The organism is Pseudoalteromonas sp. KG3 (assembly GCF_030436385.1).
In the GTDB taxonomy this organism is placed as follows: Bacteria; Pseudomonadota; Gammaproteobacteria; order Enterobacterales; family Alteromonadaceae; genus Pseudoalteromonas; species Pseudoalteromonas prydzensis.
On the sequence record NZ_CP098523.1, the window covers coordinates 2329927 to 2386991 of the forward strand.

60 protein-coding genes and 3 pseudogenes (2 of these 63 only partly in view) are annotated in these 57065 nt (G+C 41.3%); 19 read left to right on the forward strand and 44 right to left on the reverse strand.

Annotated elements, in window-relative coordinates; translation table 11 throughout:
• Positions 1–316: the 5' end (the start) of an acyl-CoA thioesterase II gene (gene tesB, locus NDQ71_RS11005; RefSeq protein WP_064667753.1), read on the reverse strand. It extends 542 nt beyond the left edge of the window; 316 of the gene's 858 nt are visible here — the first part of the coding sequence; it begins with the start codon at positions 314–316; the stop codon falls past the left edge of the window.
• A gap of 74 nt (positions 317–390) precedes the next feature.
• On the opposite strand from tesB, the gene NDQ71_RS11010 reads away from it, so the two are divergent.
• Both NDQ71_RS11010 and NDQ71_RS11015 read left to right on the forward strand, forming a co-directional pair.
• On the forward strand, positions 391–852 hold the full coding sequence (locus tag NDQ71_RS11010; RefSeq protein ID WP_301561629.1) for an EVE domain-containing protein: 462 nt from the start codon (positions 391–393) through the stop codon (positions 850–852).
• A gap of 85 nt (positions 853–937) precedes the next feature.
• A complete protein-coding gene (locus tag NDQ71_RS11015) occupies positions 938–1969 on the forward strand; it encodes a cytosolic protein (RefSeq protein ID WP_301561630.1) in 1032 nt (343 codons plus the stop codon).
• 75 nt (positions 1970–2044) lie between these two features.
• Here NDQ71_RS11015 and NDQ71_RS11020 read toward each other — a convergent pair whose 3' ends face one another.
• Positions 2045–2248 (reverse strand): hypothetical protein, encoded by a 204-nt coding sequence (locus NDQ71_RS11020; protein WP_064667750.1) that lies wholly within the window; start codon positions 2246–2248, stop codon positions 2045–2047.
• Positions 2248–3315 carry a potassium channel family protein gene (locus NDQ71_RS11025; protein WP_064667749.1) on the reverse strand — a complete coding sequence of 356 codons (1068 nt, stop codon included), beginning with the start codon at positions 3313–3315 and terminating at the stop codon, positions 2248–2250. Before NDQ71_RS11025 ends, NDQ71_RS11020 begins: the two co-directional genes overlap by 1 nt.
• 169 nt (positions 3316–3484) lie before the next feature.
• Between NDQ71_RS11025 and NDQ71_RS11030 the strand changes: the two genes are divergently transcribed.
• The 3 genes from NDQ71_RS11030 to NDQ71_RS11040 all read left to right on the forward strand — a co-directional run bounded on the left by NDQ71_RS11030 (position 3485) and on the right by NDQ71_RS11040 (position 5501).
• Positions 3485–4435: a chemotaxis protein CheV gene (locus NDQ71_RS11030; RefSeq protein WP_064667748.1), complete on the forward strand. Its 951-nt coding sequence runs from the start codon at positions 3485–3487 to the stop codon at positions 4433–4435.
• A gap of 5 nt (positions 4436–4440) precedes the next feature.
• Complete coding sequence (locus NDQ71_RS11035) at positions 4441–4680, forward strand: hypothetical protein (RefSeq protein WP_301561631.1); 240 nt, start codon at positions 4441–4443, stop codon at positions 4678–4680.
• A 296-nt stretch (positions 4681–4976) separates the two neighbouring features.
• On the forward strand, positions 4977–5501 hold the full coding sequence (locus tag NDQ71_RS11040; RefSeq protein WP_301561632.1) for a hypothetical protein: 525 nt from the start codon (positions 4977–4979) through the stop codon (positions 5499–5501).
• Positions 5502–5690: 189 nt separating this feature from the next.
• On the opposite strand, the gene NDQ71_RS11045 is transcribed toward NDQ71_RS11040, so the two are convergent.
• Positions 5691–6707 (reverse strand): metalloprotease, encoded by a 1017-nt coding sequence (locus NDQ71_RS11045; protein WP_301562670.1) that lies wholly within the window; start codon positions 6705–6707, stop codon positions 5691–5693.
• A gap of 145 nt (positions 6708–6852) precedes the next feature.
• Here NDQ71_RS11045 and NDQ71_RS11050 point away from each other — a divergent pair.
• The 3 genes and pseudogenes from NDQ71_RS11050 to NDQ71_RS11060 form a co-directional block, all read left to right on the forward strand.
• Positions 6853–7236: pseudogene (locus NDQ71_RS11050) on the forward strand (response regulator); the annotation flags it as partial.
• 107 nt (positions 7237–7343) lie between these two features.
• Positions 7344–8561, forward strand: coding sequence for an IS4 family transposase (locus tag NDQ71_RS11055; protein ID WP_301562640.1), 1218 nt, complete (start codon positions 7344–7346; stop codon positions 8559–8561).
• 58 nt (positions 8562–8619) lie between these two features.
• Positions 8620–9420 (forward strand): annotated as a pseudogene (locus tag NDQ71_RS11060) (EAL domain-containing protein); the annotation flags it as partial.
• On the opposite strand, the gene NDQ71_RS11065 reads toward NDQ71_RS11060, so the two are convergent.
• Entirely contained in the window at positions 9417–10520 is a 1104-nt protein-coding gene (locus tag NDQ71_RS11065; RefSeq protein ID WP_192540620.1) for a CNNM domain-containing protein, read from the reverse strand. The pseudogene NDQ71_RS11060 and the gene NDQ71_RS11065 sit on opposite strands and share 4 nt — an antisense overlap.
• A 154-nt stretch (positions 10521–10674) precedes the next feature.
• Here NDQ71_RS11065 and NDQ71_RS11070 point away from each other — a divergent pair, with 154 nt between their 5' ends.
• Together NDQ71_RS11070 and NDQ71_RS11075 are read left to right on the forward strand one after the other, a co-directional pair.
• A complete protein-coding gene (locus tag NDQ71_RS11070) occupies positions 10675–13170 on the forward strand; it encodes a prolyl oligopeptidase family serine peptidase (RefSeq protein ID WP_301561633.1) in 2496 nt (831 codons plus the stop codon).
• 153 nt (positions 13171–13323) lie between these two features.
• Positions 13324–14028 carry a response regulator transcription factor gene (locus tag NDQ71_RS11075; protein ID WP_064667742.1) on the forward strand — a complete coding sequence of 235 codons (705 nt, stop codon included), beginning with the start codon at positions 13324–13326 and terminating at the stop codon, positions 14026–14028.
• Here the strand turns inward: NDQ71_RS11075 and NDQ71_RS11080 are convergent.
• The 3 genes from NDQ71_RS11080 to dinF all read right to left on the reverse strand — a co-directional run bounded on the left by NDQ71_RS11080 (position 14025) and on the right by dinF (position 17787).
• Positions 14025–15539, reverse strand: coding sequence for a YifB family Mg chelatase-like AAA ATPase (locus NDQ71_RS11080; protein WP_301561634.1), 1515 nt, complete (start codon positions 15537–15539; stop codon positions 14025–14027). The two genes, NDQ71_RS11075 and NDQ71_RS11080, sit on opposite strands and share 4 nt — an antisense overlap.
• 33 nt (positions 15540–15572) lie before the next feature.
• Entirely contained in the window at positions 15573–16187 is a 615-nt protein-coding gene (locus tag NDQ71_RS11085) for a trimeric intracellular cation channel family protein (protein ID WP_064667740.1), read from the reverse strand.
• A 265-nt stretch (positions 16188–16452) separates the two neighbouring features.
• Entirely contained in the window at positions 16453–17787 is a 1335-nt protein-coding gene (dinF, locus tag NDQ71_RS11090) for an MATE family efflux transporter DinF (protein ID WP_084448230.1), read from the reverse strand.
• Here dinF and NDQ71_RS11095 point away from each other — a divergent pair.
• On the forward strand, positions 17764–18795 hold the full coding sequence (locus NDQ71_RS11095; RefSeq protein ID WP_301561635.1) for a polysaccharide deacetylase family protein: 1032 nt from the start codon (positions 17764–17766) through the stop codon (positions 18793–18795). The genes dinF and NDQ71_RS11095 overlap by 24 nt on opposite strands.
• On the opposite strand, the gene NDQ71_RS11100 is transcribed toward NDQ71_RS11095, so the two are convergent.
• The 13 genes and pseudogenes from NDQ71_RS11100 to NDQ71_RS11160 form a co-directional block, all read right to left on the reverse strand.
• The gene (locus NDQ71_RS11100; RefSeq protein ID WP_064667736.1) at positions 18792–19823 is read right to left on the reverse strand and encodes a chemotaxis response regulator protein-glutamate methylesterase; all 1032 of its coding nucleotides are present in this window, start codon (positions 19821–19823) and stop codon (positions 18792–18794) included. The genes NDQ71_RS11095 and NDQ71_RS11100 overlap by 4 nt on opposite strands.
• Positions 19824–19833: 10 nt before the next feature.
• Positions 19834–20451, reverse strand: a complete 618-nt coding sequence (gene cheD / locus NDQ71_RS11105; RefSeq protein WP_064667735.1) for a chemoreceptor glutamine deamidase CheD — start codon at positions 20449–20451, stop codon at positions 19834–19836.
• On the reverse strand, positions 20441–21265 hold the full coding sequence (locus tag NDQ71_RS11110; protein ID WP_301561636.1) for a protein-glutamate O-methyltransferase CheR: 825 nt from the start codon (positions 21263–21265) through the stop codon (positions 20441–20443). The genes cheD and NDQ71_RS11110 overlap by 11 nt, the downstream gene beginning before the upstream one ends.
• Before the next feature lie 117 nt (positions 21266–21382).
• Positions 21383–22784 (reverse strand): annotated as a pseudogene (locus NDQ71_RS11115) (methyl-accepting chemotaxis protein).
• 47 nt (positions 22785–22831) lie between these two features.
• Entirely contained in the window at positions 22832–23317 is a 486-nt protein-coding gene (locus NDQ71_RS11120; protein ID WP_064667732.1) for a chemotaxis protein CheW, read from the reverse strand.
• Positions 23314–25404 (reverse strand): chemotaxis protein CheA, encoded by a 2091-nt coding sequence (locus NDQ71_RS11125; RefSeq protein ID WP_301561637.1) that lies wholly within the window; start codon positions 25402–25404, stop codon positions 23314–23316. Before NDQ71_RS11125 ends, NDQ71_RS11120 begins: the two co-directional genes overlap by 4 nt.
• Positions 25405–25419: 15 nt before the next feature.
• Complete coding sequence (locus tag NDQ71_RS11130; RefSeq protein WP_064667730.1) at positions 25420–25782, reverse strand: response regulator; 363 nt, start codon at positions 25780–25782, stop codon at positions 25420–25422.
• Between the two features lie 9 nt (positions 25783–25791).
• Positions 25792–26064 (reverse strand): lipid asymmetry maintenance protein MlaB, encoded by a 273-nt coding sequence (locus NDQ71_RS11135; protein ID WP_064667800.1) that lies wholly within the window; start codon positions 26062–26064, stop codon positions 25792–25794.
• Positions 26065–26238: 174 nt separating this feature from the next.
• On the reverse strand, positions 26239–26862 hold the full coding sequence (locus tag NDQ71_RS11140) for an SCO family protein (protein WP_064667729.1): 624 nt from the start codon (positions 26860–26862) through the stop codon (positions 26239–26241).
• Positions 26859–27767 carry a heme o synthase gene (gene cyoE / locus NDQ71_RS11145; RefSeq protein WP_064667799.1) on the reverse strand — a complete coding sequence of 303 codons (909 nt, stop codon included), beginning with the start codon at positions 27765–27767 and terminating at the stop codon, positions 26859–26861. The genes NDQ71_RS11140 and cyoE overlap by 4 nt, the downstream gene beginning before the upstream one ends.
• Before the next feature lie 8 nt (positions 27768–27775).
• Positions 27776–28765, reverse strand: a complete 990-nt coding sequence (locus tag NDQ71_RS11150; RefSeq protein ID WP_192540615.1) for a heme A synthase — start codon at positions 28763–28765, stop codon at positions 27776–27778.
• A 17-nt stretch (positions 28766–28782) separates the two neighbouring features.
• Complete coding sequence (locus NDQ71_RS11155; RefSeq protein WP_064667727.1) at positions 28783–29277, reverse strand: hypothetical protein; 495 nt, start codon at positions 29275–29277, stop codon at positions 28783–28785.
• A 1-nt stretch (position 29278) separates the two neighbouring features.
• Complete coding sequence (locus tag NDQ71_RS11160) at positions 29279–30019, reverse strand: SURF1 family protein (protein ID WP_192540614.1); 741 nt, start codon at positions 30017–30019, stop codon at positions 29279–29281.
• Here NDQ71_RS11160 and NDQ71_RS24410 point away from each other — a divergent pair.
• Positions 29973–30335 carry a DUF2909 family protein gene (locus tag NDQ71_RS24410; RefSeq protein WP_318782624.1) on the forward strand — a complete coding sequence of 121 codons (363 nt, stop codon included), beginning with the start codon at positions 29973–29975 and terminating at the stop codon, positions 30333–30335. The two genes, NDQ71_RS11160 and NDQ71_RS24410, sit on opposite strands and share 47 nt — an antisense overlap.
• Here NDQ71_RS24410 and NDQ71_RS11170 read toward each other — a convergent pair.
• The 9 genes from NDQ71_RS11170 to NDQ71_RS11210 all read right to left on the reverse strand — a co-directional run bounded on the left by NDQ71_RS11170 (position 30235) and on the right by NDQ71_RS11210 (position 39702).
• Positions 30235–31110 (reverse strand): cytochrome c oxidase subunit 3, encoded by an 876-nt coding sequence (locus NDQ71_RS11170; RefSeq protein ID WP_192540612.1) that lies wholly within the window; start codon positions 31108–31110, stop codon positions 30235–30237. The two genes, NDQ71_RS24410 and NDQ71_RS11170, sit on opposite strands and share 101 nt — an antisense overlap.
• An 11-nt stretch (positions 31111–31121) precedes the next feature.
• Entirely contained in the window at positions 31122–31649 is a 528-nt protein-coding gene (locus NDQ71_RS11175) for a cytochrome c oxidase assembly protein (protein WP_064667724.1), read from the reverse strand.
• The gene (ctaD, locus tag NDQ71_RS11180) at positions 31649–33250 is read right to left on the reverse strand and encodes a cytochrome c oxidase subunit I (RefSeq protein WP_064667723.1); all 1602 of its coding nucleotides are present in this window, start codon (positions 33248–33250) and stop codon (positions 31649–31651) included. Before ctaD ends, NDQ71_RS11175 begins: the two co-directional genes overlap by 1 nt.
• Entirely contained in the window at positions 33250–34392 is a 1143-nt protein-coding gene (gene coxB, locus NDQ71_RS11185) for a cytochrome c oxidase subunit II (RefSeq protein WP_064667722.1), read from the reverse strand. Before coxB ends, ctaD begins: the two co-directional genes overlap by 1 nt.
• 414 nt (positions 34393–34806) lie before the next feature.
• Positions 34807–35424 carry a transcriptional repressor LexA gene (lexA, locus tag NDQ71_RS11190; RefSeq protein WP_064667721.1) on the reverse strand — a complete coding sequence of 206 codons (618 nt, stop codon included), beginning with the start codon at positions 35422–35424 and terminating at the stop codon, positions 34807–34809.
• Positions 35425–35618: 194 nt separating this feature from the next.
• Positions 35619–35858 (reverse strand): transposase, encoded by a 240-nt coding sequence (locus NDQ71_RS11195; RefSeq protein WP_301561638.1) that lies wholly within the window; start codon positions 35856–35858, stop codon positions 35619–35621.
• Between the two features lie 178 nt (positions 35859–36036).
• Positions 36037–36624, reverse strand: coding sequence for a PDZ domain-containing protein (locus NDQ71_RS11200; RefSeq protein ID WP_301561639.1), 588 nt, complete (start codon positions 36622–36624; stop codon positions 36037–36039).
• Between the two features lie 36 nt (positions 36625–36660).
• Positions 36661–37797: an ISAs1 family transposase gene (locus NDQ71_RS11205; RefSeq protein ID WP_024602346.1), complete on the reverse strand. Its 1137-nt coding sequence runs from the start codon at positions 37795–37797 to the stop codon at positions 36661–36663.
• A 369-nt stretch (positions 37798–38166) separates the two neighbouring features.
• On the reverse strand, positions 38167–39702 hold the full coding sequence (locus tag NDQ71_RS11210) for a transposase (protein ID WP_301561640.1): 1536 nt from the start codon (positions 39700–39702) through the stop codon (positions 38167–38169).
• A gap of 133 nt (positions 39703–39835) precedes the next feature.
• Between NDQ71_RS11210 and NDQ71_RS11215 the strand changes: the two genes are divergently transcribed.
• A complete protein-coding gene (locus NDQ71_RS11215) occupies positions 39836–40237 on the forward strand; it encodes a PPC domain-containing protein (RefSeq protein WP_301561641.1) in 402 nt (133 codons plus the stop codon).
• A 50-nt stretch (positions 40238–40287) separates the two neighbouring features.
• Here NDQ71_RS11215 and NDQ71_RS11220 read toward each other — a convergent pair whose 3' ends face one another.
• Complete coding sequence (locus NDQ71_RS11220; protein ID WP_064667719.1) at positions 40288–41082, reverse strand: hypothetical protein; 795 nt, start codon at positions 41080–41082, stop codon at positions 40288–40290.
• 120 nt (positions 41083–41202) lie between these two features.
• Between NDQ71_RS11220 and NDQ71_RS11225 the strand changes: the two genes are divergently transcribed.
• Positions 41203–41646: a PaaI family thioesterase gene (locus NDQ71_RS11225; RefSeq protein WP_064667718.1), complete on the forward strand. Its 444-nt coding sequence runs from the start codon at positions 41203–41205 to the stop codon at positions 41644–41646.
• Here NDQ71_RS11225 and NDQ71_RS11230 read toward each other — a convergent pair.
• Positions 41643–42023, reverse strand: coding sequence for a hypothetical protein (locus NDQ71_RS11230; RefSeq protein WP_301561642.1), 381 nt, complete (start codon positions 42021–42023; stop codon positions 41643–41645). The genes NDQ71_RS11225 and NDQ71_RS11230 overlap by 4 nt on opposite strands.
• A gap of 163 nt (positions 42024–42186) precedes the next feature.
• Here NDQ71_RS11230 and NDQ71_RS11235 point away from each other — a divergent pair, with 163 nt between their 5' ends.
• A complete protein-coding gene (locus tag NDQ71_RS11235; RefSeq protein ID WP_301561643.1) occupies positions 42187–42888 on the forward strand; it encodes a hypothetical protein in 702 nt (233 codons plus the stop codon).
• 135 nt (positions 42889–43023) lie between these two features.
• Positions 43024–43677, forward strand: coding sequence for an endonuclease (locus tag NDQ71_RS11240; RefSeq protein ID WP_192540608.1), 654 nt, complete (start codon positions 43024–43026; stop codon positions 43675–43677).
• A 66-nt stretch (positions 43678–43743) separates the two neighbouring features.
• Here NDQ71_RS11240 and hmpA read toward each other — a convergent pair whose 3' ends face one another.
• Genes hmpA through NDQ71_RS11255 form a run of 3 tightly spaced genes read right to left on the reverse strand, consistent with a single transcriptional unit; the run spans position 43744 to position 46477 of the window.
• The gene (hmpA, locus tag NDQ71_RS11245) at positions 43744–44925 is read right to left on the reverse strand and encodes an NO-inducible flavohemoprotein (RefSeq protein ID WP_301561644.1); all 1182 of its coding nucleotides are present in this window, start codon (positions 44923–44925) and stop codon (positions 43744–43746) included.
• A gap of 50 nt (positions 44926–44975) precedes the next feature.
• Positions 44976–46208 carry an NnrS family protein gene (locus NDQ71_RS11250; RefSeq protein ID WP_086997149.1) on the reverse strand — a complete coding sequence of 411 codons (1233 nt, stop codon included), beginning with the start codon at positions 46206–46208 and terminating at the stop codon, positions 44976–44978.
• Positions 46208–46477, reverse strand: a complete 270-nt coding sequence (locus tag NDQ71_RS11255; RefSeq protein ID WP_011329510.1) for a hypothetical protein — start codon at positions 46475–46477, stop codon at positions 46208–46210. The genes NDQ71_RS11250 and NDQ71_RS11255 overlap by 1 nt, the downstream gene beginning before the upstream one ends.
• A 159-nt stretch (positions 46478–46636) precedes the next feature.
• On the opposite strand from NDQ71_RS11255, the gene norR reads away from it, so the two are divergent.
• Positions 46637–48223 carry a nitric oxide reductase transcriptional regulator NorR gene (gene norR, locus NDQ71_RS11260; RefSeq protein WP_089368866.1) on the forward strand — a complete coding sequence of 529 codons (1587 nt, stop codon included), beginning with the start codon at positions 46637–46639 and terminating at the stop codon, positions 48221–48223.
• Positions 48224–48228: 5 nt separating this feature from the next.
• Here the strand turns inward: norR and NDQ71_RS11265 are convergent, their stop codons facing one another.
• Positions 48229–48459: a hypothetical protein gene (locus NDQ71_RS11265; protein ID WP_076922631.1), complete on the reverse strand. Its 231-nt coding sequence runs from the start codon at positions 48457–48459 to the stop codon at positions 48229–48231.
• Positions 48459–49355 (reverse strand): LysR family transcriptional regulator, encoded by an 897-nt coding sequence (locus NDQ71_RS11270; protein ID WP_301561645.1) that lies wholly within the window; start codon positions 49353–49355, stop codon positions 48459–48461. The genes NDQ71_RS11265 and NDQ71_RS11270 overlap by 1 nt, the downstream gene beginning before the upstream one ends.
• 118 nt (positions 49356–49473) lie before the next feature.
• Here NDQ71_RS11270 and NDQ71_RS11275 point away from each other — a divergent pair, with 118 nt between their 5' ends.
• A complete protein-coding gene (locus tag NDQ71_RS11275) occupies positions 49474–50043 on the forward strand; it encodes an NADPH-dependent FMN reductase (RefSeq protein WP_301561646.1) in 570 nt (189 codons plus the stop codon).
• Positions 50044–50048: 5 nt separating this feature from the next.
• Here the strand turns inward: NDQ71_RS11275 and NDQ71_RS11280 are convergent, their stop codons facing one another.
• Complete coding sequence (locus tag NDQ71_RS11280) at positions 50049–50495, reverse strand: TerB family tellurite resistance protein (protein ID WP_192540600.1); 447 nt, start codon at positions 50493–50495, stop codon at positions 50049–50051.
• Between the two features lie 107 nt (positions 50496–50602).
• On the opposite strand from NDQ71_RS11280, the gene NDQ71_RS11285 reads away from it, so the two are divergent.
• On the forward strand, positions 50603–50962 hold the full coding sequence (locus NDQ71_RS11285) for a hypothetical protein (RefSeq protein WP_227008867.1): 360 nt from the start codon (positions 50603–50605) through the stop codon (positions 50960–50962).
• A gap of 11 nt (positions 50963–50973) precedes the next feature.
• Here NDQ71_RS11285 and NDQ71_RS11290 read toward each other — a convergent pair whose 3' ends face one another.
• The 6 genes from NDQ71_RS11290 to leuA form a co-directional block, all read right to left on the reverse strand.
• The gene (locus NDQ71_RS11290) at positions 50974–51567 is read right to left on the reverse strand and encodes a hypothetical protein (protein WP_301561647.1); all 594 of its coding nucleotides are present in this window, start codon (positions 51565–51567) and stop codon (positions 50974–50976) included.
• A gap of 125 nt (positions 51568–51692) precedes the next feature.
• Complete coding sequence (locus NDQ71_RS11295; RefSeq protein WP_283709856.1) at positions 51693–52658, reverse strand: hypothetical protein; 966 nt, start codon at positions 52656–52658, stop codon at positions 51693–51695.
• 118 nt (positions 52659–52776) lie between these two features.
• Positions 52777–53376 carry a 3-isopropylmalate dehydratase small subunit gene (gene leuD, locus NDQ71_RS11300; RefSeq protein WP_283709855.1) on the reverse strand — a complete coding sequence of 200 codons (600 nt, stop codon included), beginning with the start codon at positions 53374–53376 and terminating at the stop codon, positions 52777–52779.
• Positions 53376–54776 carry a 3-isopropylmalate dehydratase large subunit gene (gene leuC / locus NDQ71_RS11305; RefSeq protein WP_301561648.1) on the reverse strand — a complete coding sequence of 467 codons (1401 nt, stop codon included), beginning with the start codon at positions 54774–54776 and terminating at the stop codon, positions 53376–53378. The genes leuD and leuC overlap by 1 nt, the downstream gene beginning before the upstream one ends.
• A 74-nt stretch (positions 54777–54850) precedes the next feature.
• The gene (gene leuB, locus NDQ71_RS11310; protein WP_192540594.1) at positions 54851–55927 is read right to left on the reverse strand and encodes a 3-isopropylmalate dehydrogenase; all 1077 of its coding nucleotides are present in this window, start codon (positions 55925–55927) and stop codon (positions 54851–54853) included.
• Positions 55924–57065, reverse strand: partial view of a 2-isopropylmalate synthase gene (leuA, locus tag NDQ71_RS11315; RefSeq protein ID WP_301561649.1) — the 3' portion only. 412 nt of this gene lie beyond the right edge of the window; 1142 of the gene's 1554 nt are visible here — the last part of the coding sequence; its start codon lies beyond the right edge, outside the window; its stop codon occupies positions 55924–55926. Before leuA ends, leuB begins: the two co-directional genes overlap by 4 nt.

Genomic DNA, 57065 nt, shown 5'->3' on the forward strand with positions numbered 1-57065 from the left:
CCGTCATATAAAAAATCGGTTTGCCGTATTGAATAGCTTTAACTCGACGGGTACTAAAACTTTTGCCATCACGAATGGTTTCAACATCATACACAATCGGTTTAGCGGCATCACCTGGGCGTAAAAAATAAGAATGCAATGAATGCACAATGCGCCCTGGTGGCAAAGTTTCTTTAGCAGCAGAAAGCGCCTGCCCCATCACTTGGCCGCCAAACACAGCACCAAATCCTAAATCTTGGCTTTGCCCGCGATACAAGCCCTGCTCTATTTCTTCTAATGCTAATAACGATAGTAAATCATCTAAAACTTGGCTCATTCATATATCCTCAATCCCGACAAGACCCACATAATACTATAGACTATAATTATGTAAATCTTAGGGAGATAACAATGGCTTATTGGCTATTTAAAACAGAACCTGATGCGTTTTCAATCGATGACCTAAAAAATGCCCCCGCACAAACCAGCATGTGGGAAGGCGTGCGTAATTATCAGGCCCGCAACTTTATGCGTGATGGGGTAAAACACGGTGATTTAGTGATGATTTATCACTCAAGTTGTAAACAAGTTGGCGTTGCAGGTATTGCTACCGTTACCCGCGAAGCCTATGCTGACCCTACTCAGTTTGATTTAAGCAGTGACTACTACGATGCTAAGGCTAATGCGGAAAACCCGCGCTGGTTTGTCGTTGATGTTACTTATAAAGCGCACCTAAATAAACTGGTAAGCTTACAAGCAATCAAGGCTAATAATGCCATCACTGAGATTGCCCTTAAAAAAGGCGGACGCTTATCAGTCATGCCCGTCACAGAGCATGACTGGCAACAGATTATAGCTATGAGCGAAACATAACACATTAAAAAGGCGTGCATTTTTAATGAGCAGTGATTTTTGCTATAATTCGCCACCTTTATTATTGAGGTATCTTGGGGGATGTATGAAATTATTATATTGGTTAGATGAATGGACCAATCTCCCCCGCGATGAGCAGCAAAGCCAAGTCCCCTTCACGGGTGGCGATTTACTCGGTGACGTGTATGTAAAATATCATATCATCGATGCGAATAAGCCTCTGCTGTTTACCTTTTCTCCTGCTGGTACAAACTACCAAGAACATGATCTTACCGATGATTTCTCACCGTGGGCCTACAAGCTCGCAAAAAAGCAAGATGTGAATGTTATTGCCTTTCAGCACTTAGGTATTAGTAATTGGTTTAGGCATCGTAATCTACTGTTTTTCATTGAACAGTTAGCCCCCCTTATAGGTGGCTTTAAAGAGCGTTTAGGCTATGGCTTAAGCAGAGGTGGTTTTGCCGTTGGTGCATTTGCTAATCTGTTAAAGCTCGATAAAGTATTGCTATTTCATCCTGTTAGTACAAAAAATATAGAAAAAGCACCATGGGATGACCGCTCAAGTACCGAAATTGCTCAAAAGTTTGATTGGACGGGAGATTACCACGACCTAGATTTAGGGCATGCTAAAGGCTACATTATCTATGACCCGACTAATCGAATTGACCGCGCACACGCTAAACGTTACGGTCAATTAAACCACTTACGGGTATTTGGTATGGGCCACAGCGTTCATGCAACTTACTTAAATAAGTTTGGTTTCTATAAAGATGTGGCTGTGGATTTTATTCGCCACCAACAAATTGATATTGCACAATTTCGCTTACAAACCAAAACCCTGCGCTTTAAGGAAGACTATTACCGAAGGCTCAATAAGGCGAATATTAAATCGGCACATCGCCAAGCCCTATTAAGCAAAGCACACAATATTCTTATTGATGAAAAAGCAGCGCATGTGCAAGAGCATCAAGCAAAAATTGATATTCAACCTCTGCTTGATGTTGCGTTAAAGCACCAAGATGAACACCCTAATGATGCAATTCAACTGCTCGAAGTAGCCCAGCAACTCGCCCCTGATGATCCTTTAGTAGAGCACAAACTAAAACAGTTAAAGTAAAGCCAGCAGCTTAAAATAAAAAACCGTGTTTGTTAAATCAAGCACGGTTCGTAATATAGATGAATGCTAACCACTTTATTTTTTCTTGTTCTTTTTCTTTTTATGGCCATGTTTAGGAATGATGGCAAAGTACATGACCAGTGCCAGCCATGAAAAAAAGATAATACCAATTAACCAACCATTCTTTTCATGCCCTTGGGTGCGCTTACTATTGAGCACTATTACAACAGGTAGAATATAGGCGCTCAATAATAGAATTAAAAACGCAACTTCACCCATTACTTAGCCAATCCCTGCCAATCTACTTCGTTGCTTAATACACGATCAACAGCGATGTAATGTAATATATCGCCACTATTAACGGGATAATTAAGTGGTGGATTTAAATCCATATTTTGAGCACTTAGATTGTGCGCAACACCGAGTAAAATGGCATCATGATCGTGTTTAAAGTGATGAAATAATTTGCCGAACTCCATTTCTGCCAACTCCGCGGGGATCACTAAACTAAACTGGGTATCACCATGCAAAGTTGATAAAAGCTCTTCTTGTACGCGACTAGAGCCTGGATCTTGCATTGAACGCACTAAAATTTCAGCAGATTTAGCGCTCGAACATTCCACGTTATGGCAGTGCTCTAGTAGCATTTCAACTTTACTCTCATCATTAAAATGCGCGCTAATGTGGCAATCGTCTTTTACTAATTTGCTAATACGCAGTGCTGTGGTAAATGTTTGGTCATCATCTTGACCATCAATAATAATTTTATCGGCTTGCTTAATCGCTACACGTTCAAGCTCCTCACAGTCGGTAAAACTCGATAAGCGAACAAAATCAACATGGGCGTTAGCTAAAAAGGGATGTTCCATTTGCTCTGTCACCGCCAGCAAAATGCGTCTATCCATACGTTTTTGATCAGCCAAGATATAATCAATCATTTTTTTAGTGCGGATTTGATGCCAGCCAAAAATAATTATGTGATTGTTAAAATGCGAAAAACTTTTATCACCTGTCATAGCGCGCCTAATTAAATAAGTAACTGTTTGCCCTGTTTTACCTAACAGAACGCCAAATAAAGCCAAACCAAATGGAATTTGCAGTACTGCTACAATCCATCGTCCCAAGTCTGTACTGGCACTAAAATCACCATAGCCTACCGTTGAAGTCGTTACTATATAGTAGTAAACAAAGGTGCTAACGGGGCTTAATGCGGTTTCACCAGCTAAACCCAACAGCAACCAGATCAACAGCATATGCAGCAGTGTTGCGATAGCCACAGCTTGCCAGCTAACCTGATCAATATGATTTCTGACTAATAAAAATAATCGTTTAAATATAAATGGCATGCCCACACTTGGTTATTTAGCTATCAATTATGCGATAAGTTACTGCAATGCTGAAATGATGGCAATGGCTGCGCAGCACATAACGACTAAGATTAGTATCTAGGCTGCTTTTTTTAAACATAACAGTGTAAGCTATACTTGAATTATTAATTATTTAGTCGAGTGTGTTATGTCAGGTGTATTAGCTTCTGTTGATCAGCGAACCCAGCTCGTTGGTGAAAATCGCTTAGAATTATTGCTGTTTTATTTACACAGCCGACACCTATTTGCCCTTAACGTGTTTAAGGTAAAAGAGGTGGTTAAACTGCCTCACTTAAATATTATTCCTCACGCTCACCCGAAAATTTCTGGTGTTGCTAACATTCGTGGCGAATCTATTCCGGTTATTGATTTGCGCCAAGCTATTTGTATGCCTGCGGCCAAACACATTGAAGACAGTAATCTGGTTATCACTGAATATAATCGTACGGTACAAGGCTTTTTAATAGGTAAAGTTGATCAAATCGTCAATATGACATGGTCCGATATTATGCCGCCACCGACTTCTGTTGGTAAAAACCATTACTTGACTGCATTGACCAAAATTCAACGCGATGGCCAAGAACAATTAGTCGAGATCATCGATGTAGAAAAAGTACTCGCTGAAATTGTTGAGTACGAAGTACAAATTTCTGATGAAATACTTGATAAAAGCATTGTGAACGAATTTGTAGGCCGCAAAATCCTTCATGCTGATGACTCACCCACAGCGCGCAAACAAGTGAGCGACACATTAACGCAGTTAGGTATTGAGATTATCCCTGCCAGTAATGGTCTTGAAGCACTGAACATGCTTAAAGCCTGGGCCGATAAAGGCATGGATGTAGAAAAAGAGTTGCTGATGGTGATCACCGATGCTGAAATGCCAGCGATGGATGGTTATCGGTTAACCCACGAAATTCGTAATGATAACCGCCTAAAAAATCTCCATGTGGTACTTAATACTTCACTCAGCGGTAGTTTTAACCAAGCCATGGTTGAAAAGGTGGGCTGTAATGCGTTTTTATCTAAATTCCAGCCTGATTTACTGGTTGAAGAAGTACAAACACGTTTAAAAGCGGTGCTTGAACAACAAAAATAGCACCAATGTTTAAATTAACGCTTTTGATACGCGATATAATATTAAAACGACCAGCGCATTTGCCAATTAAGTACATTCGTGATCAGGGCAAGAGCATGAAAAATCACTTGCTATTCAATACAGAGCTATTAAAAGACCAAAAGTTCCACGACATGGTAAATTCATATGCAGGAATCTTAGGTATTTCAGTTTCTGCAGCAAGTGCTAAAGATTTAGCATCAACTATATGGAAAACAAAAAAGTAACTAAGGGAGGCTGGATTACCGTCGTTATGTGGGGCTCTTTATATTTCAATGCCACAGAATTAAATAAGGCAAATCAAGAAATATCGAATAGGAGTAAACTTTTAGACTCAGTGCATTACAACTAATGAAGATTATACTTCCTATTTTTGTATATCTAATAAACTTTGTAGGTTGCATACTAATTTATAATTATGCAACCAGTTTCCACAAAGATATTATTTTTTATATTATCCTTTTTTTAGCTAATGCCCAAGGAATTTACTACGGGTATAAATTTTCGAAAATTAAGAGTAAAGATGAAAAAGATTAAAATATTTTGTTTATATTTATTTATCTGTCTATTTAGTTTAGCTCATGCATCAACAAAAGATACATGTAATGCTGATGATATTGGATTTTCTTTCAACTCTTCGTTTAACGAAGATCTGTTCGATAAGAAAGAAATGAAAAGAAATATCTCAGTCGAAGATAATAATTTTGCATGGTCTTTTTCATTTTCAGAGTTATCTCAAGACAGTACTTTACGAAATAGTAATGATACTGAGAAATCTAACGAAGAAATAATTTACACTAATTTTAGTAAGTTTTTAGAAGATGAATTATTTCTCACAATTGAAAATGAAAATTTAGTTAAGGATAAATATAAAGAAGTTAAAACACGGTTTGAAAATAAAAATAGAATTATATTTTTTATAAAACTAAATAAATACAGAAACAACGAATACTTAACTAAATTAATTATTACAGCTAAGAATAACCTACCACTGAGTGAGAGTGACTATAAAAAAGTAGATAGCTTTTTTGACTTTTGTATTTTTTGATATAAAAGCTATAGCCTATTTAAAATGGACTATAGCCAAACTTACTGTCACTTGCTTAAAGCACTTTTTATTACTCTTATCTAAATAGTCATAATTCAATGTTGTGAGCTAGCATACTACTCCCAAAGTTACTCTGGCTACGTTGTCAATTTTTCTAAAAATAAAGCACTCAAAAAATGTCCGCCTTTGTCAACTCGATAAAATCTTCATCGGCAGGCTTAAAATTGCATTTTCAGAGTCAGCAAAGTGCATCATCACCGCGACGTGTCCTGCAACGACGAGTGCGTACATTACCGCTGAAAAGCCTTGGCCGTATTTGTCCAGTGGCAATAAATGCGAGTAATGGCGACCGCGCCACTCAAACACGATTTCCAGCGCACCGATGAATAAGAAAAACACTAATAGCATGAGGCCAAACGTGTAACTTATCCATAAACCAAATAACACACCAAGCAAGCACACGCTTAAGCCTATCCAAGATCGCATTGAAAAGCTTATACTCTTTAGGACATGACCACCATCAAGCGGTAGAATGGGCAATAAATTAAATAAGTTAAGTAATGCGCTAAGTACCGCGACCCCGGCAAAAATTTCCATCTCGGTGGCGTAATAAAGCACCACACCTAAAACAGAGGTGATCAAACCAAACGCGGGCCCCATTAAAGATATCACCACATCTTGCCAACGGGTGGTAATTTTATCGTCACTGACGGCAAGGCCACCAACAAACGGAATTAAGTAAATGCCTTTGGTTTTAATACCAAAATATTGCATCGCTCTAACATGGCCATATTCGTGGATCACTAAACAGGCAATCAGCATCAAGGCGAATTCAAAGGTGAACAGCCACGCATAACCGGCCACGGAGGCACCAGCTAACGCCACTTTAACGACTTTGGCACTTTTAAATATCTTAAAACCGAGCGCAAATATCCCAAGCAGCCCTTGCTTAGGTTTGGTTTTTTCAATTGGCGGTAAGGTGAGTTGTTGCACAAATTGATCATTAATATGTAGTGATAAGCTTTGTTCAACCACAGCACTGGTGTCTAAGCCAATCACTTGATCGTCAAGTTTAAATTCAAAATAGTTTTCGCGCGGATTATCAAAGCCAATCGCTTGTTGTTGCTGAAAAATTTTTATTATTTGTCGCCCAGCAAGCACTAAACTAAATTGTTGATCGGCGAGGGTCAGCTGTATTTGCATGATGTTACTTTAAACCTTAAAAATTATATCGTTAGTATACCTATTTTTTTAACGAGATTATGGAATAAATTTTCAGTTATAAAGCTGACACGTTGCCGATTATCTACTACTTTTAAGCTACCAATATGTTTTATTTCAGGGAATAGAAATGACAAAAGCAGCACGCAATATTCTTGTTGTTGATGATTCAAAAGCTATTTTAGTTGTGATGCAAGCTATATTAAGTGAGCTTGATGTTCCCCATGTCACAACCTGCTTAGATGCTGAGCAGGCACTCAATAAAGTAAAAGCAAATCCACACTTTTTTGATGCCGTTTTCACTGATCTTAATATGCCCGATATGGATGGCATGGAGCTTATTCGCCACCTTGGGACAATCCAGTACCCCGGCGCTATTGTTATTATCTCGGAAATGAATTCGAAGATAATTGATTTAGCCGCTGACTTAGCACGCAAAAACAATGTGCATTTAATTGGCAATATTGCCAAGCCAGTGCAACTTAACCAAGTTTATACGCTATTGAAGAAATTAGAGTATTTAACCTAAAGTATCCCCAAAATTAGCCTTTATATATCAATGAACTAATAGTGTTAAAAAATATGGGTAGTGAGGGAACATTCATGGTGTTTTGTGATCTTATGAATCGCTTAAAAACAACAGAACTAAACACCATGAATGCGTCTACTATTTTGCACAATATGCTCCGCGCTGTCACCCCTAACTCTATTCATAAAGCCAGATTTAATACTCTAGTCGCTGCCGTTAAATCTCTTTTGCACTGTCAGCAATGCACCTTGACATCTATTGGTCGCAATTTGGATTCAAAAACAACTGAAAAACATGATATTAAACGTATTGATCGACTACTCAATAACCACGAGCTTTTGCGTGAGTCGACATCGGTTTATGTTCGCTTAAGCCGTTTTGTGGTCACTGAAAAGCATCCCGTCATTTTGGTTGATTGGAGTCATGCAGATACACAAACCAAATACTGTATTCTGCGTGCCAGCATTGCCAGTGAAGGTCGTTCTTTGACCCTGTATCAGGAAAGTGCATTCAGTTTTCAGTATCATTGCCCAAAAGTTCAAAAACGGTTCTTAAAGATGCTCAAACTGATCTTGCCGGGTGACTGCCGGCCCGTAATTGTGACGGATGCGGGCTTTAAAGTTCCTTGGCTCAAAGCCGTGCGAAACAATGGCTGGCATTATATTAGCCGTGTTCGAGGTACGGCACATTTGAAAACGCAGGGCAGCGATGAGTTTGTTCCATGCCAGTCACTATTCAAGAGCAATCAACGTAAGAGCCAGTATCTTGGCGCGACCGAGTTGACCAAAAGTGCAAAATATCAAACTCATGCAGTGCTGGTTGGCAAGGGACATAAGTTATTAAAAAGAGATAAAAAACGTGGTTATAAGGAGCCTTGGCTACTCGTTTCTTCTCTTCCAAAGAGGCACCACTTTCTCGAAAAAGTACTCAAATTATATGGTATGAGAATGCAGATAGAAGCAGGATTTCGAGATCAAAAAAGTGTTAGGTTCGGCTTAGGCTCAGATCTGCACAGGACAAACAAACTCTATCGATTAGACATACTGTTGCTGCTTGCCACACTGGCTCATTGGTTCTCAATGATGCTGGGGGCAGTGATAGACAAAGCAGGAAAGACAGGCGCTTTTCAAGCTAATTCAACCAAAAAAAGACGAGTAGTGTCATGGGCATTTGTTGGGCTGCGATACTTCAAAAAACAGTCCATTAAACTGCGACGGCGAGATTATTTGGCAGGACTAGCCTATTTCGTACAGGTGGTAGTGCAACTCGATTGGAAAAATATGGATGTGAGTGATGTAATTGAAACTTAATGATTATTTCTGGGGATCCCTTAGGTATTTAACCTGCCACACTGAAAAAACCAGCGAGCCAATTTCTGAAGCACAACTGCTGCATGCAATCAGTCATAACGAGATCACACCGTATTACCAACCTAAGGTAAACCGGATCACCAATAAAGTGGCCAGCGTAGAAGTATTAGCTCGAATTGTGACTCCCGAACACGGCGTTATTATTTTACCAGAGCGATTTATTTGTGTTGCTGAAGATTTAGATTTGATTAACCTGATCACCTTTCAATTGTTTGAAAAAGCCACTGGGGATTTTTCAGAAATAAAAACACAATTAGGTTATAAACTTAAACTCGCTTTTAATTTATCGCCATGCCAGCTTGAAGATTTAAGCTGCCCAGATAAACTGGCATTGATTCTACAACTCAATCAGCTTACTCCAAGCGAAATTATTTTAGAGATAACCGAACAACATGCGCTATCCAGTTCGGCTCAATTGGAAACGTTAAACCGCTTAAGAATGCGCGGTTTTGGCATTTCGCTTGATGATTTTGGCACTGGCTTTACTAATATACAGCAGTTAAAAACCTTGCCTTTTACTGAGGTGAAAATAGACAGTACTTTGATAAGTAATATAGAGAGTGACTTATTCTCTCAGGTGATTGTGAGTAGTTTAGTGCATATTGCAATTCAAGATGATCTAGATATTGTGGCCGAAGGGATTGAGCGTGTTGAGGAGCTAGAATATTTAGATCGCTTCAAAGAACATATTTTAATGCAGGGCTTTTTGATCAGCCGCCCCAAAGGCAAAACAGAATTTATTCGCTGGGCGAAGTCATGGCTGCACATGGTGTCGTTAAATAGTAATAGTCGCCGTTAATGCTTGCCTTTCGGTGAGTTTTTTTCAGCGTTTGATTCATCTTTACTTAACTCTTCACTTAATAGTGTATTACTATTTGCTAAGCGCTGGCGCCAACGCTGCTTTGCAACCGCTTGCATGTTGGCAGATTGGTCATGCTCATCAACTATTTCAAATCCCATTAATGCCTCAATCATATCTTCAAGCGTAACAATCCCCTGTACATCACCATACTCATCTATCACTAAGCATATATGCGTGCGCTCAGCTAATAAAGTATGTAATAACGTGGGTACGTACAAAGTCTCTGGTACGGTATAAATAGGCTTGACCAACTTACTGATTTTATAGTCTTTACCCAGTCTATGAAACGCCAGCATAATATCGTTTTTATGCACAAAGCCAATAATATCGTCACCATTTTTGTCATACACTAATACCCGAGAAAACGCCGATGAACCATGCTCCGCTAAATATTGATCAACCGTTAAATCCTTGTGTACTTTAAATAATACCGTGCGTGGAGTAATTAAAGAATCTAACTTGGCGTGGCGAAAATGCAATAAGCTGCGGATGATTTCAGATTCTTCCTGGTGCAGCGCCCCCGATTGTGAGCCCATATCAGCCATAGCTTCTATTTCTTGGCGAATGTAATAAGCTTCGTTGTAATTACGGCCCAATATACCAGTGAGTTTTTCAGCAAGCCATACAAAGGGTTTTAGTGCGATGACTAAATACCTTAATGCTTGGGTCACTATAGGTGCAAGCGCTCGCCAGTGTTTTGCCCCTAGGGTTTTAGGGATGATTTCTGATAGTACGAGTACCAGTAAAGTCATTATCGCTGAGGCAATACCTACTGCAGCATCTGAAAAAACCACCGCAGCTTGTGCTCCTACGCCCGCTGCACCAGCAGTATGGGCAATGGTATTTAACGTTAAAATAGCCGCTAACGGTTGATCTATATTTGTTTTTAAGTGCTCAAACCGCTGTGCTAATTTGGGCTTACTTTTACGTAGTACGGCCACATAACTTGGCGTAATGCTCAACAGCACCGCTTCCATAATGGAGCATAAAAAAGAAATCGTGATCGCTACGACCATGTAAACGATTAATAATGTCACTGTGACCTCTTAGTCATTCAATTAGATACACCTTAACAACTGTGGGCGCCAACCTCAAACTCCGTGAGTGATAAACTGAAATCCATCGCAGAGCGCTTTTTGGTGCTTCGGCGCCATGCTATATTCAATTAAATTCCCTACATTAGGCTCAACTATGAATTATAGCTCAGCATGGCGCGGTACAGCTCCTCGCCTAACAACCGTACTGGCGATGTTAACTTTAAGCACACTAAGTAATGTAGCACTTGCTGCACCAATAAATAAAAGCGATATTAAGTTTATTGGCCCACTTGGCGCTGATATGCAGTTAAAGCCATACCAAACTGAACATCAAGATGCGATTATTAACAGCCTTTTACCTAGCATTCAACAACCAACAACAAGCATCACGGTATTTGGCGAAAAATTAAAATGGCAAAACTTAGATAAAGTAAATGCGTTAACTCTTGGCGGCTTACAAGCACTAAAATTTTCCACGCATGCAGAGCGTTTTAGCCAAGGCACTCTCACTCTCAAAGGGATCGAAGAAGCCCAGCTGTTTATCAATGGTGAGAAACAAACTGCCAAAAAACAAAGTTATGAATTGGCATTACCACAAGGCGATCACCAAATAGTGATTATTGCTGAACAAGTTGCAAACTGGCACGATGTTGAGGTTGATTTCAGTCCGAATACTGACATTGATACGCTAACCTTTAGCACTACAGAACAACATGGTTTATCTGCCAAGCAATTGTTTGATGCGACCACGGTCAGCGCACTGTCAATATCCCCTGATGGCAAGCATTATTTAGTAGCTAAACGTCACTATCAAGACAGCACCGGCAACCAAGCGAATGTTATTACTGAATTAAAAAATGACGACCAACAAACCATTTACCGCTTTGAATCAGGCCAGCCAAGCAACATTATTTGGAGCCCTGATAACAATTATTTAGTGTATTTATTAGATGGCAAATTAACTCAACTAAACCGCAAAACCCTAAACCTTAAGGTGATAGCTAACAATCTAGAGGGTGCAAGCAGTTTTGCTTATTACGATAACAACAGCTTAATCTTTAGCTGGTCAAAGTCACCAACAGCAGATAGCAGCCTTACTAAGCATTATCGAGGCCTGCAAGATCGTTGGTCATATGCTCGCACTACTTCACAAGCTTATTTATTAGATATTAACACCGGCCTGAGTAAACCATTAAGCCAAGGACCACTTAGCCACAGCATTGAAGATTTTAATAATAAACGCGGCACTGTATTACTCAGTCGCGGTACTGAAGCCATGCAAGCTGCAACACACCCAACTACAGAATTAATTGAGTTGAACATTGCCAACGCAAACAGCACTGTCCTCGGTCAGTTTGCTACGTTTAATCAAGCAAAATACAGCGGCGATGATATTTATGTCACGGCAGGCCCTGACTTTAAAGAGGGCTTAGGCAGAAACTTGCCTGAGAATATGCTAGCAAATAACTACGACGGGCAGCTTTACCTATTAACCGACAATGGCAAAAATGCAGCACCTTTAAGCCGTGAGTTTGATCCCGCCATTGGCCAACTTGAAGTGTTACCTAATGGTGATGCTATTGTTAAAGTGACCGAGCAAGATACCATTGCATTGTATTTATACGACAAAAGCAAACAGCACTTTAGCAAACTGAATACTGGGTTTGATGTGGTTGAACAATTTAGTTATTCAACTACTCGCAGCCCAGCTATTTTAGTGAGTGGCTCTAATGCATCATCGCCACAACAATTAAAACAGCTAACTATTAGCAAAAACAAAGCAACCACACTTTGGGATTCACAACCGCAAGAATACGCCAATACCAATATAGCTAGCTTAGAAGAGTTTAACTTTACCAATACCGCAGGCACTGAAATTAAAGGCCGTGTTTATTTTCCAAGCAACCTTGATAAAAACAAACAGTACCCTGCGCTAGTTTATTACTATGGTGGTACTTCACCCGTTACACGCGGCTTTACTGGACGGTATCCGTTTAACTTATGGGCCGAGCATGGCTATGTGGTGTATGTAGTGCAACCGACTGGCGCAACAGGTTTTGGCCAGCAGTTTTCGGCAAAACACGTCAATGCATGGGGACAATACACTGCCGACGATATAATGCAAGGCACGCAAGCACTCCTAAAACAGTACCCATTTATTGATAAGCAACGCTTAGGCAACTTAGGTGCCTCTTACGGTGGCTTTATGACCATGCTACTGACCACCAAAACAGATATGTTTAGTGCCTCAATTGCCCATGCGGGTATTTCTAATATCACCTCATACTGGGGGCAAGGTTGGTGGGGCTATTTATATTCAGGCGAAGCATCTAAAAACAGCTACCCGTGGAATAACAGCAAATTATACAGCCAACATAGCCCTGTATTTCACGCTGACAAAGTCACAACCCCACTACTGCTATTACATGGTGATGCTGACACCAATGTGCCTGTAGGTGAAAGTCATAATATGTATACCGCGCTTAAACTACTTGGCAAAGATGTTGAGCTGATTGAATACAAAGGAGCTGATCATCAAATATTCGCCCGAGATCAACGCTTTAATTGGTGGGACACGATGCTGGCATACTTTGATAAACACTTAAAAGAGCAGCCGCAGTGGTGGCAGTATTTATACCCTGAAAAATAGTTTAACAGCAAGCAATAGGCAAACCCGCTCGGTTTGCCTATTGTTAATTATCAAATAATCGTCTAAATAGTGTATAAATACTAAAAATCATCCTTCTCACCATTTACGAATGAGTGATAACATAGCGGCATCATTAAAGGTAATTAAGATACTATGACTATTCATGTTTTATTAGTTGAAGATGACGAGCTATTAGTTAAACGTATAATCAATCATTTTACAGGGACTGAGTTTCGCATTGAAAATGATGCTACTGGCGCTGATGCCTTAGCCATAGTGCAATCGCGTGCAAATAACCCTGATGCTATCTCATTAGCGGTTGTGGACATAGTGCTACCTAAACGTGATGGTCTTCATTTAGCAAAAGAGCTCAATACGCTTACCGATATCGGTGTGATCATGCTTTCAAGCCGTGATTCTCAAGCCGACCGTATTGCAGGCCTTGCCCAAGGCGCTGATGATTACATTTGCAAACCGGTTGATTTATTAGAGCTAGAACTGCGTATGCGAGCGCTTTATAAGCGCTTAAAAAGCAATAATAACCACGATGAAAGTGAAGAGTTTATTGAATACGCTGACTTTAAACTACATCCTGATAACCGTACGCTAATTACAGCCGCTGGGGTTGAGTCTCGTTTGACCGAAGCAGAACATAAAGTGCTAATTTGCTTGATCAGTAACGCGGGTAAAGCAACCTCTCGTGAAAAAATATCAGAAGAAATTGGCCAGCCTGATTGGAGCCCGAACGATCGCACCGTTGATGTGCTGATTGGTCGCCTGCGTAAAAAACTTAATGATGAAAAAGACCAAAAACGCATTGTTACCGTTCGTGGTAAAGGCTATATGCTATCCATCTAGTATTGACTCAATTGCGCTAGTAACCGCTCAAATGCGCGATAATTCAACGCCTCTTTTAATTCGCTCAGGGTAATATGTGTTTGCCCTTTTAAATCGCTTATCGTGCGCGCAACTTTAATGACTCGATGATAAGAGCGTGGTGACAGGGCTAACTTCTCACTGGCTTTGGCTAAAAACTGTAATTCGGCGGGTGCCAGCGCACAATGCACACTCATTTCTTTATTATTAAGCCGTGCATTCACTTTACCTTGCCGATTTAGTTGTAAATTATATGCCGCCTCAACACGCGCTTTTACTTGCGCACTAATTTCTTCAGCGTCGGTACTTTGCAGCTGTGTGCTGTTTAACCGTGGTAGCTCTATTTGCAGATCAATGCGGTCAATAAAGGGCCCAGATACCCGTGATAAATAACGCATTACTTGATCTGGCGTTGCGCGTTTATCATTGTGGCAGCCAGTGGGGCTGGGATTGAGTGCCGCTATGAGTTGGAATTGAGCTGGGAACTCCATTTGCCGCGCCGCTCTTGAGATAGTGACGGTGCCGGTTTCCATTGGTTCGCGCAATGAATCAAGCACTTTGCGCTCAAACTCCGGTAATTCATCAAGAAACAGAACACCATTGTGCGCCAAGGAAATTTCCCCTGGTTTTGGATTTGAAGAGCCGCCAACTAATGCCACAGCAGAGCAAGTGTGATGAGGATTACGAAAGGGGCGTTTGCGCCAATTAGTTAAATCAACACTTTGCCCTATAATCGAATACAACGCCGCGGTAGCCAGCGCTTCATCATCAGACATGCCAGGCATTATGGTTGGCATACGTTGCGCCAACATCGACTTACCAGTTCCTGGAGGTCCTAAAAATAATAAATTATGGCCACCAGCGGCAGCGATCTCTAGCACTCTTTTGGCACCTGCTTGGCCTTTTACATCACTTAAATCAATTAAAAATTCAACACCGCTATGCTGCTGTTCAGGGTAGCTAATATTAAGCGGTAACGGCTGTTGATTTAGTAAATCACTCCACACATCTTGAATAGAAGAGATAGCTTTACGCTCAACACCATTCACCAAGCTTGCTAAACTATCATTGACTAATGGTAAAAAGCAGCAACGCCCTTGTGCTTTAGCAGCCAACACCGAAGGAAGTATCGCATTCACGCCACGTACTTCGCCGTTAAGAGCCAATTCGCCGTAAAATTCATACTTTTCAATATCTGTGCAAACGATTTGCCCTGATGCCACTAAAATACCAATCGCAATTGCAAGATCAAAACGCCCGCCATCTTTAGGCAAATCGGCAGGCGCTAAATTTACAGTTATACGTTGATCAGGAAAGCCAAATTTAGAGTTTTCTAATGCACTGCGAACCCTATCTTTGGCTTCTTTCACAGACGCTTCAGGCAAGCCAACAATATGAAATGCCGGTAAACCATTGCCTAAATGTACTTCAACGATCACTTCAGGTGCTTGAATACCCACTTGGGCACGCGAATAAATCCGAGCTAATGACATCCTTTGTCCCTGTAACGTTATATTCTTTACAGTTTAGTCAGGATATTTAAAAACGTGTAGTGTTAGTTGCCATTTCATTGCTGCAAGGCGCAATAATAAAGTAGTTAACATTGCTAAAATCATCGCCATTTCTGTTGCCACGTTAAAGGCAATACCTTGGGTGTAGACGATACCACCAGCAATACAGGTAATAGCATACAACTCACCTTTTAACAGCATGGGAATATTACCCGCAAGTACATCGCGAGTAACGCCACCAAAACAGCCAGTGACAACTCCCATAATAATAGCGGTTGTTGCCGGCATACCTGCAAGCAGTGCTTTTTGTGCGCCCATTACAGCAAAAAATGCTAAACCAAACGCATCAGCAACCTGTAAATGGTAGAGCGGAATTGATTTTTGTTTGTTAATCAAACGAGCGGTAACAAATACAGAAGCGAAAATAGCAATAAAGTAACTCTGGTCATGCAACCAAAACACAGGTACATCCAAAATTAAATCTCGGATTGTTCCCCCACCTATCGCAGTGACAGTTGCCAATACAACGACACCAAAACCGTCCATTTTTTTATCATAGGCAATTAAAGTACCTGACATTGCAAATACTGCGATGCCGATTAGATCAAACCAATGGTAAAGTTCTGTCATATTTGTAACTAAAAGTTGAGAGTATTAACTTTGTATCATAAACCTCAAGATAGCCAAAGCCGCCATTAGTATCTTTGCTCAGAATGACTGCTAAAGAGTCTGCTTTTATATCAGCACCGATTGCTAATAGTGCTATACCTAGCTCCTCGTATCATTAACTGTGCCATTATCGCAACTTAACAGCGAAATAAAAAATAAGAATAGTCGAAACTAAAAATTAACATACGTAATTAGTAAAATGTACCGATAGAATTAAATAATCTATTTAATTTAGCAATTGATTCGTTTGTCGCAACTGCCAATACCGGGCAATTAAGGTTACCCCTCTTAGCAACATAAAGCAGCTCATCGCTAACCATAAACCGTGATTTTGCCAACTACTAAACACCCAAAACACCCCAAAAAAGCCAACTAAAGCTGAAAACACCATAGTATTACGCATATCTTTCGCACGTGTTAAGCCAACAAAAATACCATCAAACAAAAAGCAACTCATTGCTGCAAGGGGCATAAAAATCAACCACGGCAGATAGCGATTTGCTGCACTAACCACTTGTGGTACATCCGTTAATAAAGTAATTATCTGCGAACCTAGTAAAGCAAAAAACACGCAGTAAGCTAGCGCAAAAAGCGCTCCCCAGAATACACTTATTTTTACCCACAAGTGGATACGTCGAACACTGCCCTGGCCTTTCGCTTGCCCCACTTTTGCTTCGCTGGCATAGGCAATACCATCTAAAGCAAAACTCACTAACATTAAAAAATTCAACAAGACTGCATTAACTGCCAAAGTAATATCGCCGATCCGTGCGCCATAAAAGGTCATAAAGCTAAAACACAGTTGCAATATTAAAGAGCGAATAAAAATATCACGATTAAGACTTAACAAGGCCCACATTTTTTGTGCACTGAACCACCCCCCCACAAGCAGTGGAACAGCCATATTTTTAGCTAATTTAAGCACTAAAAATAACGCAAAGATAAAAGCAATATAATCAGCAATAACTGATGCCCATGCGGCACCAGCCACTTGCCAATCTAAAAACACCACAAAATAAATATCTAAAGCAATATTGGTAAGGTTGGTGACAAGTAATAAATAAAAAGGCCCTTTGCCGTAATGAACCCCTAGCATCCAGGCTAATAACACCAAATTACAAAGTGCCGCTGGGGCACTAAAAATACGAATTTCAAAATAGCGATAGGCTTGTGCAAGTACCTCGCTACTCGAACCCGAAAGATACGCCATGACATGTTTGATCAAAGGCGATAAAGCAATTAAAGTAAAGGCTACGAGTAGCGCTAAAACTAAACTGCGTTTTAATAACCCGGCTAATTGATGATAATCTTTTTTACCATAAGCTTGGGCAACTAACCCTGTAGTGCTCATGCGTAAAAAGCCCGCAAGCCAAAATAATAGCGAAATCACGGTGGCACCTAAGGCTATGCCAGCTAGGAAATGAGCGCTGCCGAGATGGCCAATTACAGCGGTATCAACTAATCCTAACAGTGGCACAGTTATATTTGATAATATCATTGGACCAGCTAACAACAGCAAGCTTTTATGGTGTGCTTTATGACGACTAAGAAACTTTTTCACAGTGTATTATCAATCCTATTTTGGCTATCTTTACCTGCTCACAGTGCAGTTATTTTACAGTACCATCATGTCAGTGAAACCCTACCGGCCGTCACAAGTGTTAGTGCTAAAACCTTCACTGAACACCTTAACTATTTAAAAGAACATGATTTTAACGTCATCGCATTAAATGATTTGCTTACAAGCTTGCAGCAAGGGCAAAGTTTACCAGATAAAACGGTGGCGATTACCTTTGATGATGGGTACAACAATAATTATGAACAAGCCGCACCGATTTTAGAGAAATTTAATTATCCTTACACCATTTTTGTTAATCCAAAATTGATTGATGAAGGTAAAGGCTATGTAATGGGTTGGGACAAACTTAGAGAACTTGCCAAAAAAGGCGCACTGATCAGCAATCACAGTGCGCAACATGATTATCTTCACCGTAAATTAGCCAATGAAACCACCAGCGAATGGCAAGCACGTATTAAGCAAGATATTTTGTCATCACAACAGCGAATTAAAGAAGAAGTTGGTCATGACTATAAATACTTAGCGTATCCCTATGGTGAATTTAGCAATCAATTACAAAGTTTAGTAAAAGAGCTGGGGTTTATCGGGATTGGCCAGCATTCTGGGGCCGTTAACAAGGATTCTGACTTTAGCCGTTTGCCGCGCTTCCCAGCTTCTGGTTTTTATAGCAAGCTTGATACGTTAATGACTAAACTTAACTCGCGCGCGTTTTCGATCCAAAAGCTTACTTATATCGATAGCGTGACCAGCCAGAACCCACCTCAGATCAGCATTAAATTTAATATGGGTGGCTTTCATAAAAGTCAGCTAGCGTGCTATGTATCGGGCATTGGTCAGGCAAAACTAGACTGGTCAGCAACTGATACCGTGACTATAAACTCACCTAAGCCATTAGCTCAAGGCCGCTCTCGATTTAACTGCACAGCGCCATCAATCAATCACAAGGGCAGCTATTATTGGTTTTCACAACCGTGGGTTATTGTTGATTAATACTTAACAGCTTGACTCAATAACTGCTGAGCAATCTTATCTAGAGAGACAACATCTATTGCCGCACCAAGTTCAATTGCGGCTTTAGGCATTCCCCATACCACTGACGATAACTCATCTTGCGCTACGGTATACGCTGCATGCTGTTTTAATGCTAGTAATCCCTTAGCGCCATCACTGCCCATACCCGTTAGTAGGGCAGCAATAGTGTTTTTAGGGCATACTTCAACCAGCGAATTAAATAATACATCAACGGCTGGACGATGACGGTTGACCGGCTCACTCTGATCAAGTTGGCAGTATAAACTGCCGCCTTGTTGTATCACCCTTAAATGCTGATCTCCAGGTGCAATATACGCCCACCCCGTTGCTAGCTTATCGCCATGCTCAGCTTCTTTAACATTGATAGTACAGGTGCGATCCATTCGTTGTGCAAATGAGCTACTAAACACTGGTGGGATATGCTGAGTGATCACAATTGGCGGGCAATTTTCTGGCATTCGTATTAATACTTCTTTGATTGCTTCTGTACCACCCGTGGACGCGCCAATAGCCAGAACTTTATTGTGGCTAAACTTGGCACCCTGCAATGTTTCCAGCGGCTTAACCTCACTGGGCTTAAAGGAACGAACCCGAGCAGTTGCGGCAGTACGCACCTTTTGTTGCACAACTTTTGCGTACTGAGTAAATTGCTCAGAGACATTAACGCTCGGCTTGGCAATAAAATCAACCGCCCCTAGCTCTAATGCTTCCAAAGTAATAGGCGAGCCTTTTTGGGTCAACGTTGAGATCATCACCACTGGCATGGGCCGCAGGCGCATTAAATTTTTCAAAAAGCTAATGCCATCCATTTTTGGCATTTCAATATCTAAGGTCAGCACATCAGGGTTAAGCTGCTTAATCATCTCCCGTGCTTGATAAGGGTCTTCTGCACTTCCTACTACTTCAATATCATCTGCTTGATGCAAAATTTCCGTTAATACTCGCCGTATTAATGGCGAGTCATCAATCACTAGCACCTTGATCATAGTTAGCCCCTTAAAATAACTCGATATCGGTTTTTGAATCTTGTTTTTCGATATCATGTAAGTAATTGATTTCGCGTTTTTCGATCGCTTCGCTGTGCATCTCACGTAGTTTCTTAACCTGTACCTTGCCTGTTTGCGGATTAAAGTTAACCTTGCGAGGCCAAGGACCGCCCACATCATGAGATACCAAATTTAACCCCTCCTCTTGCACATAAGAATGGGCAAAGCGGATATTACCAAGACCAATATCGGTCATCGAGCGAATAATCTTGCCACCGCCAAATAATTTTATTTTTAAGTTTTGCCTCGAAGCACCGTTTTTAAGCACCTCATTAATTAAAAACTCCATTGCCCAATTACCATAGCGACAATTTAAACTATGCGCGCTGGTAGGCTCTGTACCTCTTTCAATAGGAAGCATAAAATGATTCATGCCGCCAATCCCCAGTTTGTCATCATAAATACAAGCTGCGATACACGAACCAAGTACAGTGGAAATTACTTCATCATGTTTTGATACATAGAATTCACCGGGTAAGACTTTAGCTACAACTCGCTGTTGCCCTGAATCCCAAAACCGTTTGATATGCTCAAAGCCATGCAGTACAGGCTTAAAATTACATTCCATAGCTCACCTTAAGGTACATAGTTTTACCTAAGTTTTTAAACTCACTATGTTCCTTGCCTATCGTTTCAGAGTGACCTAATAATAAATACCCTTGTTCGGACAAAATATTGTAGTAACGAGTAAACAGCTGATCTTTCGTTTCTTTATCAAAGTAGATCACCACATTACGACAAAAAATCACGTCAAAAGGCCCTTTCATTGGCCAATCTTGCAATAAATTCAATCGTTTAAAGTGGATCCCTTGCTGTAACTCAGGTTTAACTTTGAACTGCGCGCCATCTTTACTTTTTAAAAACCAACGTTGTAATTGCCTTGGCTCAAGCCCGTTAACATTCGCAGCCGTATAAGTGCCCGACTGCGCCTTCGCTAATACATTTGAATCTAAATCGGTTGCAAGAATTTTCACATCCCAATCAGCAGGGAATAAACCATGCAAAGTCATAGCAACAGAGTAAGGTTCTTCACCTGTTGAGCAACCAGCAGACCATATTCGCACTCGGCGGGTACTTTTATTGGATACTAACAACTTAGGAACAATATGTGATTTCAAGTACTCAAAGTGATGTGGTTCTCGAAAGAAAGAAGTCAAATTGGTGGTTAGTGCATTAATAAAATCGCTAAACTCTTGCTCTTTGTGATTGTCTAAATAAGTTAAATACTGCTTAAACGTTGTAAGCTCCAGTACTCGGATGCGACGAGCAAGGCGTGAATACACCATTTCGCGTTTATGTTCACCCAAAACAATACCGCACGACTGATAAACGATAGCTGCTATTTGTTTAAAATCACTGTCCGTTAATAAAAACTCTTTCATTACAAATACTCATAAGAGGCACGTTAGGGATTCGCTTGGACATTAAAACAATTGCAAACTAAAGGCTCTCATGTTGCATAACATAGAGCCTTTACTTGCGTGATTGTTAACTCAGCCTTAAAACTCCTCCCATTCATCTGCTGAATCAGCAAAGTTGTTGCCTCGTGCTTTGCTACGAATGTTAGTACTACGCGCTGGTGCAGTAGTCGCTTTAGCTGGCGTTATCGTTGTTAACTCTTCTTGCTGATTTATAGTGAAAAAGTTAAGTAAGCGACGCATATCATTTGCTTGCTCTGCCATCGACTCGCCTGCCGCAGATGCTTCCTCTACTAATGCTGCGTTTTGTTGAGTCATTTCATCCATTTGCGATATCGCTTTATTTACTTGCTCAATTCCAGAGCTTTGCTCTTCTGATGCTTGTGCAATGTCCGAAATCATTTCAGTTACTTTTTGTACCGCAATCACTATTTCTTTCAAAGTTGCACCCGATTCATTCACTAACAATGTGCCGTCTTCAACTTTACCAACACTATCCCGGATCAACTCTTTAATTTCTTTCGCAGCCCCTGCAGAGCGCTGTGCTAAATTACGCACTTCACCCGCCACCACAGCAAACCCTCGACCTTGCTCACCAGCTCTGGCCGCTTCAACAGCCGCATTGAGCGCAAGTAAATTAGTTTGGAAAGCAATTTCATCAATCACACTAATAATGTCTGCAATTTTCTTACTCGACTCATTGATTGCTGACATGCTGGTCACAGCACGGTTAACAACTTCACCACCTAACTGCGCTTTACTTTGTGTTTCTTCTGCAAGCTGATTCGCCACTTTTGCATTATCGGCATTTTGTCTGACCGTACTGGTCATCTGCTCCATACTTGATGCGGTTTCTTCTAACGATGAGGCTTGCTCTTCAGTACGCTGACTCAAATCAGCATTACCTTGCGATATTTCTTCAGCTCCACTGGCTACTAAAGTAGCGGAGGTATTAATGCGGTTGATCACTTCCGTCAATTTATCTGCGGTTGCATTCGCATCCTGTTTTAATTTATTAAATGAGCCTTGGTAATCTTTTTCAATACGAATCGATAGATCACCATTTGCTAATGCATCTAGCATAGTTGCCGTATCAGACACCGCGGCATCTACAATTGAAACAAGACTATTTAATCACATTACCGTTCGCATCCAACACCGGGTTATAGGTTGCTTGTATCCACACGTTGCGGCCATTTTTATCAACACGCTTGAATTCATCAGAGATAAATTCACCAGCACGTAAACGTTGCCAGAATGCTTGGTATTCGGTACTTTTCGATTCATCATCAGCAACAAAAATTGCATGATGTTGACCTTGAACTTCTTCAAGCCGATACCCCATAACCGTTAAAAAATTATCATTAGCAGTTAAAATGACGCCGCTTGGCTCAAACTCAATGACTGCGAGCGACTTATTTAAGGCCTCAACCACCAAATCGTTGTCCGATTTTGAATTTTTAGAATTGCTAAACCACCCCATGCCCTTCACCTTTTTGTTTATTTACATTTGCTCATTTAGTGAAGACACTAAATATCCATTGTTTTTTTCAGATCAAGTAACGCGACCATTTTCTCACCAACGTTAACCAACCCCGCCACAAATTCAGAGTTCTCTGAATCTGTAAAATTGGGCACTGTTTTCGCATCGTGTTCTGCGATGCTGTAAACATCCGACACAGCATCAACGACCACGCCCATAATTTTACTGTTTTGCTCAAAATAGACCTTCACCACAATCACCACAGTCAGTGGCCCATAATCAATCGCCGATAAGCCGAAACGTAACCTTAAATCTAAAATTGGCACTATCGTGCCACGTAGATTAATGACCCCTTTGAGATAATCAGGGGCATTGGGAATTTCAGTGATTTCTTCCCAGCTACGAATTTCTTGAACCGTTAAAATATCAACGCCATATTCTTCATCAGCCATAAAAAAGGTTAAAAACTGCTTAACTCCTTGCGCCTGTTCTAGCATTATTTTGCTATCTACTTCACTATGCGCAGAGATCATGACGCCTCCAAATTTGCTTTCGATTCAATAATTAGCTCCTGGCTACCTGGTTTTCTAAGCCCTGATAATTTAATTAAGCCACTAATATCGACAATCAAGGATACTCGCCCATCCCCTAAAATAGTCGCACCGGAAACACCATCTACTTTTTGGTAATTTGCTTCTAAACTTTTGATCACCACTTGTTGTTGCGATAGTAAATCATCAACTAATAAACCTATTTTTTGATTGTCGCTTTCGACCACCACCAACAACGTTTTATCGAGCGTTTCTATTGCCCCTTGATGATTAAAAATAGTGTATAAACGTAAGATCGGGATATATTCATCTCGTAGCCTAAGCACATCTAAGTCTTTGCCTACTCGACTCACCTTACTGATATCAATCTGCAAGGACTCAACAATGGAAATGAGTGGAATAATATAGGTGTGCTTCGCAACTCGAACTAACTGACCATCTAAAATAGCCAATGTTAGAGGTAGTCTTATGGTAAATGTAGAGCCAACACCGGCGGCAGATGACACCTCAACAGAACCATTAAGTGATTGGATATTACGTCTAACTACATCCATCCCCACACCGCGCCCTGAAATATCGCTCACCTCATCTGCGGTTGAAAAACCAGGCATAAATATCAACTCATTAATTTCATCAGCATCGAGTTCGTCTGCTTCAGTTACTAACCCATTAGCAATGGCTTTTTTCTTTATTTTTTCGGTATTCAGACCTTGCCCGTCATCCATGATTTCGATAACAATATTGCCACCTTGATGAAACGCATTAAGGGTTACCTTACCAACTGGATCTTTACCAGCAGCAATGCGCTGCTCAACGGTCTCTAAACCATGATCTAGAGAGTTTCGCACTAAGTGCACCATAGGATCTGAGATTTTTTCCATCACAGTTTTATCAAGTTCGGTCTGCTCTCCGAGCAGTTTTAACTCAACTTGTTTATTCAACTTTTGCGATATATCTCTTACCAAACGCGGGAATCGGCTAAATACGAAGCTAATCGGTAACATGCGAATACGCATTACACTTTCTTGTAAGTCTCGGGTATTGTGTGCTAATTGCGCTAAACCTTCTTGCAAAGAAGCAATAGTCGTTTCGGTTATCTCTTGTTCGCCAATTTGGCTCAACATGGCTTGAGTTATCACCAGCTCACCCACCATATTGATTAATGAATCAACCTTATCGATACCCACCCTAATTGAAGTTGATTCCGCTGCGGCAGGTGTCGTTACTTTGGCTGTAGCTGCTTTTTTACTCGGATTAACCGCGACAACTTCTGCAACCTCAGCAACTTCAGGGCTTGATTCGATATTTTCTACAGCGGGTTCCTCTATCGTAGCCTGCTGTTGTTCTGCAAATAAGCCTCCACAGAGCGTGATACTGATATCTGCATCATCTTCAACCCACTCAAAAATTTCTCGAATTGCGCTTTCGTCTTTTACTGTATTTAAAAAGAATCGCCATGATAAAAAGCAATCATCGGCACTTAAGTCCGTAATATCAGGGAGCTCATTATGAAAAGCCAGCGTCTCTAAATCGCCCAGTTCAGCAAGCTCGCTGATCATATACAAGGGCTCGTTACCGGTTTTAAATAAGTGGTGATGGGGCTTAAAGTCAATTTGATAGGTATTAAATTCAGGTTGCGCTGGTTGCTCTTCTGCCGCAACTTTATTGGCACCGCTTTGGTTTACCCCTAAAATTTCTTCAAATTTAATTCTCAGAGCAATCGCGTCTTCTAAATTAGGATCTTGCTCTGCTTGCAGGGCACTGAGTAAAGCTCGTAAGCAATCAACAGCTTTAAGTAATAAGTTAACATGCTCTGCCGTAAGTTCTCGTTTACCCTCGCGTATTTGATCTAACAGGGTTTCTAGCACATGGGTAAAGTCAGATACAGAATTAAAACCAAATGTTCCACTGCCTCCTTTGATTGAGTGTGCGGCACGAAAAATAGTATTAATTGTTTCTAAATCTTCTTCGCCGGGAACTAAGTTTAATAACTCAGCTTCCATAGCATCCAAGCCTTCAAAGCTTTCTTCAAAGAACACTTCAAAAAACTGACTTAAATCTATACTCATACCCCGACTCCCAAATTAGCGAATTACTTTTTTTAATACCGCTAATAACTGCTCAGGATTAAAAGGTTTAACTATCCAGCCCGTAGCTCCTGCCGCCTTGCCTTCTACTTTTTTGTCCATTCCTGATTCGGTAGTTAACATTAGCAATGGGGTAAATTTATAGTTGGGTAAGGTTCTCAGCTCTCGGATCAAAGTAATGCCATCCATTACTGGCATATTGACGTCGGATATAACAGCATCAAAACCTTGCTGTTTAGCTATATTAAGTGCTTCACTGCCATCTTTAGCTTCAGTAACATCAAAGCCCGCTTTTTTAAGTGTAAACCCCACCATTTGACGCATCGACGCAGAATCATCTACGGCTAAAATTCTTTTCATACGAACCCCTTATTCTGCATTCTCAAGTATTAAATATTCACTTAGACCTAAGCGATTAATGGCATTTTTTAAAGGCTCACTTTGCCCAACCCAAATAATTTTATGCTGTACACATAACAAATGTTTCTGCAAAGCGCACAATAGTTGAATTGAAGCGGTGTCTGCGCGTGCAACCTCACTTATATCTAGGCACACATCATCATTGCTATGTAATTCTTGTAATAAATCTTGGTGTAAATTTTCAACTTGGGTGATTGCTAATTCAGCGGGAAGCTTCAACATATTCTTAGCACTTTCCATGTTTAACCAATTCATAACAAAAGCTTAGACTGAGTTAGTAAAAATGCCATAAATGCGTTGAAAAAAGAGCAAATTTATTTATAGAGGATAAAAGAAAAGCAAAAAAAGGGGGCTAACGCCCCGCTATATTCTTCGAAAATACATGTTCTGGCTGAGTTATTGGTAATAATCGGCGATCTGCTTAAATTCTGTGATTAATAATTTAGCATTAATTAATGGCACACTGCCTTGTTTAAATTCAGGTTTAAATATCGCTCTTACCGCCCCTTGTGGATCAACCATTGCAATTGAAGCACTGTGGTCAACGGCATATTCAGGCTCATCACTGTTGCTAATGGCGTAAATGAGTCCCAGCTCTCGAACCAGTGGGAATAAGTCTTTATGCTCTCCCGAAACGGCTAAGAAATCAGGGTTAAAATAATCAATATAGGCTTTGCGTTTAGCTGTGGTATCGCGCTTGGGATCAACCGCTAAAAACCAGATTTGCAGGGGGTAATCAGCGTGTAATGCGTTATAAACACTCTTTAGTTTAGCTAATGTCAGCGGGCAGATATCAGGGCAACTGGTATACCCTAAAAACACTAAATTCCACTGTCCGAGTAATGTTTGCTTCGTCACTGGCTGAGCATTTTGGTCCTGCAAAGAAAAGTCACTTAACGGCCGCGCTTGTTCGTATACTAAAGCCTCCACTTCAGGCATAGCGCTATCGCTGCATGCCGTTAATAACAGTAACCCCAGCGCCAACCACACTGGTCGACACTTAACTGCTAAGTTATTCATATCAGAAACCATTTATCGATAAATAAGGCGACAAAGAGTAACATTAAATGGACAATCGAAAAACGAAATAAGTCCATTGCAGTCTCGTCATTTCCTGCCAATTTTAGTTTAACTGCTTTATACGTAAACATACTATTTAGCAAAGTAGCAGCTATCAAATAGATAATTCCCGACATGCCAATCAAATAAGGCAGCACGCACACTAAGGTAAGCAATACTGAATAGGCAACTACACAGGTTTTACAAAAGTCGATACCATGAGTAACAGGTAACATAGGTATTTTGGCCCGCTCATAATCACTTTTGCGGGCAATCGCCAATGCCCAAAAATGCGGTGGGGTCCAAGTAAATATAATCATCACCAATAACCAAGGCGCGGCCGCCATTTGCCCGGTTTCAGACACCCAACCTAATAAGGGCGGCATTGCACCAGCAAGCCCACCAATCACAATATTTTGCGGTGTTGCGCGCTTTAAAAACGACGTATAAATAAACGCATAACCGACTAAAGCAAATAGGGTTAATATGGCAGTTAAAGTATTAGCCCAGATCATCAGCATTAGAAACCCACTCACTCCAATGACTGCGGCAAAACTTAATGCATGCAATTTTGATAACCGACCTTTAGCCACTGGGCGATGGCGAGTTCGTGCCATTTTGCTATCTATTTCACTGTCGACTACATGATTGATCACAGCCGCTGCCGCAGACAATAAACCAATCCCCAATAAACTAATAAATTGTACGCCAATACCGCGGCCAACATCGGGCGCCAGTGCTAAGCCGACCCAGGCAGTTAACACTAACATGGCCACTACTTTGAACTTACTAATCGCTAAATAATCATTTATTAAGCCGCTAATTTGGCGAGGTGCTAACTTTGTTATTGCTATTAATTGTGTCATAACTGCCCCTAAATACGTGCTTTTAAGTAAAAACATAAACGAACTACCGTTAATAATAGTATGGCAGCCATTAAGTTATGCGCCAGTGCTATGCCTAGTGGAAAATGCCAATGCACAACCGCCAAGCCTAAACAAATTTGGCACAGTAGTGCGACCAATACTGCAACGCAGCACTGTTTAATTTTTCGTGAAATTGCACGGCTATAAATGCGCCACATGATCAGTGCTAACACCACACAAGTAACTAACGCCCAAATACGATGCAGTAAATGAATCGACATTCTGGCTTGTTGCGATAACACTCCATATTCATACGTGCTGTGCTCTAACGGCAATTGAAACACGCTGCTCAGTGAAAACTGCTGACCGTAGCTACACAGTGGTAATCCATTGCAATGTGGTGCAGCGTAATTAGCAGCAAGCCAGCCACCGAGCGCAATTTGCATAACCAATACAGCTAAAGCCACTAAGCTAAGTTTGAAATAACGCCGTGCAGGTGTATCACCACCATAAATGGGTTTAGCCGTCAGCCGCAGATACAGTAATGTAATCAATGATAAAATACTGAACCCACCTAGTAAGTGGCCCATTACGATTAATGGCTGCAAGTTCATAGTGACCGTCCACATCCCTAGCGCAGCTTGAAAAATAACTAAGGCAAGTAACAAAAACGGTAATTTAACGGGCATGACTGGATGCTGACGCTTTATAAAAGCAAAAATAAATAGCGCCAAAATAAGTAAGCCGAGTGTGCCGGCAAAGTAGCGATGGATCATTTCTTTCCACGCTTTGGCGGTTTCAAACATCATATCTGGATAGCTTTGCTCTACATGAGCTAAATCAGCCGCATGTTTTGGTACGGTTAAAAAGCCATAACAACCGGGCCAATCAGGACAGCCTAAACCGGCATCACTTAAGCGCGTATAGGCGCCTAAGCCAACAACCAAAATGGATAACAGAAAAGTGGCTAACACTAAGTGCTTATAATTTTTATACATAGTTAACACTCCTTTGCTCAGCTAGAACGCGAATAATTAAGTAATTTTTTTAAATCTTGAAGCAGGCCTTTTTGCGTTAATCGATTTTGTTGAGGCTCCTCATGATAGGGGTATTGCAATACCACTAAGCCCATATGATCGATTAAATATAAGCTGGCTGGTGTAAGCTCATCAATACTCGCTAGCTGCGGCCAAGCAGACGTTGTTTGCCCAGCTGCACCTAAGATAACCATATCAACCTTGCCTTGGTTTTTACCCAAAGCAACATATAAGTTATCAAGTGCAAGCAACTGCTGAGCACATGCTTGCTGACATTGCTCAGGATGGTTTAAAGCAATAGTCCATTGTTTATGTTCTGTATTTTTCCAGTCTTTAACTTTTACTTCTGTTGTTAAAAACTCACCATTATTGGTCGCTGCAGAGGGTATCCAATCTAACTTTAATGCTAAATAAGCCAGCATTAAAGGCACTAAACAGCAACCGATAAAAATTACCATAGGTTTATTTTTCATTTTAATTCCTTCTTTTACTGGCAAAAATAGCCACCACAACACATGCCAAAGCAATTAATAACCATTGCACAGCATAGCCATAATGTTTTTGTGGACTCATCACCACAGCTTGGTAATGCGGTATCCCGAGTTCATCACCAGCACCTTGACGATAGCCAATAAAATCAACCATTGCCTGCTTTGCTTGTTGAGTGAATAACTGTAAGTCGATGGTTTGCACCCGTTTGGGCCAACGGTCATTCTCAGGCTGATTTTTTGCGGTGTTATCTAAAGTGAAACCACTGAGCTTACCCTGCTTGAGTTGCACATTAATTGTGATGGGGTTATTTGGTAACGCGATCGCGGGTAACTGCTCGCGTGAAGTCGGAGCTTTAACCCAACCCAAATTAGTTAATAGAGGGGTTTTGCTGGTTGTGGGTTTAAACAGCGTTAACACATCATAACCAACCTGCCCTTGATAAACTTGATTATCTAATAACCAATAGTGATTACTGTCTATCGTGCCGGTCAAAGTTGCCTGAATGCCGGTTTTATTCCAATCACTAGGCAGTGCCTGCACTTGCGGCCATTGCATTACACCTTGCGCTTGCACGCTGGCGATATGGGCAAGTTGCTGTGTTTTAGCTTCTGCTCGTTGCAGTTGCCAATAACCTAAACGTAAACACACCAATACCACAACAATCACCACGCAAACGATGAAAATTGAGCTAAGCTTTTGTTTACGCCATAAAATTAACTGCATAAAGGTGAACCCAGTGATTATAAAAATTATTATTGTACTGTTGTTATTATTTATACTTTTTAACTTGTTTAGAGCATTATTTATTATGGTTTCAGGTCGAGATAATGGGCGGCCAATGTCACACTATTTAGGCCGCCGCGTGTTGTTTTCTGTAGTGGTGCTCGTTGTTGTTATTGCGGCGCTGAAGTTAGGATACATCCCCCCTAATGCCAACCCTACAACACATATACAAACACAAACAAACATAGCCACACCACATCAACAAAGTGCCAGTACCAAGCAGCTGCTTGAAAAGCAAAGTGTTTATCTGGGCTAAAGTGACCTTTTAAAATGCGGATAAGCATGACTAGTAGTAAAATGGTCCCTAAAGTTACATGCATACCGTGAAAGCCAGTTAATAAGAAGAACGTATTGCCATATACTCCGGCATCTAGGGTCAGCCCCAAATCTTGGTAGGCATGCATATACTCTAAAACTTGCAGCCCTAAAAAAACCACGCCTAGTGCTATTGTCAGTGCCATAAATACTTTTAATGGCCCACGCTTATTATTCTCCATCGCGACATGAGCAAAATGTAAAGTCACCGATGAGGCAAGTAGGATTAATGTGTTTATTAATGGTAAACCTTGCCAACCCATGGCTTGCGTAGTGCCCCCGCCTGGAGTTGTGACTAACGGCCACATTGCTTCAAAGGTTGGCCATAAAATTTCGTTGGTCATGGCGTTATTACCCGCGCCACCAAGCCAAGGTACAGAAATCATTCGCGCATAAAACAAGGCGCCAAAAAAGGCCATAAAAAACATCACTTCAGAGAAAATAAACCAGCTCATGCCTTGGCGGAACGAGCGATCCATTTGTGCTGAATATAACCCTTGGTCAGACTCTTCAATGACATTTTTAAACCAACGAAATAGCATATATATCAGTACGCCAATTCCAGCATACAACAAATAATGACCCGCACCACCGCCACTACGTGCTTGCATAACTGTAAGGCCTGCGCCTACAGCAATAAAAAACATTGCAAACGCGCCAACTATTGGCCATGGGCTTTGTGCCGGCACGTAGTATTTTTCGTATTTTTGATTCATCTCACTTGCTCCTAATTACTAGCCACTAACTGACTACTAATATCAAACACGGTATAAGATAAAGTCAGCTCTTCTACATCGTCTGGTAATTCTGTATCGACGTAAAAAAGTAATTTGAACTCTACCTCTTCACCGGCTTTCAATGGCTGTTGATCAAAACAAAAACAGGCCATTTTATGTAAATATTTGGCTGCTTTGCCCGGCGACACTGAAGGTACCGCCTGCATAACTTTATCTTCATTGCTGAGGTTTTTTGCTTTAAACAGTACCTCGCGCATTGCTCCGGGTTGCACTGAAACACTGTATTCAGCTGATTGCACCGCAAACGGTGCACCACTTTGTGCATGGGTAGTAAAACTCACATCCACCTCGCGTGTTTCATTAATGCTGGTGCTTTGCTTTGCTTGCTCTAAGGATGGTTTACCATTAAGTCCTGTTACATCACAAAAGACGTCATAGAGCGGCACCAAGGCAAAGGCAAAAGCAAACATGCCTAGGCATATCAACACTAAGCGCTTAAGCAGTGGTGCGTGACTCATTACTTGATCTCCGGCGGTGTTTCAAAGGTATGATATGGCGCTGGCGAATCCACTTCCCACTCCAGCCCCTCGGCGCCATCCCACACCTTCGCTGGCACTTTATCGCCACCTCTTGCGCACTTAAATACCACTACCACAAATAACAATTGCGATAAGCCAAAGGCAAACCCACCAAGACTAATAATGGCGTTAAAGTCAGCAAATTGCAGCGCATAATCAGGGATACGACGTGGCATACCGGCAAGTCCTACAAAGTGCATCGGGAAGAACAAGACGTTCACACTCACCAAAGATAGCCAGAAATGCCATTTCGCTAAGGTGATATTAAACATATTACCCGTCCATTTCGGCAGCCAATAATAGGCACCTGCCATGATTGAAAATACCGCGCCTGTGACTAATACATAATGAAAATGCGCCACCACAAAGTAGGTATCATGATACTGAAAATCAGCAGGGGTGATCGCCAACATCAAGCCGGAAAAACCGCCTAAGGTAAATAACACGATAAAGGCAATACTGAATAACATTGGTACTTCAAAACTAATTGACCCGCGCCACATAGTGGCTACCCAGTTAAATACTTTCACTCCCGTTGGCACCGATATAAGCATAGTTGCGTACATAAAAAACAACTCAGCAGCTACCGGCATACCCGTAGTAAACATGTGATGCGCCCAAACAATAAAGCTTAGTAAGGCAATCGAGGAGGTGGCGTATACCATGGAGGCATAACCAAATAATTTCTTACGAGAGAAAGTCGGCACTATGGTTGAGATAATACCGAAAGCTGGCAAAATCATAATATACACTTCAGGATGACCAAAGAACCAAAAGATATGTTGGAACATCACTGGATCGCCACCACCAGCGGCATCAAAAAAGCTAGTAGCAAAGTATTTATCAGTGAGTACCATAGTCACCGCACCTGCGAGCACTGGCATAACCGCAATTAATAAGAATGCGGTAATTAGCCAAGTCCAGACAAATAGCGGCAGTTTCATCCACGTCATACCTGGTGCGCGCATATTCACTATGGTCACAATGACATTAATTGCCCCCATAATTGAGCTGATACCCATAATGTGCACGGCAAACACAAATAACGCAGTGTTATCATTACTGTAAGTGGTAGAAAGCGGAGCATAGAATGTCCAGCCAAATGCAGGTCCGCCACCGGGCATAAACAATGACGCTAATAGAATTAAAAACGCAAACGGTAAAATCCAAAAACTCCAATTGTTCATTCGTGGTAATGCCATGTCTGGTGCACCAATCATCAAGGGCACCATCCAGTTTGCCAGTCCTGTAAAGGCCGGCATAACCGCACCAAACACCATGATCAAACCATGGACTGTGGTCATTTGGTTAAAAAAGTGCGGATCGACTAACTGCAGTCCCGGCTGGAACAATTCAGCGCGGATCACCATTGCCATCGCACCGCCAATTAAAAACATGGTGAGCGAAAAAATTAAATATAAACTACCTATGTCTTTGTGGTTGGTTGTATATAACCAGCGCTTAAATCCTTTTGCTGGGTGATGATGCCCATCATCATGATGTGCAGCTGTATTATCATGTTGCTGTGTTACGCTACTCATTATTTAGCCTCCGATGTTGCATCAAGCTCAGCTTGGATCTGACTCGGTTGAATAACATCACCGGTATCGTTACCCCACGCGTTTCGTTTGTAAGTAATAACCGCTGCTAACTGCTTAATTGATAACTGCTTAGCAAACGCTTGCATCGCAGTACCTGGACGACCATGTAGCACAACATCAATATGATCTTTAATATCACCAAGCACCACAGGATTACCTTTAAGCGCAGGAAACACACCTGGTAAGCCCATCCCTGTAGGTTGATGACATGCTGCACAACTGGCCATATATACTTGCTCGCCAAGTGTCATTAACTCTTCTTTCGGTAATGTTTGATCGAGTAAAGCGGCATCCGCAGCGGCTGCTTTTTGCTTCGCTTGTTTAGCATCGGCTAACCAATCAGCAAAATCTTGTTCAGATTTAGCTTCCACCACCACAGGCATAAAGCCGTGATCTTTGCCGCATAACTCAGCGCATTGCCCACGATAAATGCCTTCTTCATTTATTTTCGTCCATGTTTCATTGATGAAGCCTGGATTGGCATCTTTTTTAACTGCAAAATCAGGTACCCACCAAGAGTGGATCACATCATCTGAGGTCATTAAAAAGCGTACTTTTTTATTGATCGGTAAGACTAAAGGTTTGTCTACTTCAAGTAGGTAAGTACTTGTTTTATCCGCTTGATTAGTTATTTGTTCTTGCGGAGTCGATAAAATAGAGTAAAAAGCAACATCTTCGCCCATATACTCATAGTGCCATTTCCATTGTGACCCGGTAATTTTAATAGTCAGATCAGCCTTACTTGCATCTTCCATCGCAATCAACGTTTTAGTCGCAGGCACAGCCATTGCGATGAGAATAACAAATGGAATAGCAGTCCAAAGTATTTCAACTTTAGTGCTTTCGTGGAATTGAGCTGGAATAGCCCCTTTTGATTTGCGGTGACGAAGTAACGCCCAAAACATAGCGGCAAATACAATCACCCCGATCACACAACAAATAATGAATATAGTCATGTGTAATTGATAAACATTATTACTTATATCTGTTACGCCTTCGCGCATATTAAATCGGCTATTAGCCAACAAATGCTGCGGAAGCATAAGTAATATAAGCCACAAGGTAGTGCTCAGTTTACCCATGTGACGGCTCCTTTTGATGCTATTGCAAGATGCAAAGCGAAAAGGCGGCACTGCTTTTTTCACGCCAATTCGTTATTTTTTATTGTAACTGGTCATTAACTCAGTCTCAGAAAAGTGTTTTTGCGCAAAAAATCGCAACTTTTAAAGACAGTTGTTAACACAGTGTATTAACCAATTAGTTAAAAAACGAACAATTAGCAAGTTTTAGGAGTAATTTATTTCTCTTTTGGTGCATAAATAATAACTAAAAATCAGCGCGTTATTTTGTTATCAAGGATAGCTACAGTAGGGCAAAAGTAACGTAAAAGTAGAGTTTACGAGGGCTTGAGAGGCATAGCTAAGTATGAAATTTAGCCATTAAAGGGGTAAAAAAAATCAAAGCACCAAACTTCACCAGTTTGGTGCAAAATAGGTTTACATCCAGTCTGCGTTGCGGATCACCCCAACCGCCAACCCTTCAATATTGAAAGACTCATGCTCAAGATCGACTTCAATAGGTGCAAATTCATCATTTTCAGCATGTAAAAAAACTTTTTTACCTGCTTTTTCAAGGCGCTTTACTGTTACATCATCATCAACACGGGCAACAACCACTTGGCCATTTTCAGCAACTTGCGTGCTGTGTACTGCCAGTAAATCACCATCCATAATGCCAATATCTTTCATACTCATGCCTTGCACTCGTAATAAAAAGTCGGCTGCGGGTTTAAATAATAAGGGGTCAACTTGGCAATGGCTCTCAACATGCTGCTCTGCCAAAATTGGCTCTCCAGCAGCAACCCGACCAATTAGCGGTAAACCAAGTTGCTCAGGCTCTTCTTCTTCAACCAATTGGATACCACGGCTAGCGCCAGGCTTCATTTTAATTACGCCTTTTTTAGCTAATGCTTTTAAATGTTCTTCCGCTGCATTAGCACTTTTAAAACCTAACGTTTGCGCAATCTCAGCACGGGTTGGCGGCATACCGGTATCTTTAATAAAAACTTTTATAAGTTCGAGAATTTGAGCTTGGCGATTCGTTAATGGGCGCATACAACTGGTTTTCCATACAGTACATTTAACTGTGAGTATATACAGTTATCTGAAAATCGCAAATATAAATACTGAAAAGTGAACCAGAATTATTAAGTCCATTTTTTCTTGTAATCACTCTGTGGCTAACACTTACAAAATTAAATGTCGGCTGTTAACTATTAGTGTTGATTACATAAATTCGTTTTTTGTAGTCAAGTTTTTACAAAACCATGTGCATAGCCGAGCAAAATAATCTTTAGCATCACTGAAGGTGGATACGCCGCCGCGCCCGTTTTATCATTGTTATACCACGCGTCAAAGCCCGACAAATCGAGTTTATTTTCGACAATATAACAAAGCTCATACTCAAATGTACCTGGCAATATTTGCTCAGCAAAATTGATTGGAATGAATTTATTTTGGCAGGATAAGTCAGGCTTATAGTTGGCCATAACAATTTACCGTGGGTGAATAATATCTATTAGATCACAGTAACCCTGTGGGTTCAAGGTTAAAAAACAATCAAGTGAAATGTGTAGAACCAGTTCCTAAAAAGAGTAATTCTACAACCTCAACGTCCAAAGCAGCTGCGCGCTGTTAAGCGTCAGCTGCCTTTGTTTGTTAGCATTTTCAAGTGCTAGGTTCTAACTCGACATTAATCTTCGTCTTGTTGTTGTCATGATCAAGGTACTCAATTACCACAACATCACCAGGTAGTTTGTTGGAGACTTCTTTCTGAAATAAATTTGTACTATTAAAATATTTTCCATTGATCGACAGCAATCTCATACCTTCTCTTAATCCTGCTTTGTCGGCTGGGGATTCAGCATCTATGTATTTGATAATTCCATCATCACCAGCCGTAATCCCGATTCTAACTTTTGAATACACCCCAGCAACTCCATATAAGTGAGGGCGCTTAATCTGGTTCGACATCATAAAACCGCCACCATATGTGCCAACAATTTCGTCTCTTGATATTTCCTTATTGGTGATAAATACCAATTCAGCACCCACTTTTGCGGTTTCTTCTTTGAGAGTGGTTAACAAGACATTGTTGTCTGCATAACCATTGCCGTGAGCTGCTACATTTGCGATATAAATAACAGGTTTTGGTGGTGGATTATCTTGAGTATAAACTTCTATTTCCATTGGTGTTTTATTAGTTCTTGGAGTGTTTTTTGCTTGCGAGTTTAACTCATGTACTCCTCTTGCCATACCACATCCAGTTATGATGAACGCTAAACAACACGGCTAGCGCATTTTAATCCCAGATTCTAACAGGGTTGAGCGATAATCATCGTCTAGCCCTGCCATTTTCTTTTTTCTCGCCATACTGGCTGTTTTAGTTGTATCTTGTTTAAATAACGCCATGGCTATTTTTCTCATTACGTTAAAAACAAGGGGTCCTTGCTTCTTACGGATTCTTGATTCATCTTCCCTAAAGTTCATATCCAACATCCAATGCATACTTTCAACCTGCCAGTGGCTTCGTACCGCATTAAGTGCTTGCTCCGCACCTAACGCTAACGAACTAATATACCAACGCGTTTCTATCGTGTCTGTACCTGATGATTTATCGTGAACCTCAGCGGTTACTTGAATAACACTCTTTAAGCCAGACCATTGGTAGATTTTATCTAACCAGCTTTTATCAATAAGCAATTGCTGACAAACCCTTGTTTCAATGCGCCCATGCCCTGAGCTTATTTCGGTATGTTTATCATAGTTGCTATTGGTCAATCCTTCGCGCTCACTCTTGTGCCACCAAGCTTCTAATTCACTCTGCATACCTGAATGGTTACCTTTGAGCGCTAGGATATAATCAGCTTTTTGTTTAATTATTTGTTTCGCTATTTCTTGCTGGCAGCCCATAGCATCAAGTGTAATGATGCTATTTTCAATATCTAGCATGGTGAGTAACTCAGGTATGGCTGTGATTTCATTTGTTTTGCTATCAACGGCTGTTTGCCCTAAAACTAACTGGTGTTGGCAGCTCCATGCACTGACGGTATGTAAAGCACTTTTTCTATCTTTGGTTGTAAATGAACGACGTGCAGTTTTTCCATCCATAGCAATAATATCAGCACCCGTGGTTTCAATAAGTGAAGATATCCAAGATTGAAATGCATGCTCTATTTCATCTGATTTTAACCGACAAATGACACGGGCTATGGTGTCGTGTCTTGGAATACCCGCGTTGAAAGCGCCATATCTTTTTAACCAATCAAGTTTTAGATGCCCAAAGTCTTCAATATCCTCCCATCCTTGTGCACCGGAGATTACTGCACTAATGGCTAAAAGGAGAATATCGATAAGCTCATGCTTTTTACAGCGTTCAATGCGAGGATCGGTAATTGAATTAAAGTGTTTCAGAAAAGTAGCGCTCATATTTTACGTGACCAAGGTGATTATTATGCCTTGATCTGATCACTACATATTCTATAAGTTCAATTTATAATGATCTTGCCGTGCGCTAAACAAGTTACAGCGGCTATTCTGATTGCTTTGCTCAATTTTCTCTCCATTTGTTAAGTTGACTATATAATTATTTCGACTGCTAACGAGCCTGTAGAATAACTCGTTTTTAATTTATTTTTATTGATGCATTAACCATAGCCGAGTTCCTATTTTGATTCAATCGGTTACTTCGATTTTACGTAAAATATAAAAGAGGATTTGCTGTTGCTTTAATGGGCGTTTTGGAAGGTATCACAGGTGTTTGAGTGGATTATTTGAGGTGATAAGGGCTTACGCTAATTAATGCATCGTGTTTCTCAGCTTTTCTAGATTATGAACAAGGCAATACAACTGCCATTGCGCATTCACTTTCGTTTGTCCACGTAAGGTCAACTTATTCATGCCTTTATTGACAGTAATATTCCCGAACACTGGCTCTATACAGCCGAGTCTTTTACTGTACTGTCGTCGTCCCATTGGGCTGTCTATTTTGGCCTTCATTTTGTCGATATAGCTGAGCTGTTCACGCGATTCATCATTTTTAAACTGTACTTGCCGCCCTGTTTTTGTCGGTGGCTGTCGCATGCATTGCTGTTGCAGTGGGCATACTTTGCAATCTTTTAAGTAACCGCAGAATCGCGTGTATTTTTGGTTGTGGCTTTTTACATTGATACCACTTCGCCACATGTCATTGCCTGCGGGACAGCGGCAGGTTTGTGTCGTTTCATCATAATGGAAGTCCTCTGAAGTAAATAAGCGTGGCTTACCTTTACTGCGTTTTAGTCGGCGTTTTTCTTGCTCTGTTTCGTATGTTTCGCTGTCTTTAAATAACGGGTTTCGTTTTCTAAATTGGTTATCCGCAATGTAAGTATCAAAGCCACTTTTCGCCATGTATTCAAGATTCGCTTCGCTATTAAACCCACTGTCTGCGGTGAACTTAATCGTTTGTTCGTCTGTTGATTTGTCGATATTCAATTTATCAAGCTGCTTTAATTGCTTAACTGCTGGCTGCAAGGTTTGTTGCTCACCCACCGAGCCCCATGCCTGTGCTTGCAGTATAATTTGATGTTTATCGTCATTTATCGCTATCCCATTGTAGCCTTGGATTGTGCCTTTTGACGTGGTCATTTTCGCGCTATCGGGGTCGGTAATATTACTTTTAATGGGCTTGCCTTTGCTGCCCGTTTTTTCCTCGTGGGTCGCTAAGAACTCCGTGATTTTATCTGCACTTTTATCCAGCTTTTCTTTTTGCTTTAAATCCTGTGTTATCAACTCTTCGCTCAGGCTATCTTGTGATTGGTGACGTTCGATAATACGTTTACTCGCGCGTTCTAGTTTTGCTTTTTTACGCCCTAGCTCATCGAATGTGCCGCTCCATTCTTTACTCGCATTCGATTTCAATTTGCATCCATCAATGGCAAACATGTTGCGACCTATCAAGCCTTCTTCGTCGCATATCATCAGTACTTGCGTAAACAGCGGTTCAATCTGTTCGTGCATTTTGGCCACGAATCCCGCTACCGATGTGTAATGAGGTTGAATATCACCCGACACACTCATGAACAAAATATTCGTCTCACACGCCTTAGCAATACGGCGGCTGCTGATCAAACCATGTGCATAGCCGAGCAAAATAATCTTTAGCATCACTGAAGGTGGATACGCCGCCGCGTCCGTTTTATCATTGTTATACCACGCGTCAAAGCCCGACAAATCGAGTTTATTTTCGACAATATAACAAAGCGCATACTCAAATGTACCTGGCAATATTTGCTCAGCAAAATTGATTGGAATGAATTTATTTTGGCAGGATAAGTCAGGCTTATAGTTGGCCATAACAATTTACCGTGGGTGAATAATATCTATTAGATCACAGTAACCCTGTGGGTTCAAGGTTAAAAAACAATCAAGTGAAATGTGTAGAACCAGTTCCTAAAAAGAGTAATTCTACAACCTCAACGGCGCGGTGATGGGCACTGCAACACAACATGATAATGCTCGGGTATTGAACTTAACCAACCCAACCATTGCTAACTTCAGATCAGGAACTACCACCCCACCGCCAAGTGGTAATGAGCTACAAAATAATCAGCCGATTACTGTAAACGGTGCAAAAAATAGTGAACAGCTATTTACTTTTACGGCGCCAAGCGGTACTCAGCAAGTGACTATTACAACCTCCGGTGGTACGGGCGATCTAGACTTATATGTAAAGTATAATGGTGCAGCCTCAAGCAACAACTATGACTGTCGCCCTTATAAAAATGGCAATAACGAAAGTTGTAGCGATAACCGCTCTGGTGGCTATTCTATTATGGTGAAAGGTTATACTGCTTTTAGTAACGTAAGCCTTACTGCTAGTTACCAGTAAACCCTCGTCAGGTAAGCACAAGTGTGCTTACCTATTTCAGTTTAGTTAGCTTATAAACGCATTGTTAATAACAAACTCATACTATTTAAACCACTGCCAGAATCAAGCGCTGAGCCTAACCCAAACTTTAATGCGGCATGTTTATTAAACCAATATTGAGTTTGCAGTTCATAGTTGTCACTGAGGTTATCGGTATTACGGATATTGGCAATAAACCCTACTGACCAAGCTTGATTTACATAATAAATGGCCCGCCCTTGCACATAGCGATAACGTCCCGCCAATTGTTTTAACTCTAAATCCCAGCCTTGGTTATTATCAATATCAGTCCAGCGTACATACGGCGCATAAGTCCACTCTACTGACACATGCTCAGTACTTTGCTTACCGTTATTATAGTCGCTTTCAGCGCGACTATAATAAGCATTAAAACCAAGCTGAAGCTGTTCATTCATCTGCTTACCAAGCGCGGCACTGGCTAAATAATCGGTATCTTGCCAATATTTGTTATCATCTGAAATTCTTTGCAGGCTGGCTTGCATAACTAGCCCCTCAGGGCCATAAACAGCAGCATCAATATTTAAATAGCTAAAATCACCATTCGAAAACCCACCTACGGCATAGTTATTCACTCGATTTAAATAGGCTCTAAGTTCATATGGTCCAGTTTTAGGCTCAAGATCTTCAGCAAAATAGCGATAACGTGCCCCTAAAAATGATTCATCTAAACCACCCAAATCGGTAAAACCAATATCGAGTTGATGCTGTGTAGCAGCTGCCACTGGAGCCTGAACAAATACACTCGCAAGTAGCATTGCACTCAATCTATATACGCCTAACTTCATCCTTAAGCCTATTAACAAATACATAATAAAGGTACATTTTAGCTATTTTTATGATCTTAACTGTAGAAAAGTGTTTAAAAGTGTAGACTGATTTAAGAAATAACTTTATGAGGTAAAGTAATGAGTATTTGGTACCAACCGATAACCCTAGCGCAGTGCAAAGCACTTGATGAAGGAATTAATGGCCAAGGCACTTTAATGAAAACCATGGGCATTGAAATTAGTGAAATTGGCGATGACTATTTAGCAGCCACTATGCCTGCAATCCCAGCTCACCATAATCCTATGGGCATGGTACATGGCGGTGCAAACGTGGTGCTTGCCGAAACCGTAGCCAGCTATGCAGCAAACTTTGTAGTTGATTTTACGAAGTTTTATTGTGTTGGCCAAGAGATCAACGCGAACCATTTAAAAGCGTCACGCAACGGCACCTTAACGGCAATCGCAAAACCACTGCATATAGGCAAACGGACGTCAGTCTGGGAAGTAAAAATTACTAATAGTCGCGCAGAGCTATGCTGCGTATCGAGAATGACCGCAGCTGTTGTCGAGCGTAAAGGTTAACTTTCGAGTGGATAAATTGTAATTTCAATGCCCGCACCAATTGCTGAAATACGCAATAACGTATCGGCACTGAGCGCTTGATTAAAGCATTTTGGCGAAGTGCCTGATTCAAAGCCAATATCAAAGGTACGTCTTGAGCATGATAACCACTGTTTTAATGCATTGCGCGAGCAAGACTCAATCAATTCGCATAAATAGTTAATGGCTTTATCTGGCGAGGTAACGTCTTCTTTAGACTCAATACGTGCAAGTTGACGGTACTCATCTTTATCATAATGCAAAACTACAGCACTCTTTTTTAAGTCCGCAACTAGCAGACTAATATCTTGCTTTGATTCCAGTTCTAGATCTACATTTAAAAATTGAATTTCCGACATTGTTTCATTTTTACCCTGCGTTAATAACAACGCAAACTTTAACCTAATTTTACATTTATACCAAATCAACTGTGGATTTTATTATCTGCGACAATTTGCCACATTGGCAACCTCGATATAACTTATACAATAGCGCACTAATAATAATAAACAGGTCGTAGTAATGAATAAACGCATTTTCAAACATGCGCGTAAACTCCACAAGTGGCTAGGTTACCTACTAGCACTACAAATTTTCGCATGGTTGCTTGGCGGCTTAGTGATGAGCGCAATACCACTTGAAAAAGTACACGGAAAGCATTTGGCAGCAAGTCAATTAGATAACCCATTTAAACAGCAAGACTACTCAGCTTCACTCGATAGCATTGTTGCGCAAATAAATGAACCGCAGCAAATAAGCTATCGTCATTTTTTAACAACCCCGACTATTGTAGTAACGTCCGCACAAGGAGAATCGAGTTTTAATGGCCGCACAGGTCAGCTATTAGCTGCGCCAACACAACAAAACATCATTGCGAATGCCAAAGCCCACCTGCTAATTGATGCAACTGTAAAACACATCACGCAACTTGACGTTGGCCCCAGAGAAGTGGGCTACAAAGCAAATTTATGGCAAGTGCAATTTGATGATCTGTGGAGCACAACTTTATATTTATCTACACTTAATGGCCAAGTTATTACCGTTCGCAGCACAATATGGCGTATATTCGACTTTTTCTGGATGTTACATATTATGGATTACGATGAGCGTGAAGACTTTAACAATCCTTTACTGATCAGTTTTTCAGCGACTAGCGTACTGTTTTGCATCACTGGTATGCTACTTTTACTACAAAATGTACGCCTACGCCGCCGTAAGCTTTAAATTGTAGCAAGGCATTATAAGTGCCTTGCCTGTTGTATCATTGCATTTCTCTCAACATACTCCATTCAACTGATTTACCCGTTTGAATAATCACTCTAAAATAGCGCTTCCTGTAGTTCACTAAAGTGATTGGATATGCCGCATTTTCTTCTTGCGCTCGCTTTTTTTTGCCTGAGTTTTAACCTTTACGCAGAGCAATTTACGAGTTTCTCAAGCGCCAAAAAACACCTCATCAAAACCCTTCCTGATAACGCCACCAGCCTCTATTGTGGCTGTAATATTAAACGCCAAGGTAAAAAGCTAATACCCGATCCAAATGCGTGCGGTTATGTACCACGTAACGCCGTAACCCGCTCAGGCAAGCCCAATGCTCGTGCCGTTCGGATTGAATGGGAACACATAGTTCCAGCTTGGGAATTTGGCCACCAGCTGCAGTGTTGGCAAAATGGCGGCCGTAAAAACTGCGTTAAAACCAGTGAGCAGTTTCGTAAAATGGAAGCCGATATTAATAATTTGGCGCCAGCAATAGGTGAGATAAACGCCGATAGATCTAACTATCGGTTTGGTATGATTACAGGTGATGCGAACCAATATGGCCGCTGCCAAGTGAAAGTCGATTTTAAGCAACGCCTAGTAGAACCGCCATTTCATGCCCGAAAACGTATCGCTGATGCCTACTTTTATATGCAAAAAACCTATGGTTTAAAAATATCTGATAAACAGCAAAAGCTATTCACCGCATGGCAAAATCAAGCGTTAGCGGCGAAAGGCAGTAATACTGTACTTTAAATAGCCAAAAAGTATAAAAAGGCGCATTGCGCGCCTGTTACTTAAAATCTGTATTTAATTTTGTTATTAAATATCTTGGTGTGGACCAAACACCTCATAATGAATACGTGCGGTATCCACGCCAAGGCCGAGTAGTTGCTGTTTAATGGCAGCCATAAAACCAGTTGGGCCACAAATATAAAAATCACCTTGTGTGAGCGGTAATTGCTCTGCAACAACGTTAACATCCATCAAACCAGTAAAGTCATCGCCCTCACCACCTTGATTCAACCAAGTATAATGATTTAACCGAGTATGAGCTGCGGCTTGCTCCGCCAAAAACTGACTAAATGAATGTTGCTGGGTATTTTCACACGCATGTAAATAAGTGACCGCTTGATTCGATGTATCGCTTAATAATGTTTGTAGCATTGCCAGCATAGGTGTTTGGCCAACGCCCGCAGAAATTAATACAGCAGGTTTATTATTTGCGCGCAAAAAGAAGTCTCCTGCTGGCGGGTAAAGCTCCACAACACGGCCCTCATCAAGTGAATGCAAGTAATTAGATACAATCCCTGCAGCTGGCAATAACTCTTTTTTCACGCTAATGCGGTAGTTCTCACCATTGCTTTGTTGAGAAATTGAATACTGACGAATTTCACTGTATTGCGCATCATCGGGTCTCACTTTAATGCCTAAATACTGGCCAGGTTTATGCGCTATTACGGCTTTGCCATCAACTGGAGCTAAAGTAAAACTGGTTACTAACTCTGACTCACTGTGTTTGTTAGCAATCACAAACTCACGAGTCCCCGCCCAACCACCGTGGTTATTTTTACTGTGCTCATATAGAGCCGCCTCTTCGGTGATACAAATATCAGCAAGTAGTGCGTATGCCTCACGCCATGCGTATTCAACTTCAGCTGTAAATTGTTCAGGAAGCAGCTCTTTTAAAGTACCTATTAAATGACCACCCACAATCGGATAATGCTCAGGTAAAATATGCATGCTGGCATGTTTATGGTTAATACGCGCCAGCGCTTCTTTTAATACGGCTAAATTATCAATATTTTGTGCATAAGCGGCCAATGCATTAAACAATGCAAATTGCTGACGGCCACTGCGCTGATTAGTCATATTAAAAATATCCTGCAACTCAGGATTATGACTAAACATGCGCTTGTAAAAATGATCGGTTACGACCGTACCTGCCTCTGCTAATAAAGGAACAGTACTTTTAACAATTTCAATAGTTTTATCAGATAACATCTAGGTTTTCCTACGCGTGAATAATACCCAATTAATAAAATAGGTATAGGTTAACCACGACGCCCATCAACACGACGCTGTGTTAAAATAGGTGTGCAGTGAATTAAAAATAATAAAAAGGCAATTAGCCACAGCCCAGCACTTAGCTGCCAAGCTAGGTGTGGCCCAATAACAAAAGGCAGTAAAGAACGAGTAATCCCAGCCACTAACACTAAAGCAAAAGCAACCGCCATATAATGTGGAATAGTCAAAGAGCGCCCGGTATGCCCATGAGATACGCGTGTCATCATGGCTAAAATCATCATCCCTATGGTACTTATGGTAATGAGGTGTAGTGCATCTTTAAATAAAATAACACTGCTGTAAAAACTCACGGCTACCAGCATTAAACCTACACCTAGTGCCAAGTACGAAAAATGCAAAGACCATAACAAAGGAACTTTAAGTACGTTTTTATCCCACCAATAAAAACTACGAATTAAATGCAGCACAGCAACAACAGCAAGTGCCCAGCCTGGGTTTAGCTGATTAAAAAATAACTGACTAAGAAAAAACACCGCAATACTAAAAACGCTCATATACAGTAATACTGAGTCAACGTTAGCTGTACGTACCTGTGCTGTTAAACCAAGGCCTTTACTGGTAAAAAATGGCAATACACGCCCTGCTACTATGCCAATTAATAAGGTCATCAGTAATACTGCTGTATCAACAATGGCGAGCGCAAACTGCATGTTTTGTTCAATCAGCAGGGCCAAGTAAACAATATTTAACGTACACAGCGCCGCTAATAGCACTAAAAATTGATAGTTATTTTTGCTTTTAGCGGTTAATAACATATTAGCTAATGCTGCAATAACACCTAGCCACCATGCAAGCTGTAACACTAACACCGCATATAAATTAAATTGTGCAAAAGCAGGCAAAGACACAAAAAATGCGCCTCGCGCCCCAAGCCATAACAGCGTTAATAGCATTAACTTTTTGCCACTAATGCTAGGTACTCCAGTCCAAGTTTGCGCGGCGGTAAGTAAAAAACCCACTGCAACAACACCTGCAAAACCAAATAACATTTCGTGGGCATGCCATAATGTAGCGGGGATTGTTAACTGCCAAGTTGCACTACCCGTTAAAATTAATAACCAGTAGCCTATTGAACTAAAAGCCAACAAGCCTGCGGCTAAAAAATAGGGTCTAAATGGCAGCATCCATACTGGCCACTGCGTTATTTGGTAAAAGCGAATATTAGCCGGTACCGGCTGAGATAAATTAATAGGTCGCATTAACGAACTTCCTTCCCCATGCCATGCAGTGCGATACAACGCAGCACATAGCTAATTTTTAAAATAGCAGCAATAACAATAGTGCTAATATGTGCCGAAATTTGCACCGGTATAGAAAAGTAATCGGCAAAAGGGTAGCTAATTAAAATACTGGTTATTAGTAATGCACAACTAGCTGCTAATAATGAGTTTGCCACTAGCAGTAGTTTTTTCAGTAAACAAGCTGTCTCAATTTTGTAGCTTGGATTATGTATAACCAAGGTGTTCATAACGGCCTCAACAACTAATGCACTTAACTACCTATTACACTTATCGTGCCAATAAAATAAACATATATATTTCAATGAACTAACTTATCCACCTTTGCTTTTCATGTCTTTATGACCTACCATAAATCAAACCAAAAAACACATAAGAGTCATTTTGACATGAGCAGCGCAATTAACTTCACTGCCGTAGCGGTAAAGCTGGCTCAAAGCACATTAGATAAAAACTGTTTTGAGCAATTACTTACTGTCCTTGAAACAGTGATTGCCAGTGATGCCAGCGCACTGCTTGAGCTACAAGGTGAGCAGCTCAAGCCACTTGCAATTAAAGGCTTAATGCCAGATAGCCTGGGGCGGCGTTTTAAGCTTAGTGAGCATCCGCGCTTAGAAGCTATTTGTAATACTCAGCAACCACTGCAATTTGCCCATGACTGTCCATTGCCCGATCCGTACGACGGCTTACTACTAGCAAAAACTGGCGACATTCCGGTACATGCTTGCTTAGGTTTACCCCTATTTTATCAACAACAGTTATTAGGTGTGATTACGTTTGACAGCCTAAATGCCAATGCCTTTAACGCTATTAGTGCGCAAACGCTTAGCACCTTACAAACGCTATGCAGCGCACATTTTAAAACGGCATTACAGCTGGCTCATTACAAATTACATGCACAGCATTCTAGCGCCTTAGTGCAAGAGCTTAACCGCGAAGCACTCACCCGTGATGGCGGCGAAATTATTGGTCAAAGCTCAGCAATACAAGCACTTAAAAATGATATAAAACTTGTCGCCGCCTCTAATTTTAGTGTGTTAATTTTAGGCGAAACCGGCGTAGGCAAAGAGCTGGTTGCACGTAATATTCATTTACACTCGAAACGCAGTGAGCAGCCACTTATTCATTTAAACTGTGCTTCGCTTGCTGAAAATCTCGCCGAAAGTGAGTTTTTTGGCCATGCTAAAGGCGCTTTTACTGGGGCGGATCATGCGCGCCAAGGTAAGTTTCAGCTAGCGCACGGTGGTACTTTATTTTTAGACGAAATAGGCGAGCTACCACTGGTACTACAAAGTAAATTGCTACGGGTATTACAAAGTGGCGAAATACAAACAGTAGGCGAAGACGAAGTGAAATATGTTGATGTGCGGGTTATTGCTGCTACTAATCGTAATTTAAAAAAAGAAGTAGCCGAAGGACGCTTTAGAGCCGATTTATACCATAGATTAAGTGTCTACCCGCTAACGGTAGCGCCGTTACGCCAGCGTGAAAACGATGTGGTTTTATTAGCTGGTTTTTTTGTTGAGCAAACCGCACGAAAATTAGCAATAAAACAACTTAAGTTAAGTGTCGATGCACAATTATTGTTAACCCAATATCAGTGGCCGGGTAACGTACGGGAGCTAGAGCATGTAATTAGCCGCGCAGCACTAAAGGCCAAACAAAGCCAATGGCAACAAGCCATTATCACCATAAAGCCCGAGCACTGTGAGCTAAACCTTAGTGCGAGTAATACAACACAGTTATCATTACCTGCTAGTACCACAAACACCACCACTGGCAGTAGCACTAACATAGCAGAGCAAAATTTATCACTTAAGCAAGCAACCGATACCTTTACCCATCATTTAATTAGTCAGCAGCTTGAGCAACATAATTATAACTGGGCAAGTGCAGCACGCACCTTAAAAGTAGACCGTGCAAACTTAGTTCGCTTGGCTAAACGCTTAGGTATTTCAGTCAAAAAGTCGCTATAAAATAGCTATAAAACCGTCAGTTCATCTAAGTTAGGGGCTTTACAGCAAGTAGCCCCCAGCAGAGCAGCAAGCGATTGATAGTGCGGCGAAAAATACAGCAACACTTCACAATGCAGTCCACTTTTTGCGTAATATTTAACGTAAAGTGGTGCGTTGGTAGCCATTGCTAGCTGTTTTATTTTAGCCAGCTCTGCATCTGCAAACATAGCATCACCTAAGTTTTTATAATGCCACATTAGCTTGCTTTATTGGTTTGAAAATAGGTTTTTAACAATTGGCTAAACGCCTGTACCTTTGCGGTACGATGCACCAAATGATGCGTTACTAGCCATATATCAGTACACCAGATTAATTCATTAGATAAAATGGGTACTAAATTAGCGTATTGAGCCGCAACATTGTGCTGTAACCCACCAATTCCTAAGCCTTTAATTACAGCACGCGTAGCTTCTGAGGTTTCTGACACACGCAGTTTTATTTGCGGCGCTGCAATATGCTGATCTACCCATTCAAAATACGGCACCCGCGCATTAAAGCCCGCCACGCCAGAAATAAAGTTATGTTGCTGTAAATCACTCAGCGATTTAGGCATACCATATTTATTAATATATCGCTGATTAGCATATAAACCCGAGTGAAGCTGAGCCAAATGCTGTGCAATATAGTCGCCTTCATCGGGCCTTGGCCCTGCCCGTACGGCAATGTGCGCCTGACCGTGATCGAGCCGTAAACGCTTTTGCTCTAAAATCATCTCAAGCTGCACTTGTGGATGTAGCGCCTGAAATTGCTCGCACACATCGCCAAGCACATCCATAAAGCCACTAACCGTGGTTAACAGTAAACTGCCGCGCAGTGTGCTATCAGCCGCAGCAATATCATTATGTAACTGCTCAAGAGAGCTGTCGATCACTTGTGCGGTACTAAACAGCTTAGCGCCTGTTTCTGTTGCTTTATAGCCACGAGCATGGCGATGAAACAAACGTGTGTTTAAGTTTTTTTCAAGATTATTAATTCGCCTAAGCACTGTACTATGGTGCACATTAAGCGCCTCTGCCGCCGCAGTTAAGGTACCTAAACGTGCAACCTCAAAAGCCACTTTAACATCTTGCCAATCTTCAAACTTAACCGCCATACTGTGCCACCTTAAACTTATGTGCATATACGCACATAAGTGTTGCGTTTATTCGGGTTTTCTGCAAGTGATTATTTGTTAAAGTCACATTATACAAACTCATTATCAGGAGCAGCTCATGACAACACCAAAAATTATTGCCTTAGCAGGCAGCTTACGTAAAGACAGCTTTAACCAAAAATTGATCAATGAAGCAGCCCGCTTTGCATTAGAAAGCGGTGCGGAAGTAGAAGTGATCAAACTGGCTGATTTAAACTTACCCATGTTTGACGAAGACATTGAAGCGCAAGGCACACCCGTTGGTGCACAGTTGCTAAAAGACAAACTTCGCGCTGCTGATGGTATTTTACTGGCAAGCCCTGAATACAACGGTTCAATCACCGCGGTACTTAAAAATGCCATTGATTGGGCATCACGCACAGAGCAAGGTGCTGTTCCTGCATTTCGTAACAAGGTAACAGCGTTATATGCCTCATCACCTGGTGGATTAGGCGGCCTACGCGGCTTGAATCACGTTCGCGATATTTTATCAGGTATTGGTAGCCTAGTACTTGCCGACCAATTAGCGGTACCCGCGATTCATACCGTGCTAGATGAAAATGGCCGCATTAGCGATCCTGTGACAGCGGAACGTGTTGCAGGTCTTGCCCAACAACTAGTCAGCGTAGCCAGCAAATTAAATAAATAAACCGCTTATGAAAGTTTTGTCGCTGCCAATTTGGCGGCGATAAAGTCTTCATGAGTTACATACAATAAACTAGCAACCCGACGAATGACATATTCTTCTTGCGGATCAAGTTCACCATCTGCATAGGCTAAACGCCACAGCAATTCAATTATTTCAATGCGCTGCTCGGCACTACATTGAGCATTGATTTGTTTAGAGAACTGAAAATAATCAATCGCTTCATCTAAACTTTCGCCGGCCTGCTCTGTTAATTGTGCAACGTCTTCATCGCTTAAATTAAAATATTTTTTTAAAGTTAATGCTAACGTTTGGAGTTCATCTGCTTGCTGCTCACTATCAGCACGCATCACCTCAATCAATAGTGCCGCTATCGCCGTTTTCAGATCATGCTCTTGCATCATTGATGGCTGTTCACTAAATGACGAAAAAAGCTGTTTAATTTGTTTGAACATCACATTTTCCCTTTTTGGGTGTTAGACTTAAATCATAACTGAGGCACCACTGTAGTTAAATCAAGGGTGCAATACAATAATGGAGTTCAAGGTTTATGAAAGGAAAAATGCTAAATAGCCTAACAATTACCACCATACTCGCGTTGCTTGTAGGTTGTAATGTTGCATTAGCTGAAAAAGGCGAGACCGAAAAACTCTATGATTTCGATGAAAAAGTACATTATTACCAAACTAAAATTGACGATAATAACTATCATCTAGAAATTCAGTCTGACGACTATCAGCATTTTAAAAACCAAAGCGTGTTTTTACTGCGCCATGCTGATCGTTTATGTCGCGGAAATCCGTTTATGCTAAAAGTGACTGATGGTGTACAAGAGTATGATCGTTTCCCAACCAAGCCTCGTAAATATCAGCCACCTTTAACAGTATTACTACAATGTGAGACTGAACCGACAAAAGACTAGCCTTTGCTTTTTTAGTCTTTATAGCCCCAAGGTGCTGCTGGCGGTGTAATTGATTTAGCTAAATCAAAATCAACGCGAAACTCGCGGCCTTGGCGAATTAAACGGTAAGTGAATTTTTCTGGGTAGATATACATTTGCCACGTATTACCAATCGACTGTGGAATACCTTGGCTGACAAACAACTCTTTTGAATATTGATCTGCAGGGAAAGACTGCACACTCTCAAAACCCGCATCAATTGTATGGCCGCCATACATAGTAGATATATCATCAGTGCCATCTTTATGACGATGATCGTGTTTTAAGCTCAAGCCACTGCCTGTTTTGGTGATGATCCATGTACGTGACGCATCATCACCAACATGAAACGGCACTTGCAGTTCACTATCTGTGCATTTACGAACATGCATGACTAATTTTTTACCCGCAAACGAACTAGGACCAGCAGCATTATCAACTGTTACAGTTCCTTCATATGCTTTACCACAATGGGCGGCAATATTATCAAAAAAGCCATCATGGCTTGGAATAGATACTAAAGGTGCAGGGCGTGCAAACGCCGCCGTAGACGCCAGTAATAAGGTCGCCGCAGTTAATAATTTCATAGCATGTTCCTAAAAGTATAAAGTTACAGCTTAGCCTGTTAATAAATACAAAGGAAGTAATCGCGGTGAATGGTAATTTAGTTATAAGTTAGCGAGATGAAAGTTAGCCACCCAAAACAAATAACTCAAACAACTTTTTCTGCTCTGTTTTTTATCATTTTTAATAATGAGTTATGAAAATCTTGAAAAATAAACTCCCCCCATAAGCGAGAGTAAATAGTAAAGTTGGTATTATCTTCAACCGTTGTTTTTAAAGTTAACATAGTTTGTCCATTAGCTGTTGGTGTTAAATAATACCCTCCATAGAGAGGTGAAAAATATTCCCCTCCTAGCTTTACATGTTTGTCTAGTGCGTTGTCCGGAATCAAATCAGGATCTATATCAAACTGGTAGAGCATTTGTTTTCTTGGCTGCCAATCAGTTATAACCTCTTTAAAGACAACACCACTTTGCCATTTACTGGTTCTCACGGCTCCTACCCCCTGTGAATCCATATCCGCCTGCAAAGGCCGAGGAATACCAATTAATTGTGAAAATGACATTGGGAACTCTTCGTCTGCAATGTAACTCACACTCGCCAATTGCCGCCAAACAACATCTATTGGCGCATTGATAACAATTGAGTTTTTAACTTCATATGTTTGCGATAACTTTAAAAAATTGACCTCAAGAGGTGATAACATCAAGGGTAGCAGCACTATCGACATTGCTGCTTTTTTACTTTTTTGTACCAAGGTTCTATGTACAAAACCGGCCAATAAACCACCAATACTTGCAAATAACATAAATGCAGGTAGCGCCATGGCGACGCAGATACTTCCCTCTAAAAGAGTGATTATACTTACCAATAAAAACACAAAAATAGGCTGCCAGGCCTTAACGGCCATTTGCTTATAGGTTAACAATGTCTCTGATGTGCATTCAAAATAAACTCGAATATAGCCAATCGCAACAGGGACTAAAAACATAAAAGAAATAGTGACTAAACTACCAAAGTTAAACTTATCACTGAACTCTAGGAATAACCGCATAGATATTCCATAAAGCACACCTAAAATAATGCCTATGTATTTTGGAGAAAGCGTTCGCATAAATAGTTCTTATAATATTTAATTGCCGATAACGTTCCGAAGTTAACAACTATTTTTAACCGCGGCAATAAAAAACGCGGCCTTGGCCGCGTTTCATTGTTTAATAACTTTTAAATCACTACTGCCAAGGACGCTCAGCGTTAAGCTTTGCTTCAAACGCATCAATTTGTGGATTCAGCGTTTCGGTTACACCGATAAAGTCTAAGCCGCTTAATAAACGCTCTTTTACGTCTTTACGGATATCAAAACTGATTGGGGCAAACTTGTTACTGGTAAGCACCTGATTTTCAAGATCGATGTCGATATGAATATCATCATGTTGCTCGCTTAGTACAAACAAATCTTCCAATGTTTGCGCTGGTAGTGCAATCGCTAACATTTGGTTATTGCCACAGTTATTAAAGAAAATATCTGCAAAGCTTTCCGCTAAAATTACTTCAAAGCCATATTGCTTAAGTGCCCATGGTGCGTGCTCGCGTGATGAGCCACAACCAAAGTTATCGCGGGTTAGTAATATTTGCGCGCCTTGATAACACGCACGGTTTAAAATAAATTCAGGGTTTGGCTCGCCATTATCTAAATAGCGCCAGTCATAAAACAATGCTGCATCAAAGCCATCACGGCTGGTTGAGGTTAAGAACTGCTTTGGAATGATTTGATCGGTATCAACGTTGTTTTTATCAAGTGGGGCCATTAAGCCACTAAAAAAAATGCTCATTAGGCTTCTCCTCTAATATCAACAAAGCGACCATGAATTGCTGCCGCAGCGGCCATTGCAGGGCTTACTAAATGTGTACGACCACCTCGGCCTTGGCGACCTTCAAAATTACGGTTTGAGGTGGATGCACAGCGCTTGCCTGCACCTAACCGGTCGTCATTCATTGCTAAGCACATTGAACAACCCGGCTCACGCCACTCAAAGCCAGCCGCTTTAAAAATATCAGCTAGGCCTTCATCTTCAGCCTGTTTTTTCACCAAACCAGAGCCAGGTACGATTAACGCTTCAACACCCGGCGCGACTTTTTTACCTTCAACAATTTGTGCGGCGGCGCGTAAATCTTCAATACGGCTGTTGGTGCATGAACCAATAAATACCGTATCTACCATCGCTGACGATAACTTATCACCAGCGTTTAAGCCCATATATTTAAGTGCACTGCGGATCGCATCAGCTTTAATTAAATCAGGCTCTTTATCTGGATCAGGAATACACTCATCAACACCAATAACTTGCTCAGGGCTGGTGCCCCAAGTAATTTGCGGCTGAATGCTGCTCGCTTCTAGCTCAACAACTAGATCAAACTGTGCGCCTTCGTCAGTTTTTAGCGTTTCCCAGTAGGCAACTGCGGCATCAAAATCTGTGCCTTTCGGTGCAAACGGGCGACCTTTTAAGTAATCATAAGTAATTTGATCCGGTGCGATTAAACCTGCTTTTGCGCCCATTTCAATACTCATGTTACACAATGTCATACGCGCTTCCATTGACAGTGCTTCAATGCCTTCACCACAAAACTCAGCTACATAACCAGTTCCACCGGCGGTACCTAGTTTACCAATCACCGCCATGATCAAATCTTTGGCCGTCACAGTTGGTCGTAATACACCATTAATTTGAATTTTTAATGACTTGGCTTTTTTCTGTTGTAGCGTTTGCGTTGCTAGTACGTGCTCAACCTCTGACGTACCAATACCGTGAGCAAGTGCACCAAATGCACCGTGGGTTGATGTATGGCTATCGCCACAAACAATGGTAGTACCAGGTAAAGTGATCCCTTGCTCAGGCCCCATTACATGTACTATGCCTTGGTTAATTGAGTTTAAATCATAAAGCGTAATGCCAAATTCTTTACAGTTGGCATCAAGCGCCATTAATTGATTTTTTGATACTTCGCTTGCGGCATCTAATGAGCGGCTTTTGGTCGATACATTATGATCCATGGTTGCGATGGTTTTTTCAGGACAACGTACTGTACGGTTTTTCTCTCGCAAGCCAGCAAACGCTTGCGGCGATGTCACTTCGTGTACTAAATGACGGTCAATATAAAGTAAGTCGGTTTGCTCATTAATACTGGCAACGACATGTGCTTGCCAAATTTTATCGTATAAGGTTTGGGCCACTTGCGGATCCCCTAATTTGTTTGGCTCGCCGCGTGACGGTGCAGCGAGTGAATAATTGTTTAAATTCTGCTGTTTTATATTCTCTCGACAATCGCAGCAGCAACATCTTGGGTGGTATAACCCGCATTTGGGTAAATATCTGGTGTACCAACACCTGCTTCGACCGCTTCAGCAACGGCTTTTTCAATGCTACGTGCGGCTTCATCTTGACCTAGTGAATAACGTAGCATTAACGCAGCACTTAAAATTTGCGCAATAGGATTAGCAATCCCTTTACCCGCGATATCTGGCGCAGAGCCACCAGCAGGTTCGTACAAGCCAAAGCCTGATTGATTTAAGCTAGCTGATGGTAATAAGCCCATAGAACCTGTGATCATGGCGCATTCATCTGACAAAATATCACCAAATAGGTTATCGCACAGTAGCACGTCAAACTGACTTGGTTGTTTTACTAGTTGCATTGCAGCGTTATCAACGTAAATATAATCTAGGCTCACTTCTGGGTAGTCTTTGCTTACCTCTGTAACCACTTCGCGCCATAATACGCTTGATGCCAATACGTTAGCTTTATCAACCGAGGTAACATGGTTATTACGTAATTTTGCTGCTTCAAAAGCAAAACGCGCAATACGTTCAATTTCTTTACGTGAATAGGTTTGCGTGTCGAAAGCGGCTTCATCAGCCCCTTCACCACTGCGGCCTTTGTCACCAAAGTAAATGCCGCCGGTTAATTCACGCACACATAAAATATCAAAACCTTGTGCGCTGATATCAGCACGCAGTGGCGATGCAGCGCTCAGTGCTGGTAATAGTTGCGCTGGGCGTAAGTTACAAAACAAACCAAAGTGTTTGCGCAGTGGTAAAAGTGATGCACGCTCTGGTTGTTCGTTTGGCGGTAAGTTTTCCCACTTAGGGCCACCCACAGAGCCAAACAGAATTGCATCGGCGCTTTCACATGCCGCTAAGGTAGTATCAGGTAATGCTTTACCAAATTCATCGATAGCAGCACCACCAATCGCATGTGGGTGGCGAGTCAAAGTAAAACCAAATTTACTGCTTACAGCATCCAATACTTGCTCTGCTGCTGCCATTACTTCTGGGCCGATACCGTCGCCTGCTAATACTGCAACGCTATAATTTGATTGACTCATCCTGCTTTCCTTTGTTGTTTTAAATCTGACACTTTTTGTGCGCGATAAATTAAGTTATAAACACGGATCATGGCGCGTACTGACGCCTCAACCACATCCGCCGCGATACCTGCACCGTGATAAGGGCGGCCATCGTATTTCGCTATAATATTGACTTGGCCAAGTGAACTGGCACCTTCACCGGTCGCCTCTAAATTAAATTCAATCATCTCAACAGCCATACCCGTTAAACGCTCAATCGCTAAGAATGATGCCTCTACAGGGCCATTACCGGTAGCCGCTTCTTGTTTAGACTCACCATTAATCGTCATACCAATTGTAGAGCTTGCCACTGACTGCGAGTTAGACGTTGAGTTAACAAACTCTAATTGGTACTTTTCGTCTTTATCACTGATTTGATTAAAATAAATCATCGCTTCAAGATCGTAGTCGTACACAGTACCTTTTTGGTCGGCAAGGGTTAAGAAGCTTTCATATAGGCTGTCCATATCATAATCAGACTTTTGATAGCCTAATTCTTCAAGGCGGTGCTCAATAACATGGCGTCCTGAACGTGAAGTCATGTTTAATTGATTGTTTGGCACACCAACACTTTCTGGCGACATAATCTCATAGGTGTTTTGCGCTTTTAATACGCCATCTTGGTGAATACCCGAACTGTGAGCAAAGGCGTTCTCACCAACAATGGCTTTATTCGGCTGCACAGGCATATTACAAATTTTTGCTACTTGGCGTGAGGCGCGATAGATTTCTTCACTGCGAATATCGGTATACACTTTTAAGTGGTCTTGGCGCATCTTCATGATCATCGCCACTTCTTCAAGCGAGCAGTTACCCGCACGCTCACCAATCCCATTAATCGTACATTCTATCTGCCTTGCACCGGCTTGTACCGCAGCAATTGAATTGGCAACGGCTAAACCTAAATCGTTATGGCAATGTACACTTAACCGTGCTTTATCAATGTTTGGCACGTTATTCATTAAATGGCGGATCATTGCAGCGTATTCGTCTGGTGTTACAAAACCAACGGTATCCGGTAAGTTAATCGTTGATGCACCGGCGTTAATCGCCTGCTCAACAATTTTGCATAAATCCCAATGCGGTGTACGGCCTGCGTCTTCGCATGAAAATTCCA

Bases quoted from the DNA above. Each gene is read 5' to 3' on its own strand.
- NDQ71_RS11075 (WP_064667742.1), top strand. From the start codon at position 13,324: ATGACTATTCATGTTTTATTAGTTGAAGATGACGAGCTATTAGTTAAA.
- cheD (WP_064667735.1), bottom strand. From the start codon at position 20,451: ATGGAATGTAATTTTAAGCCTGTACTGCATGGCTTTGAGCATATCAAA.
- NDQ71_RS11285 (WP_227008867.1), top strand. From the start codon at position 50,603: ATGCTAAATAGCCTAACAATTACCACCATACTCGCGTTGCTTGTAGGT.
- NDQ71_RS11010 (WP_301561629.1), top strand. From the start codon at position 391: ATGGCTTATTGGCTATTTAAAACAGAACCTGATGCGTTTTCAATCGAT.
- NDQ71_RS11235 (WP_301561643.1), top strand. From the start codon at position 42,187: ATGAATAAACGCATTTTCAAACATGCGCGTAAACTCCACAAGTGGCTA.
- NDQ71_RS11215 (WP_301561641.1), top strand. From the start codon at position 39,836: ATGGGCACTGCAACACAACATGATAATGCTCGGGTATTGAACTTAACC.
- NDQ71_RS11100 (WP_064667736.1), bottom strand. From the start codon at position 19,823: ATGATCAAGGTGCTAGTGATTGATGACTCGCCATTAATACGGCGAGTA.
- NDQ71_RS11265 (WP_076922631.1), bottom strand. From the start codon at position 48,459: ATGTGGCATTATAAAAACTTAGGTGATGCTATGTTTGCAGATGCAGAG.
- NDQ71_RS11205 (WP_024602346.1), bottom strand. From the start codon at position 37,797: ATGAGCGCTACTTTTCTGAAACACTTTAATTCAATTACCGATCCTCGC.
- NDQ71_RS11160 (WP_192540614.1), bottom strand. From the start codon at position 30,019: ATGCAGTTAATTTTATGGCGTAAACAAAAGCTTAGCTCAATTTTCATC.
- coxB (WP_064667722.1), bottom strand. From the start codon at position 34,392: ATGGGTAAACTGAGCACTACCTTGTGGCTTATATTACTTATGCTTCCG.
- NDQ71_RS11175 (WP_064667724.1), bottom strand. From the start codon at position 31,649: ATGAGTCACGCACCACTGCTTAAGCGCTTAGTGTTGATATGCCTAGGC.
- NDQ71_RS11255 (WP_011329510.1), bottom strand. From the start codon at position 46,477: ATGAACACCTTGGTTATACATAATCCAAGCTACAAAATTGAGACAGCT.
- NDQ71_RS11220 (WP_064667719.1), bottom strand. From the start codon at position 41,082: ATGAAGTTAGGCGTATATAGATTGAGTGCAATGCTACTTGCGAGTGTA.
- NDQ71_RS11135 (WP_064667800.1), bottom strand. From the start codon at position 26,064: ATGTTGAAGCTTCCCGCTGAATTAGCAATCACCCAAGTTGAAAATTTA.
- NDQ71_RS11225 (WP_064667718.1), top strand. From the start codon at position 41,203: ATGAGTATTTGGTACCAACCGATAACCCTAGCGCAGTGCAAAGCACTT.
- NDQ71_RS11030 (WP_064667748.1), top strand. From the start codon at position 3,485: ATGTCAGGTGTATTAGCTTCTGTTGATCAGCGAACCCAGCTCGTTGGT.
- leuD (WP_283709855.1), bottom strand. From the start codon at position 53,376: ATGAGCATTTTTTTTAGTGGCTTAATGGCCCCACTTGATAAAAACAAC.
- NDQ71_RS11095 (WP_301561635.1), top strand. From the start codon at position 17,764: ATGACGACTAAGAAACTTTTTCACAGTGTATTATCAATCCTATTTTGG.
- NDQ71_RS11290 (WP_301561647.1), bottom strand. From the start codon at position 51,567: ATGAAATTATTAACTGCGGCGACCTTATTACTGGCGTCTACGGCGGCG.
- NDQ71_RS11080 (WP_301561634.1), bottom strand. From the start codon at position 15,539: ATGTCATTAGCTCGGATTTATTCGCGTGCCCAAGTGGGTATTCAAGCA.
- norR (WP_089368866.1), top strand. From the start codon at position 46,637: ATGAGCAGCGCAATTAACTTCACTGCCGTAGCGGTAAAGCTGGCTCAA.
- NDQ71_RS11035 (WP_301561631.1), top strand. From the start codon at position 4,441: ATGTTTAAATTAACGCTTTTGATACGCGATATAATATTAAAACGACCA.
- NDQ71_RS11240 (WP_192540608.1), top strand. From the start codon at position 43,024: ATGCCGCATTTTCTTCTTGCGCTCGCTTTTTTTTGCCTGAGTTTTAAC.
- NDQ71_RS11230 (WP_301561642.1), bottom strand. From the start codon at position 42,023: ATGTCGGAAATTCAATTTTTAAATGTAGATCTAGAACTGGAATCAAAG.
- NDQ71_RS11270 (WP_301561645.1), bottom strand. From the start codon at position 49,355: ATGGCGGTTAAGTTTGAAGATTGGCAAGATGTTAAAGTGGCTTTTGAG.
- NDQ71_RS11140 (WP_064667729.1), bottom strand. From the start codon at position 26,862: ATGAATAACTTAGCAGTTAAGTGTCGACCAGTGTGGTTGGCGCTGGGG.
- cyoE (WP_064667799.1), bottom strand. From the start codon at position 27,767: ATGACACAATTAATAGCAATAACAAAGTTAGCACCTCGCCAAATTAGC.
- NDQ71_RS11150 (WP_192540615.1), bottom strand. From the start codon at position 28,765: ATGTATAAAAATTATAAGCACTTAGTGTTAGCCACTTTTCTGTTATCC.
- NDQ71_RS11280 (WP_192540600.1), bottom strand. From the start codon at position 50,495: ATGTTCAAACAAATTAAACAGCTTTTTTCGTCATTTAGTGAACAGCCA.
- NDQ71_RS11130 (WP_064667730.1), bottom strand. From the start codon at position 25,782: ATGAAAAGAATTTTAGCCGTAGATGATTCTGCGTCGATGCGTCAAATG.
- NDQ71_RS11110 (WP_301561636.1), bottom strand. From the start codon at position 21,265: ATGAAAGAGTTTTTATTAACGGACAGTGATTTTAAACAAATAGCAGCT.
- NDQ71_RS11070 (WP_301561633.1), top strand. From the start codon at position 10,675: ATGAATTATAGCTCAGCATGGCGCGGTACAGCTCCTCGCCTAACAACC.
- NDQ71_RS11085 (WP_064667740.1), bottom strand. From the start codon at position 16,187: ATGACAGAACTTTACCATTGGTTTGATCTAATCGGCATCGCAGTATTT.
- NDQ71_RS11040 (WP_301561632.1), top strand. From the start codon at position 4,977: ATGAAAAAGATTAAAATATTTTGTTTATATTTATTTATCTGTCTATTT.
- NDQ71_RS11055 (WP_301562640.1), top strand. From the start codon at position 7,344: ATGAATCGCTTAAAAACAACAGAACTAAACACCATGAATGCGTCTACT.
- ctaD (WP_064667723.1), bottom strand. From the start codon at position 33,250: ATGAGTAGCGTAACACAGCAACATGATAATACAGCTGCACATCATGAT.
- hmpA (WP_301561644.1), bottom strand. From the start codon at position 44,925: ATGTTATCTGATAAAACTATTGAAATTGTTAAAAGTACTGTTCCTTTA.
- NDQ71_RS11295 (WP_283709856.1), bottom strand. From the start codon at position 52,658: ATGCGAACGCTTTCTCCAAAATACATAGGCATTATTTTAGGTGTGCTT.
- NDQ71_RS11250 (WP_086997149.1), bottom strand. From the start codon at position 46,208: ATGCGACCTATTAATTTATCTCAGCCGGTACCGGCTAATATTCGCTTT.
- NDQ71_RS24410 (WP_318782624.1), top strand. From the start codon at position 29,973: ATGAAAATTGAGCTAAGCTTTTGTTTACGCCATAAAATTAACTGCATA.
- lexA (WP_064667721.1), bottom strand. From the start codon at position 35,424: ATGCGCCCATTAACGAATCGCCAAGCTCAAATTCTCGAACTTATAAAA.
- NDQ71_RS11155 (WP_064667727.1), bottom strand. From the start codon at position 29,277: ATGAAAAATAAACCTATGGTAATTTTTATCGGTTGCTGTTTAGTGCCT.
- NDQ71_RS11025 (WP_064667749.1), bottom strand. From the start codon at position 3,315: ATGCCATTTATATTTAAACGATTATTTTTATTAGTCAGAAATCATATT.
- NDQ71_RS11210 (WP_301561640.1), bottom strand. From the start codon at position 39,702: ATGGCCAACTATAAGCCTGACTTATCCTGCCAAAATAAATTCATTCCA.
- NDQ71_RS11170 (WP_192540612.1), bottom strand. From the start codon at position 31,110: ATGAATCAAAAATACGAAAAATACTACGTGCCGGCACAAAGCCCATGG.
- leuB (WP_192540594.1), bottom strand. From the start codon at position 55,927: ATGAGTCAATCAAATTATAGCGTTGCAGTATTAGCAGGCGACGGTATC.
- NDQ71_RS11120 (WP_064667732.1), bottom strand. From the start codon at position 23,317: ATGATCTCTGCGCATAGTGAAGTAGATAGCAAAATAATGCTAGAACAG.
- NDQ71_RS11200 (WP_301561639.1), bottom strand. From the start codon at position 36,624: ATGGCAAGAGGAGTACATGAGTTAAACTCGCAAGCAAAAAACACTCCA.
- NDQ71_RS11125 (WP_301561637.1), bottom strand. From the start codon at position 25,404: ATGAGTATAGATTTAAGTCAGTTTTTTGAAGTGTTCTTTGAAGAAAGC.
- NDQ71_RS11275 (WP_301561646.1), top strand. From the start codon at position 49,474: ATGACAACACCAAAAATTATTGCCTTAGCAGGCAGCTTACGTAAAGAC.
- NDQ71_RS11015 (WP_301561630.1), top strand. From the start codon at position 938: ATGAAATTATTATATTGGTTAGATGAATGGACCAATCTCCCCCGCGAT.
- NDQ71_RS11195 (WP_301561638.1), bottom strand. From the start codon at position 35,858: ATGGCCAACTATAAGCCTGACTTATCCTGCCAAAATAAATTCATTCCA.
- NDQ71_RS11020 (WP_064667750.1), bottom strand. From the start codon at position 2,248: ATGGGTGAAGTTGCGTTTTTAATTCTATTATTGAGCGCCTATATTCTA.